The sequence below is a fragment of the Eggerthella hominis genome, from assembly GCF_014287365.1.
GTDB classification, from domain to species: Bacteria; Actinomycetota; Coriobacteriia; order Coriobacteriales; family Eggerthellaceae; genus Eggerthella; species Eggerthella guodeyinii.
The window spans coordinates 113,256-170,926 of sequence record NZ_JACOOA010000003.1; the positions used below are offsets into that span (position 1 = coordinate 113,256).

Genomic DNA, 57,671 nt, shown 5'->3' on the forward strand with positions numbered 1-57,671 from the left:
ATCGAGGACGTCCGCGCGCAGATGGCCGCCGCCGATCCCACCGACTTCGCCGCCCTCGGCGACTTCCAAGCCCAGATCGGCGACCTTCAGCAGCAGATCGACGCCCTCGAGGAAGAATGGATGGAAGCCGCCGAAAAACTGGGAGAGTAGCTGCGTTCGGGTTCGATCGCGTCTGCTGCGCGCGAAATCGGCTATGGTACAATTCCGCCATGGAGCAAGGGGAGGAAAGCGGAAGCGGCGAGCGCGTGCAGATGGTCGACCGGTATCTTCATACCGGTTCTTTCGCGGCGTTCAGATCGACGTTCTTGCCCGGTTTGATCCTCGCTTTTTTCGGCATAGGCTTCTACCGCCTTTGGTACCAGTTCAACTTCTACAACCTGCATTTTTCAGCCGACGTCGGCATGGTGACGGTGGGCGCGAACATCGCCCGCGTCGTGGTGATCGCGCTGCTCGTCCTGCTCGTGTACAAGGCCGGTTTCACGCGGGCAACGCGCGGCGTGTTCGTATGGTCCGGCTTCGTGCTGATGACGGCTTCGAGCTTGCTCTACCTGCTCGACCTCTTTTTCGGCACAACCGACCTTGAGGCGCTGCGCGTCGTCGTCGGGGGAATAGGCTTGGTTGGCGGCGAGATCATCTGGATATTCTTTCTCGAGCGGCTGCGTCCTGGCGAGCTGTTCTTCTATGCTGCGGGCGGGTTGGCCCTGTCGTGCGTGCTCTCGCTTGTGATGGGGTATTTGGATCCCGTTGTTTCGGGCATGATCAACCTGTTCGTCCCTGCGCTGTCGGTGTTCGCTTACTGGCAGGCGATGACGCGGCTTGACGAGCGCGCCGGGACGACGCAGGTCGGCCGGGACGACGGCATGGGGAAGGCGCCGGGAACCGACACGCTCTACGAATCGGGACCGTTTCGCTCGGGCGCCGTGCACGCGCTGATCGCGTTCTTTCTCTACGCGCTGCTGTTGGGCATGGCGCTTGGATACCCCGACGGGCGTCAGCGAGAGTTGTCGCAAACGGTGCGCTCGATTCACCAGGTGCTCGTGGTGCTGCTGATCGTGTTCGTCGTGTGGCTCGTGCTGGTGCGGGGCCGTTCGTTCAAGCTATCCGGATACTGGCTGTTCCAGAATGCGCTCATGATGGGCAGCATATGCTTTCTGATGAGCGGGTCGAGCGGGTCTGAAGAAGCCAGCACGTTCCTTCTGACCAATGCGGTGACGTGCTTCTATATTCCCCTCGTGTTCTTCATCTGCCTCATTGGCCGCCATGTTCATTGCCAGACGACGCTGGTGTACGCGGTGGTGTACGGAGGATCGCTGCTGTGCATGGCCGTTGGGCGCGTTGTCGTGTACGCGGTCGGGCCGACGCTCGATCACAGCTTGTGGCTGCTCATCGCGATGGCGATCGTGGTGCTGGTCGAAGCGACGCTCATCATGAGGCCCCGTTTCATGGGAGACTATCCTATCGGGTTCGAGCTGGGAGAGATGCGAGGCGAGGCGTCGGTCAAGGCTGTCGAGGCTCGGGTCGTCGATCCGGTCGCAGCGTTCGCAGGGCGGTACGGCTTGAACGATACCGAGAGGGCGATCGTGTCGCTGATCGCTCAGGGTCGAAGCCGCACCTTCATTGCCCAAGCGCTCAGCTACTCGGAGAACACCATCCGGAATTACACGAGGACGGTGTACCGCAAAGTCGGCGTGCATTCGAAGCAAGAGCTGCTCGATAGGGTCGCCGAGTCGCGAGACGCGTGACGGCGAAAGATCGCCCCGGTCGCTCGCGGGGGGCGTGCGACCGGGGCGTAAGGGAGCGCAGGGATGCGCTTAGCTTGTCGCGTGCTGCGCTGCCTGCGTGCCTGCTTGGCGCCCGAACGTGATGCAGTCGGCAATGGCGTTGCCGCCCAACCGGTTGCTGCCGTGAATGCCGCCGGTGCATTCGCCGCATGCGTAGAGGCCGGGAATGATCTGGCCGTCCGCGTTCATGGCCTGCGTGTCGACGTTGATGCGGATGCCGCCCATGGTGTGATGAACCGTGGGAACCTTGCGGCACGCGTACCACGGCCCTTCGGTCAGCTGCTGGTCGGCGGTATTGTTTGCTTTGAAACCGAACGGGTCTTCGGTTTCGCCCGCAACGACCTGGTTGTACACGTCGATGGAAGCTTGTAGCTTTGCGGCGTCCATCTGCGTCTGCTCCGCCAGGTCTTCGACGGTTTCGCCTTTCACGATATGACCGAGCGCCAGCATGTTCTCGATGGTTGCACCATTCGCGTCAGGCTCGGTTTCCGAAGGGTAGCGCACCTTGTTGACGACGATCCAGTACGTCGATTCGGGCTGCGCGAAGATGGCCTTGCACAGCGTGTCGCGCTCGGCCCCTTCGTTGACGAACCGCTCCCCGCTCTTGTTGACGAAGATGCGGTTGCGCCCTGAGGTGCGGATGTCTTCCATGAGGCCGGTGCCGGGCGTGCCGCACGGGTGCAGCTGGATGTCCGACAGCCCGACGAGTTCCGCGCCGGCTCCCTCGGCAAGCTTGAGGCCCTCTCCCTGCGCGCACGGCTTGATGTTCGTGCAACCGATGGTGTCGTCGAGCTTCACGTCGGCCCACACGCCGTCGTTGACGAGTTGGCGGTACTCGACGTTGGCACCGAACCCGCCGGTAGCCACGACGATCGATTTCGCGTTCACGGTGACGTCCTGGTTGCCGCGATGCACGGCTTTCAGGCCGGCAACGGCGCCGTTCTCGAGGACGAGCTCTTTCGCCTGGGTCTCGTGCAGCACGATGAGCTGGTCGGCGTGGTCCGCGATGAACGTTTCGAAAGCGCGGATGTAGGTGTTCCCCGACGGTGTGGCGGGGTAGTGGCTGCGCTCGCCGAGCGAGCCGGTGGCCGATCCCGTCTCGCTCTTGAACTCCACGCCGAGCGATTCCAGCCAGTGTACCGAGTCGAGCGCGTTGTCGGTCAGATAATGGATGAGCTCGGGCGTGCCCTGCTCGTGTCCCCCTTCGTAGGTGGTCTCGTAGAACAGTTCGACGGAGTCTTCGATGCCCTGCTTCTGCTGGCGTTCCGGATCGACCGCGTTGAGCGCGCCTTCCGAGACGTTCGTGGATCCGCCCGTGATGCCGCATTTTTCGACCACGACCACCTTGGCTCCGGCTTGCACGGCGGAGATGGCGGCCGTCAGACCCGCACCGCCTCCGCCGATGACGCATACGTCGGCGTCGTAGGACGGTTCGATGCTGTCGTCCGGGCCGGGGGCCTGCGCAAGGGCTTTCGCCGCATCCGCTTGCTCAGCGCAATCCTTCACGCCCTGCTGGAGGCACATGCTGGACAGGGTGGCGCCGGTGACGGAGTCCACATTGAGCGTTTGGTACTCCATGATCTCGTTTGACAGGTTTTCGAGCGCCGACGCGCCGACGCCGAGCGATTCCTGGCTCGTGCTGGTGTCGATGGCGGTGATGGCGTTCTCCGAAAACGTCACATCGATGGTGAAGGGGGCGTTGTGCCCGGTGACGTTGGCGGTGTACGTGCCCGCCTTCCATCCTTGCGCAGCCGCGCCGCCCGTGTTCGCCGGCGTGCACCCTGCAAGGCCGAATCCCATCACGCCGCCGCAAGCGCCGAGGAACGCCGCCCCCTGCAAGAACGTGCGTCGATTGATGCCGCCTCCCTGAAACAGCGCCGCACCGCTTGCGGCCCCTCGTTTCGCGGTCTCTTCGATCAGGTCATGGTACCGTGAATCCTTCATGTACAACCCCTCCTTCGCCCACGACGTGCGGGCATTCGGTGTTCCCTACGGGTCGAAATCGTAGGGCGAGGGAGGGAGGAGGTGCTAGACGCAAAGGGTACCCAGCGGTGTCCAAAAGGTACTTTCCTGCTACTTCCAGGTGCGGTCGGGTCCGGCGGCGGGATTGGTGGGGTGGTGCGGGGCCGTCGGGGCTTGGGGCGGAACGGGGGCTTCGGGGCCGCGGGCCCAGGGGTCTTCCTTGGCGTCCTGCTGCGCGTACTTCATCCAGGCGTCTTCCTGACGCGCTTCGGCGATCCAATCGTCCTTCGACTTCGACAGCACGCTGCCGATCAGGCAGGTGATGCCGCACAGGATGCCGCCCACCACGAACGCGATCCAGCTGATGTAAAAGCCGCCCTGGCCGTCGCGGATGAGGTCGCGCAGCTCGTTCTTGTCGAAGCCGTCCCAGCCGCCGACCTGGTCGAACAGCGGCACGAAGCCCCATACGAGGAACACGATGGTGGCCAGCAGCATGATGACGCCGCAGACGACGCCCATGATGCGGTCGGCGCGGATCTGCTCGGGCGTCTTGACGATGGCGGAGGCGGGCAGGTCGGCGCCGAGGTCCTGGCGGTGCGCGATGTAGGTGAGCTCGGATAGGTCGTACTTCGATTTCTGCATGCCGGCCCAGATGAGGATGCCCACGGCGATGGCGAGGATGAACATGAAGGGGGCGATGGCGAGCTCTTCGAGCGAGACGCCGCCCACGAGGATGGTGCCCTCGTCGGGCGTGAGGCCGATCAGCATGATGACGTCGAGCAGGATGATGCCCACGCCGAGCGCGGTGAGCAGGGGGAAGCGCCGGCCGAAGCGATCGAGCGCGGCGTCCGAGTACCGCGGCTCGATGGAGGGGTTGCGGCGCTTGAACTCGCCGTGGCTGAGGCTGCCCATGACGAGGAGCACCACGCCGATGACCACGCACGACAGCAGCGCGACGGCCTGCAGGTTCCCCGGCCATCCGAGGGCATCGAGCAGCCCGTTCAGGCCCACGCCTACGAGGATGCACGCCACGCCGGCCACGACGGACAGGTTGAAGCGGTTCATGTGCGCGTCGTAGCGCTCGGTGTCGCCTTCCCGCGTCACGACGACGCTGCCGCGCATGAGGTCGTCGAGTTTGACGTTGAACAAATCACACAGCACGAGGATCTTGTCCATCTCGGGGTAGTTCGTGCCGGCTTCCCACTTGCTGACGGTCTGACGCGACACGCCCAGCTGCTCGGCGAGCCCTTCCTGCGTGATGCCGTAATGCTGCCGCAGGTATACGAGGTTGTCGGCGAAGCTCATGATGGTCCCTTCTCAAACGTTGTTTGCATGATACCCGAAGCGTCGGCCCTTGCGGCTGCGCTTCGACGGTTCCCATCATGCGGTTGCACGCCCGCGCGTTCTACCAACCTGGCGGTGCGTTTCGCTATTTTTCGCGCACGCTCAGGTTGCGAAGCCTATTGAGCTGGGATTTTGTAAAACAGGTTTCAAGTTCGTGCAAAGTCCGCGTGCGGGCTCACGCGGCTTGGAGGGGGCGGCGTACAATGGCGGCATACGATGGATTTTCAAGGAGGCCTTTCTGATGATCAAGCTTATCGCCAGCGACATGGACGGCACGCTGCTCGATGGGAACCAGTGCGTGCCCGACGGAACCTACGACCTCATCCTGCGCCTGCGCGACGCGGGCATCCGATTCGTGGCCTCGTCGGGGCGGCGCTTCGACACGCTGAGCGAGCTGTTCGAGCCCGTGGTGGAGTGCATGGACTTCGTCGCATCCAACGGTGCGCAGGTTATCATCGAGGGCACGCTGGTCGATCGCGAGGTGTTCTCGCACGCGGCGCTGCGTCGGCTGGCGCACACCTGCAACCTGTTCGACACGCTGCATCTCGCGCTGTTCGACGAGACGCGCAGCTACCTGTTGGACGACGAGGCGCGGTTCGAGCGCGAGGTGGACAAGAACCTGCCGAACCCCGTGCGCGTGTTCGACGTGCCGTCGCCCGAGGTGAACATCCTGAAGGCCTCGGTGTACTGCGACGAAGGGGTTATGGACATGGCGTATGCGCTCACGCGCGAGCTGGAGGCCGACTTCGTGTTCGCGCCGTCGGGCAACAAGTGGATCGACGTCATGCAGCGCGGCGTGAACAAGGCCACCGGCATCGAGCAGGTGATGGCGGCTCACGGCGTGCGAGCCGAGGAAGTGATGGCGTTCGGCGACTCCATGAACGACTACGAGATCCTGCGCATGGCAGGCACGAGCGTTGCCATGGGCAACGCTCGCTCGGCCATCAAGCAGATCGCCACGAAGGTGATCGGGACGAACGTCGAGCACAGCGTCCAGCGCGAGCTGCGCGCCCTCCTCGACATCATGGGGTAGAAGGCGGCGAGCTCGGTTCGCCTTTGGCGGAGCGCTTGCATGCAGAACGAGGCCTTTCGGCGTGCCCGCAGCAGGGAGCCGGAAAACCTTGGCGCACCGGGCTCCGCTCCCTTTCCGATCCTACCCGTTCACGACAAATTCGCTGGTGGGGATGCGCTCGGTTGCGTGGCGGTCGGGGCTGGTGGGGTCGCAGGCGGCGTGCCCGACGGCCAGGATGTTCACCGGTTCGAGCGACGGGGGAAGCGCGCACGCCTCGCGTACGACGGCAGGGTCGAAGTTGCAGATCCACACGCTGCCCAGGCCGAGATCGGCGGCGGCGAGCATCAGGTGGTCGGTCACGATGGAGGCGTCCACTTCGGCCGACGACCAGCCGTCCACCCGTCGCTTCCATGCCCGCTGGGCGTCGACGCACACAACGAGCGCGAGCGGCGCGCCGTGCAAGTTGGCCGCTTCTCCCAGGTGGGCGAGGCTTGTCGCGCTCGTTGCGCAGACGATGCGCACCGGTTGGCGGTTGGCCGCCGTGGGCGCGACGCGTCCCGCTTCCACGATGGCGTCGATCAGCTCTTGGCTGACGGGGGCGGGCTGGTAGGCGCGGATCGAGCAGCGCTTTCGTGCGAGGTCGAGAAACGACATGGAGTGCTCCAATCTCTCGGGTTGGGGTTCCGGTGTTCGGTCGCCTTTCATCCTACGCTTTGCTATCTTCGGAACAAGTAGACACTTTTTTGGAATATACTACCCAAAAAGATAGTATTGGACGGCAGGTCGAGCGACGCACCGAGCGACGCACCGCACGACGCGCGAGTGCCCTGCCGAATGCTGCATCGAGCGAAAGAGGCTGCGCATGAAAACCTGTCCGAGCGCGTACCATTGCCCCGTGGAGGCCACCATCGATATCGTGGGCGGCAAGCACAAGGTGCTGATCCTGTGGCACCTGAGCAACGCGCGCGTGCTGCGCTTCGGCGAGCTGCAGCGCAGGATGACGCAGGCCACGCCGAAGATGCTCACCCAGCAGCTGCGCGAGCTGGAAGCCGACGGCATGGTGCATCGCGAGCTGTACCATCAGGTGCCGCCCAAAACCGAGTACTCGCTCACCGAGCGCGGGCGGAGCTTCGTCCCCATCCTCAACCAGATGTGCGCCTGGGGAAAGGTCGTGCTGGACGACGCGGACGCCGCGACGTCCGCCGTCCCCGCCGCCCCCGCAGCCGTTCCCGCCGCGCCTCCCGCGGGTTGACCGCGCCTGCCCGGCGCGGTATGCTGGGCGACGCTGTATCCGCCTCAACGAGAAGGCACGCATGAAACTCTGCAGAGTAACGGCTCCGCGCATGATCGCCGATGAAGCATCGCACGGAGCACCGGGACATACTCATCGGCATCGATAGGCGCGCTGCCCGGGTCAGGCACGCCTCCTCTTCGATGCCGGCATGACGGAATCCTTTGAGCGCCGCAGGTGATGATTCATCTGCGGCGCTTTTTTGCGCGCAGCGTCGGACGCGCCGGTCGCGTCCCGCTCGCATTCCGCATTCCGTTTCCCGAATTCTCAGAGGTGAGCAACCGTGTCGAAAGCACCTACCGAACTCGAATCCAACGTTCCTCTTTCCTTTACCGAGGGGCCGCTGTTCCGGCAGCTCCTCGCCTTCGCGCTGCCGCTCATGGCGGTGAACCTGCTGCAATACGTGTACCAGGCGGTCGACATGGTGGTGGTCGGCCAGGTGATGGGCGCGGTGGGGCTCGTGTCCATCAGCAACGCGACCAACGCCACCTTTATCGTGAACGCGTTCGTCATCGGCCTCACGGCGGGCGGCGGCGTGGTGATCGCGCGGTTCGTGGGCGCGCGCGACGTGGCCGGCCAGCGGCGCGCGTACGCGGCCACGATCGTGGTTGCGCTGGCGGGGGCGGCGGCGATCGCCGTGCTGGGCACGATGCTGGCGCGTCCGGCGTTCACGGCCAACGCCGTGCCCGAGGCGGCGCTCGACGGTGCCTGCGCCTATACCGTGGTGCTGTGCTGCGGCTCCGTCGGACCCTTCCTCATGAACGCTGCGGCCGCCTTCCTCAAGGCGCAGGGCGACGCGCGCACGCCGTTGGCGCTGGTGGGGGTTGCCCTGCTCGTGAACGTGGCGCTCGACCTCGTGCTGGTGGGGCCGGCGGGCCTCGGCGTGGTGGGGGCGGCGTTCGCGACGGTCATCGCGCAGAGCGTGGCGGCGGTCGGCGCGCTCATCGCGGTGCGTCGGCGCTTTCCCGGCGGGCGTCTGGCCGGCGCGTTCTCCCGCGGTGCGCGCGGCGGTGCGCCGCTGCGCGCGAGCGTCGGCGAAGTGCTGCGCGTGGGCGTGCCCTCCGCCGTGCAGATGGCGGTGGTGAACCTGTCGCACGCGCTGGTCACCGGGCTGTTGAACCGCTACGGGACCGACGTGGCCGCCGCGGCCGGCGTCGGCCTGCAGATCAGCACCATCGCGGGGCTGCCGTGCTGGGCCATCGGCCAGGCCATCACCACGGCGGCCGCGCAGAACGCGGGCGCGGGCGCATGGGGTCGGGCGCGCGACGTGGCACGCCTCGGCGCCACGTTCAACGTGAGCGTGATCGTGGGCGTGCAGGTGGTCGTGCAGCTGCTGGCCCCGCTGATCGCGAGCGCGTACGGCCTGACGGATCCCGCTACGCTCGACATCGCCGTGCTGTACCTGCGCATCACGTGCAGCGTGAACGGCCTGTTCTATGCGGCCATGTACAGCTTCGATTCGTTCGCGCTGGGGGCCGGCTCGCCTCGCCTCGTGCTGGTGAACTCGCTCATCGACGCGTTCGTCGTGCGCTTCGGCTTGGCGTTCCTGCTGAGCGGCGTGCTGGGCTTCGGCTACGTGGGCATCTTCGTGGCGCAGGCCGCGTCGCCCGTGATCCCGGCCCTCGTCGGCGCCCTCTACCTGCGCCATTGGACGCGCACGCGAGGCGCGTAAGGGGAGGGCCCCAAGCCGTATTCGATCGGGCGACGGCGGGCGGGGGCGTACCGCCCGCCCGCCGTCGCGCCGTTAGCGGCGGTTGAAGGGCTGGAGGGTGGCGGGGAGGCCGCCTTCCATGATGAGCTTCGGCTCGCCCTCGATGAGCGGCTGGAAGTACGCGATGGCTTCCGGCGTGATGCCCTGGTAGTTCGGCAGCATCCACTCGTCGGGGAAGCGCTTGACGAAGTTGGCGAACTCGCTGGCGGGCCCGGCGAACACTTCGGCCTCGTAGCGCCCCTCGGCGGCAGCGGCGGCGTTGCGGCGGATGCCCACCACCTGGCCGGTGAACGCGGGGTCGGCGCTGCGCATGTGGGCGCTCAGCCCCAGGTCGTACGCCTCATTCACGTCCACGAGACTCTGGGCGAAGTTGCTGGAGCGCGCCGCGCGCGAGAGGTCTTGCACCACGCCGCGCGGCACGATGCCGGCGTCGACGATCATCTGCTTGAGCGTCTGCCCGGCTCCGCCCAGCACCGCGTGGCAGAAGCCGTCGTTGGCCGCGTCGCCCGCGGACAGGTAGGTGCCGTCGGCGTAGCGCGCGCCCTCCGATACCACGATGTAGCATGCGCCGGTCTCGTCGAGCTTCGCGCGCACCGCGGCCAAAAACGCGTCGCGCTCGAAGTCCATCTCGGGCAGCACGAGCAAGTCGACGTCGCCGGTGACGCAGCAGCTGGCCGCCAGCCAGCCCGCGTCGCGGCCCATGGCCTCGAGCACGAACACCTCGGGGCGCGTATAGGCGTCGTAGTCGAGCCGCGTGGCGTGCGTGATCTGGCAGGCCACCTTCGCGGCGCTCGGGAAGCCGGGGCAGTGGTCCACCGGCACCAGGTCGTTGTCCACGGTTTTGGGGATGCCGACGAAGCGCTTGCCCGGCGCGTTCTCGGCCGCCCATTCGGCCAGCGCGTCGACGGTGTCCATCGAGTCGTTCCCGCCGATGTAGAACATGGTGTCGATGTCGTGGGCGTCCATCACGTCCGCGAGGCGGCGGAAGTCGGCTTCGTCGTCGCGCTTGAGCTTGTAGCGGCACGTGCCCAGCGCCGACGAGGGGGTTTGCTTGAGCAGATCCAGGTCGCGGCTCGAAAGGTCGGTGAGGTCGTACAGTTGGTCGGCCAGCACGCCCTCGATGCCGTGGATGCCGCCCAGCACGCGGTCGTACAGGGGGTTCAGCTGGTTCGCGCGGATGACGCCGGCCAGGCTGGCGTTGATGACGGCGGTGGGCCCGCCGGATTGTGCAACAAGGCAGGTGCTCATGGGTCGATGCTCCTGTTCTCTCTGATCGCGTTGGCGCATGCGCCTTAGTATGAAGGTGGCCGCAGCGTGCGGCAAACTTTTTCTTGCCTTCTCCACCGGAGTATCGTAGGATACATACCGTTGGTATGTATTCACGTGTGGAGAGGAGGGTCGATGGCTCGCAACAAGCATCCCGAGGAGACGGTGAACCGCATCCTCGACGTGGCCCTCGCTCTGTTCTTCGAGAAAGGATACGACAACACCAGCATCCAGGACATCATCGATGGGCTGGGCGGCCTCACGAAAGGCGCGGTGTACCACCACTTCAAGTCGAAGGAAGACATCCTGTCGGCCGCCCTCGACCGCGACAATGCGGCGCTGTACGGCGAGCTTCGCCGCATCCGTGACGACGGCAGCATGAACGGAGCCGAGAAGCTGCAAGCCCTGTTCGCGGCTTCTATCGCCGGACCGCAGATGGACCTGTGGGCCAACGCCGCGCCCGATGTGGACCCGGTGAAGAACGCGCGTCTGCTGGGCATGCAGTACCAATCGGTGTTCGACGAGACGGTGCCCGACTTCGTGCAGCCCATCGTGGAGCAGGGCGTGCGCGACGGCAGCATCGTCACGGATTACCCGCGCGAGTTCAGCGAAGTCATCGTGCTGTTGGCGAACTTGTGGGCCAGCCCCATGTTCCGTGCGTGCACCGCCGAGGAGCTGCGCACGCGCATCGACTACTACATCGACATCGTGAAAGCACTTGGCGGGTTGTCTCTGGCGGAGGACGGGCTCGCATGCGTCCTGGAAGGGTACCGCAGTCAATTCCATGAAAGGTTCGATGCCGTGAACTCGTAGATAATGCGAACGAATGTTTCACGTGAAACATTCCGGTATACCGAAGAGGCAGGCGAGGGGAGGTCGAGCTAGGCTTGGATCTCGCCCGAAGCTCCTGAGCGCTCTTCGCGCACCGGAACCGCGGTTGCTTGGCAACCTTCTTTTTTATCCAATATACATACCAACCGAACGTATGTAAATGAAAGGAACCATCATGAACACATTGCTCAATCGATCGTTCGTCTCGGTGATATTCGCGCAGATCGCCTCGCTGTTCGGCGATGCGGTGCTGCGCTTCGCCCTGCCGCTGTACGTGCTGAACCAAACGGGGTCGGCGGCGCTCATGGGCGCGGTGTCGGCCTGCGCCTGGATTCCCTACATCGTGCTGACTCCCATCGGCGGGGTGGCGGCCGACCGCGTGAACAAGCGGCGCATCATGGCGGCGCTCGACGCGATCTTGGCGGTGACCTGCGGCGCCTTCCTCGCGCTCGACGGCGTTATCGATCTCGTCGGCCTGTCCATCTGCGCGCTCATCATCCTGTACGCGGCGCAGAGCGTCTACCAGCCCACCGTGCAGGCGGCGGTGCCGTTCATCGTTCCGCGCGAGGGCATCGTGCGGGCAACCGCCATCGTCAGCCAGATCAGCGCGCTGTCGGGCCTCGTGGGCCCCGTGCTGGGCGGCCTGCTGTTCGGCCTGTTCGGCATCGAGCCGGTGGTGTTCGTGTCCGGGGTGGCGTTCGCGCTGTCGACGCTGGTCATCGTTGCTTTCGTGCGCATTCCCCGCGATGCCGTCGAGCGCAGCTCGGTGGGCGTGGTGCGCACCGTGGTAAACGACATCGCAGAAAGCTTCTCGTTCCTGCGCCATGAGCGCACGGTCATCCTCAAGGTCATCTTCCTCGTCGCCGGCATCAACCTCACGTTGACGGCGTTCATCCTCATCGGCGCCCCGGTGACCATCACGCAGATACTCGGGCTGCCGAACCAGTACATGGGCTTCGCCGAGGGCGCCATGGCGCTGGGCGGCTTGGCGGGCGGCATCTCGGTGGGCGTGTTCGCGAAGCGCTTGAAGCTGAGCAGCGCGCCGCTGTTCCTGCTGGTGTCGGCGCTGGGACTGCTGCCGATCGCCGTGGTGCTGGGCGTGCCGATGGGCGCGATGGCGGCGTACGGCATGGTGGTGGCGGGCCTGTTCGTGTCCATGGCGTGCGCGACGATGTTCAGCATCCAGGCCATCTCGTTCGTGCAGCTTGAAACGCCCGGCCATCTGGTGGGGAAGGTCATCGCGCTCACCATGTCGCTGTCGAACTGCGCCCAGCCCATCGGCCAGCTCGTCTACGGCGGGCTATTCGATACACTGCGCGGAAACCTCGTGCCGGTGGCGGTGGGCACGGCGGCTGCCGCGTTCGTCATCGGGCTGATCACGTTCCGCGTGCTGAAGAAGGGCCTGGCGGATCTGCCGGCGACGAACGACGCCGTGGCGGACGATGCGCTCGAGGTTGCGTGACGCGGAAGCGAGCACCCCGGCTCCCCGTTCGGCGCACGATGGCCGAAAGAGCTGGGGTATGTGCTGCCGACACGCGATTCGCGTCCTGGTGCACAAAAACAGGCGACGTGCGAACCTCGAAGGCCCTCATAGTCGATCGCAGGGTCGGGCTTCGGCATGCATACCTCGCCCGATGGACGGACTCACGGCTACGACCTGGGATTCTCGCGAGGCGACGCGGCGTGTCCCCGCTCAACAGCATCGGGAGGTTTCGCACGTCGAGGATTTTTGTGCAAAAAGCGCCCGATCGCGATCCTTTCCCCGCGGACAAGCGTCTCGGGGAAGGGAGGGGCAAGACAAAAGCTTTCTGCGGAACGCCGCTTTGGCTGCGGAGGCGCTACAGGTTCGCGTCCATCTCGAACGACAGGCGGGAATCCTCGGCCCCTGCCATGACGAGGTCCTGCACGAGGGTGCGCGTGTCGGCCAGCAACTCGTCCATGAAGGCGCGGTTCGCTTCGGTGAAAGCCGCGGTCAGCTCCTCGCCGGAGAGGCCTGCGCTGGACGCGTCGGTGGCGACCACGAACGCGTGCGCTTTCTGGCGGCTTGCGGCGAGGAAGTCGTCGACGGGCTTCGCCGCCAGCGCGTAGCGGCTCTCGGCCAGCATCCCCAGCGTGCGCAGCAGCCAATACGCGCTGTCGCCCTCGGGGCGCTCGCCGGCGCGCTCCCAGGCGGGGTGCGCGGCCGAGGCGTTCGCGAAGAACGGCACGAACGGCGAGAACGCCGTGGTGGCAAGCGCCACCCAGTGCACGCCGGCGCGCTCGGGCGGCAGGTTGGGGCGCACCTGCAGGATGTGGCCCTCCTGCGTGCGCGACAGCGAGACGGCGCGGTAGCGCGTGCGGCTGCGCTCGTCGCCATCCGAGCCGAGCGGGTCGAACGCCGTGCCGTTGTAGTGTGAGCTCAGCAGGTACGCCACGTCGTCGACGCCGATCAGGCGGTTCGCGCGGCGGATGAACGGCAGGTCGAGGTCTTCGGGCTGCTGCACCGCCTCGGGCGTGAGGTAGCGCTGGCCGAACCACACGCGCGGCGCGTTGTAGTGCCGGTCCTGCTGCGTGTACGTGCCGAAGATGCGGCGGAAGTCGAAGGTGCCCGGGCGCGGGTTCAGCCGATTTCCGTCGACGAAGGCGCGGATGCCGTCCGAGGTCATGAAGTCGTCGGAGGCGAAATCGACCTCTTGGATGGAGATGCGGTTCGCGCACACGGCATACGCGTCGTCGGGGATGCGCTGCGCCGCCCACTGGTGTCCCGTGGCCAGCTCCAGGTACCACACTTCGTCCGCGTCGGCCACGAGGATGCTGTTGCTCTCGGCCGACCCGTGCGCGGCCACGATGTCGCCGATGCGCTGCACGGCTTCGCGCGCCGACGCGACGAACGGCAGCACGACGCTGAGCAGGGCGTCTTCGGCCAATCCGTCCTCCACCAGGGGGTCGAGCGCCAGCACGCGCTCGTTGGCGTACGTGCTCTCGGTGGCGCTCATGGCCACGCCGGCTGCGTTGATGCCGGCTTCCTCGTACAGCCCCTCGCTCGGATCGCCCTCGGGCGTGGACGTGTAGCGCAGGGCAGCGCCGTCAAGCTCCATCGTGAACCCGTTGCCCGCCGACACGAACTGCTCGCGCGTCCAGCGGCGCTCGGGCACCACGGTGAACCGCTTCGGCGCGCAGGCGCGCACGTTGTCCTCGGTGCGCGCGATCATCGTGGAGCCGTCGAGCGAGGCCGCCTTTCCCACGAGGACGGACGTGCAGGCGCAATGGGTTTGACGAGCCATGGAAACCTCCTGGTCGAGGGGTGGGCGCCGTGCGGGCGTGCCTTCATTCTACGCCTATTCCGCCAGCGCGAGCTTCGTCTTCACGATGCGCCGCACCGATTCGTCGATGCGCGCTTCCGTCAGGCGGCCGTCGTGCACGGCGTCGAGCACGCCCTGGTAGGTGGCGACGAAGTCCTCGGGCATGAGCACGAGGTCGACGCCCGCCTCGAGCGCTGCGACGCCCACCTGCTCGGGGGCGACGTCGCCCACGGCGCCCATGCCCATCGAGTCGGTGATGATGAGGTTCTGGTAGCCCAGCTCGTCGCGCAGCAGGTCGGTGACGATGGCGGGGTTGATGGAGGCGGGCGTGTCGTCGCCCGTGGCGTTCGGCACCGAGAGGTGGCCCACCATGATGAACGGCACGTCGGCCGCGATGGCCGCCTTGAACGGGACCAGCTCGAAGGCGCGCAGCTCGTCGAGGGTTTTCTCGGACACGATGGCTCCTTCGTGGCTGTCGCCCGCCACGCCGCCGATGCCGGGGAAGTGCTTGGCGCTGCACAGCATGTTCGCGCTTGCGAACCCTTTGACCTGCGCTTCCACCATAGTGGCCACGAGCTGCGGGTCGGTGCCGAACGAGCGCAGCGCCATCACGTCGACGGCGGGGTCGCCGCAGATGTCGGCGTCGGGGGCGAAGTCCACGTTGAAGCCCAGGTCGTGCAGGTACGTGCCGATGGTGTGCGCGACGTCCTCGGCCGCCGCGGGGTCGCCGGCGGCGCCGACGTCGGCCATGTCGCCCACGTTCTCGATGGCGAAGCCGGGGTTGCCCGCGATGCGCGTGACGGTGCCGCCTTCCTCGTCCACGCAGGCGAACAGCGGCAAGCCGACGGCTTTCTCGGAATACGCCTGCGCGTTGGCCAGCATGGTGGCGGTCTGGTCGGGGTCCAGCAGGTTCTTCTGGAAGTAGGCGATGCCGCCCACGGGATAGGTCTGCAACGCCTCCTCGGTGGCGGGGCCGGCCTGCGTGGCGGTGTCCACGCCCGTGATGGATTCGGGGCGCACGATGAACAGCTGCGCCACCTTCTGCTCGAGGGTCAGGGAGGCCACTTTGTCGGCGGCGCGCTCGTCCAGCGTGGGCTCGTGCGGGGCCGCGGGGGCGGGCGTCGGGGCTGCGGCGTTCTCGTCGGGATCCGACGGCGTGCCGAACTCGGTCGAAGGCTGCTCGGGAACGGCTTCCGGCTGCGAGGCGACGCACCCCGTCAACGGCGCGAGCAGGCACGCCGCAAGCGCGCAGAGAACCAACCAACGTGAACGCATGCATCCCCCTTTGTCCTCGTCAAACCGGCGCGCCGTGCAGCGCGCCAAGCTCTCAGTATAGGGCGGGGCGCCGGCGAATCGCCGGTCATGATGCCGCTTTGAAAAAGGGTTGAAGCTCGCCGGTAACGTGGCGAAGCGGTCGCCGTCGTGCGGTGCCGCGCCGCGCTAGTCCGCGTCCGCGACGACGCGCTAGTCCACGCCGCGCAGCTGGGCGCCCGGCACCACGGCTTGCAGCTCGGGCAGCAGGGCGCGCAGGTCGTCGGGATCCCAGGCGTGGAAGCGGCCGGTGCCGCCCAGCACGCTTTCCGCGTCGATGAAGCTTTGCAGGTGCCACGCCCGCACGCCCTGCACCCACGCGGCCAGCGCGCGCAGGTCGTCGGCGGTGTGCAGCTCGCGCACCACGGTGGTGCGCACCTCGTAGGGCAGGTCGCCGGCGCGCAGGAAGTCGAGGGACGCCTGCACCGGCGCGAGATCGAACGCGGGCACGCCGACGGTTTCGGCGTACCGCTCCGGCGCGTTCTTCACGTCCATGGCCACGCAGTCCACGAGGCCGGCCTCCACGAGGGCGCGCAGGCGGTCGGGGAAACTGCCGTTCGTGTCGAGCTTCACCGCGAATCCCCGTTCGTGCACGCGGGCGCAGAAGTCCTCGATACCGGGCTGCAGCAGCGGCTCGCCGCCCGTGACGCACACGCCGTCGAGCAGCCCCTGGCGCTTGTCCAAAAACGCGAAGAACTCGTCGAGCGAGACGGCGTCGGCGCTTGCGGCCGTGGTCGCCTCGTGCGCCGCGCCGCCCGTCACCAAGTCGGCGTTGTGGCAGAACGGGCAGCGGAAGTTGCAGCCCGGCGTGAACACCGTGGCCGCGGTCTTGCCCGGGTAGTCGAGCAGCGTGAGCTTCTGCAAGCCGGCGATGCGCATGGTTACGCCCCCTCGTTCGCGCGGCGGGGGCCCGAGCGCGCCTTGCCGCTGAGCTCGTCGATGTCGATGGCCCACACGGCCGTGTGCGGCCCTTCCAGCTCCATCGCACGCCCGATGCCGTGCTTCGCTTCGGGCACGTACTTCATGCACAGGTTCACCAGCGCGTGCTTGAACTCGCCCACGTCGGACACCTCGCGGATGCGGCCGAACGCCATGACCGACTGGAAGCTCGTGGTGAAGTCGCCGTCCTCGAAGAACGCTCCGACGCCCGTCACCGCGGTCGCGCACACGCGATTGTCGCGTCGGAAGTCCGCCGCCTTGTGGCCGCCTTCGTTCGTGGCGTGGAAGTACAGCGCCTCGCCCGTGCGCACGAAGGAGAGCGGCACGCCGTAGGGCATGCCGTCGTCGTCCACGGTGGACACGGTGACGAACTCCGCGGCGTCGAGCACGGCCAGCGCCTCGTCGCGCGACATCGCCCGCTCAGCGCGGCGCAGGGGAAAATGGGTCATGGCAGCTCCTTCGGATGCGAAACCTGCAGTGCGTTCGGCCTCCCATCATAGGATGTTGCATCCGTCCACGCAACGTGCCGTTTGGACGAAGGCCCCGGAATACGACGTCTTCCAGGGCCTTCGCTTCTTCGCATGCTGCCGCGTTCGCTACGCTTTGGCGTGTGCGGCAGCGTTTTTGCCGGCGAGGTAGCCGCCGTGAGTGCACAGGGCGATGGCCATGGCACCGGGATAGTAGTCGCCCCAGTATTCGCGACTGCTCGATATTCCCGCTGCGTACAAGCCGGGGATAGGCTGGCCGTCCGCTCGGATTACCTCGAAGTCGCCGTTGGTTTTCACCCCTCCGGCAATGGCGCGGATGATGCTATAGGCGAGCACCCCGTAGTAAGGGCCTTCCTTCATGGGCGTCAAGAAGCTCGCCTCCTTGCCGAACGCGGTGTCCTCGCCGCTTTCGCACAGTGCGTTGTACGCGTCCAACTGGGAGGCCAGTGTGTTCGCATCGACCTCGATCAGCTTCGCCAGCTCTTCGATCGTGTCGGCTTTGTATGCCCGTATCTTGCTGTCGCCTTTCTCGGTTTTCAACAGGAGCTCGTCCATGACCCATACCTTGCGGGCCACGGCTTCGTCCATGATGGCCCAGCCGGCGCAGGGACGGTCGGGGTCCATGAAGTACTGATGCTGCACATGGTTGTTGGGGGCGTCTTCGCGTACCTTGCGCTCGCCGTGGTAATCGACCAGCATGCACTCGAAGGGGAACTGGTCGAACGGTTGGCCGCACACGGGTTTGTTCTCGGGTTCGAACGCAAGGCTGCCGCTCATGGGCTGCTGCGATTCGTACACGGCGGCTCCGGCTTCGATGGCCAGTTCCATGCACGTTCCCGTGTTTCCCGCACCCGTCGAGGTGATGTCGTGGATGGATTCGGGGGAGTACGTTTTCACCATCTCGGGGTTGCGCCCGTAGTCCCCGCTGCACAGCACCACCGAGGAGGCGCGGTAGGTCTTCACGCCGCGCGGCGTTTCGCACACCACGCCCGCCATCGCATCCCCCTCGAGGATGAACTTGGTCACCCCGGTGTTCATGAACACGTCGACGCCGTTCGCGGCGCAGGCTGCTTCGAGACCGCGCATCAGCGCCTCTCCGCCCTTGGCCAACGGCTCCTTCGAGCCGAGGCGGATGGGGATGTTGTTGCGCAGCATGCCGGTGGAGGCGGTGGGCATGAGGTTGCCGTTCAGCCCCACGGAGTATTCGAAGCCGACATCCACGAGGAACTCCATGACCTCGGGGCTTGCCTCGCACAGGTCGCGCACGCGTTCGACCGTGGGATACTCGCACGTGGTGACGGCGTTTTCTATCCATTTGGCGTACATTGCCTCGACGTCGTCGGGAGTTGGGGCGATGTACGTGATGCCGCTCGAGAAGACGGCCGTGCCAAGCACCCCCTGCTTTTCCACGAGGGCGACGTGCGCGCCTTCCCGCGCGGCCTCGATGGCGGTGCACAGTCCCGCCAGCCCTGCGCCCACCACCACGACGTCGTACGAGAATTCCTCGTCCTGCACTTCGACGGGGATCTTCACCTTGCGCATGGCGTCGGCGTCGCCACCTGCCTGAGAAACGCAATCAGCGATGGCGTCGATGACCGCGTAGCTGGTCAAAGTGGCTCCGGACACCACGTCGACGCCGAGCGATTGAGTGTCGATCACGTTCGCCGGGATGGTCGCGTACACTTCCTCGCAGATGCCCACGCTTTGGTTCTCGTCGAGAATCTCGATGTCGATGATGGACGACTCGTCGAAGGTGGTCGACAGGTAGACGTAGCCCGCCATGCCCTGTGCGGCCGCCCGATACGTTCCCGGCTTGAAGCCCGATTGCTCCGCAACGGCCTCCTGGGTGCATCCTGTTGCGACTCCCATGAAGCCGGCTGCGGCGGCGATGCCGGCGATTCCGGACATCCCTACGAAATTCCTCCGAGTAATGGTGCTCATAGGTACCCCTCTCTCCTTTGATCGTGTTATCGAGGCGGGGTCCACGTTAGCGTGGATGATGGTCATCACCGCAATGGATGAATTCAAGAAAACGACTGGATGATCGGCCTTTTTCAGACGGTCCAATCGGCGAACGTCTGATGCAGCTGCTCCTTGGAATGTACGTCGACCTTGCGGTAGACGGCGTTCACGTGGGTGCGCACGGTACCTTCGGACAATCCGAGGAGCCGTTCGATCTGCCCTCGCGTGCAGCCGTCGAGCAGAAGCGCGAGGACCTCCTCCTCGCGTGCGGAGACGCCGTGGGCGGAAGCGAAGCTGTGGAGCGTCCTCGATGGGATTGCGGCGCTGTCGTCCGAATCGTCGGATTCGCAATGGGCTCGACGTTCGGCTGCACCGAAAGAACCGACGGAGCCGATGGAGGGCAGGGCGATGGCGATCACCGTCACGCATAGCAGCACGTACACGATGCCGAGCACGAGGTCTTCTTCCCCGATGCCGAACGAGGCCGTTCCGGAAAACAGTAGAGAGCCCGCGACGTTGAACAGGCAGGCGATGCCGTTGATCCTGAAAGGCGGGATGCGCAGCTGACGCACGCATTCCATGAACGTGATCCATATGATCGCCCGGCAGAACAGCTGGCAGCCCATGGTGATGGCCGCCACCGTGGGGCCGCCGTCCGGCGCGGTTCCCAGATGCGAGGCGGTCATCTGCAGTCCGGCAAGCACCACCACGAGCGCGAGGGCGCATTTCACCTGGCTGGGAAGGCGGCGCGGTGCAACGAAGATGAGCAGGGTGAGCGTCGCAACGATCAGGCAGACGAGCGGAAGCGAGCCGTCGATTTGCGCGAGGTACCCTTCGTGCAAAAGCCCCCAAGGGCCGATGCTGCTCAGCGACCTGAGCGATGACGCGAGCACCATGGCGAACGAAAGCTGCAAGAGCATGAGCGCGGTTCCGAAAAAATTGCGTGCGTCGTAGGCTCTCGGCATTCCGCCGTCTTGCGGACGTGACGCGATCGCGCTCTCGGCCTCGTTGTCGTCTTCGGTTTTCGCCTTCGCGCCGTCGCGAGCTGCCAAGCGCTCGGAGGCGAACAGGCACAGGCCGCTGGCTGCGGGAGCGATGGTGCACGCGATCAGCTGGACATCGAGCGAGCCGTAGAAGCTCAATGCGCTTGACACGGCGCACTCGCCAACGATGCCGACCATGGTGGCCAAGGCCGCCCATCGAGAGGGGAGCTCGTGAATCAGCCTGATGAACAGGGGCACCGAAAGGAGGAGAAACCCAATGCCTGCTGCAAAAGCGCCGAGCGGCAGCAGGGTTGTGGAGCTCAGCAGTGCCGTATCCGCCGTTCCTTGGCGCGCCGAAAGGGCTATGATCAGAACGAGCGGGGACAAGCCGATGCCGACCAGAAGCCCTATGGCTCCTTGACGACGTTCGAGGGGGCGGGCGAGAACCACGAACAGCAGGGCGCTGGCGAGTCGTCCCCCTATGTACCAGTCGCTGAGTGTCGTGCCGTATTCGCCGCTTGGGTCGGGTATGAGAAGCGCACTGTATCCGAAGAGGTTGCTCCATATTCCGACAAGCATGATGCCGCAGACGAGGAGAGCTACCCGAACGCACGTATGATGACGGCGGAGCGAAGCGTCCGCCATGTTGTCCGAATGGTCTGTCTGATTCATGGTGCCGGTCCCCTGACGAGATGCGATCTCTCCGCTCGCCATTCTAGCATAGTCCGTTGCGTGCAGAGCAGCCCTTGCCGCTCGCCGAATGGTTCGACGCGGAGCGTCTGCAAAACGGCCCTCGCGGTGCTTTGTTCTAAACGCGCAGGTCGCTTTTCGTAGAGCGCCGTCGAGCGCCCGCGCAAAACCCCAGATGGCAAAACCTACCATATATAGTTGTGCTTTGTGGTTGTATCTTCAACATGTGGGTGACAGTCATTGACTGACCCCCACGACGCTGGTAGGGTGTGGTCTACCGCAAACGAGGCGCGGCCCAACTGCCCGAGGCCGCATAAACGAAGCGAATCCACAGCAAAAGGAGCGAGCATGTACGAGGTTCAGAAGCGCGACGGCAAGATCGCGGAATTCGATATCGCAAAGATTTCGAGCGCCATCGCCAAGGCGTTCGACGCGTTGGAGAAGCAGTACCATCCTTCTACGATCGACCTGTTGGCCCTCAACGTGACCGCGCATTTCGAACCCCGCATCAAGGACGGCATCGTCAGCGTCGAGGACGTGCAGGACAGCGTGGAGGAGGTGCTTTCCACGGCCGGGTACGCCGACGTGGCGAAGTCCTACATCCTGTACCGCAAGCAGCGCGAGAAGGTGCGTAACGCCAACGCGACGCTGCTCGACTACAAGGATCTCGTGGACCAGTATGTCAAGGTGGAGGACTGGCGCGTGAAGGAGAACTCCACGGTCACGTACTCCGTCGGCGGCCTGATCCTCTCGAACTCGGGCGCCATCACGGCGAACTACTGGCTCAGCGAGATCTACGACGACGAGGTGGCGAAGGCTCACCGCAACGCCGACATCCACCTGCACGACCTGTCCATGCTGACGGGCTACTGCGCAGGGTGGTCGCTCAAGCAGCTCATCCAGGAAGGCCTCGGCGGCGTGCCGGGCAAGATCACGTCGAAGCCGGCCAGCCACCTGTCCAGCCTGTGCAACCAGATGGTGAACTTCCTCGGCATCATGCAGAACGAGTGGGCCGGCGCCCAGGCGTTCTCGAGCTTCGACACCTATCTCGCGCCCTTCGTGAAGGTTGACGACCTGTCCTACGAGGAGACGAAGCAGTGCGTCGAGTCGTTCGTGTTCGGCGTCAACACGCCGTCGCGCTGGGGCACGCAGGCGCCGTTCAGCAACATCACACTCGACTGGGTGTGCCCGGCCGACCTGCGCGATCAGCCGGCCATCGTGGGCGGCAAGGAGATGGACTTCACCTACGGCGACTGCAAGGCCGAGATGGACATGGTGAACAAGGCGTTCATCGAGATCATGATCGAAGGCGACGCGAACGGCCGCGGCTTCCAGTACCCCATCCCCACCTACTCCATCACGAAGGACTTCGATTGGAGCGAGACGGAGAATAACAAGCTGCTGTTCGAGATGACCAGCAAGTACGGCACCCCGTACTTCTCGAACTACATCAACTCCGATATGGAGCCGTCCGACGTGCGCTCCATGTGCTGCCGCCTGCGCCTCGACCTGCGCGAGCTGCGCAAGAAGTCGGGCGGGTTCTTCGGCTCGGGCGAGTCCACGGGCTCCATCGGCGTGGTCACCATCAACATGCCGCGCCTGGCCTACCTCGCCACCGACGAGGCCGACTTCTACCGTCGCCTCGACCATCTCATGGACGTCTCCGCGCGCTCGCTGCACACGAAGCGCGAAGTGGTCACGCGCCTGCTCGACGCGGGCCTGTACCCGTACACGAAGCGCTATCTGGGCACGTTCGAGAACCACTTCTCCACGATCGGCCTGGTGGGCATGAACGAAGCGTGCCTGAACGCCCAGTGGCTGCGCGCCGACATGACGCAGGAGCCGGCGCAGGCGTTCACGAAGGACGTGCTCAACCACATGCGCGCCCGCCTGGCCGACTACCAGGAGCAGTACGGCGATCTGTACAACCTCGAGGCCACGCCCGCCGAGAGCACCACGTACCGCTTCGCCAAGCACGACAAGGAGCAGTTCCCCCAGATCATCACGGCCAACGAGCAGGGCAAGCCGTACTACACGAACTCGTCGCACCTGCCGGTGGGCTTCACCGACGACGTCTTCAGCGCGCTCGACGTGCAGGACGGGCTGCAGACGCTGTACACGTCCGGCACCGTGTTCCACGCGTTCCTGGGCGAGAAGCTGCCCGACTGGAAGGCGGCCGCCACGCTCGTGCGCAAGATCGCCGAGAACTACAAGCTGCCGTATTACACCATGTCGCCCACGTACTCCGTGTGCAAGAACCACGGCTACATCGCCGGCGAGGTGTACGAGTGCCCGTGCTGCCACGAGGAGACCGAGGTGTACTCGCGCATCACCGGCTACTACCGTCCGGTGAAGAACTGGAACGACGGCAAGTCGCAGGAGTTCGCCGACCGCGTTGAGTACGACCTGGGGCATTCGCATTTGACGCGCGAAGGCTCCGTGGCCGTGACGGCCGCGGCCGAGACCGCCGGACAGGCGGGCTCGCACGTAACGGTTCCCGTCGCGGAACCCGCCCCCGACCACAGCACGCTTCCCGCGGGCCTCTACCTCGTCGCCACGCGCACGTGCCCGAACTGCAAGTTCGCCGCGGCCGAGATGGATGCCGCCGGCATTCCCTACGAGGAGCTGCTGGCCGAGGAGAACGTGGAGCTCGCTCAGCGCTACCGCATCATGCAGGCGCCGACGCTGCTGTCCGTGTCCGCCGACGGCTCCGTGGACGTCATCCCGGGTGCCTCGGCCGTGTTCCAGCGCATCAACGCGATGAAAGCGCAGGTGACCGCCTAACCACTGGCTTCGGCCGGTTTGAAACCGGGGCGCACCCGTCACCACACTCGCGAACGAGCCACCAGCACACCAGCAGCAAGCGCCCAGCAATCTCCGGGGCCGGATCGAAAGATCCGGCCCTTTTTTCGTTGTGCGGGAGTTACGTTTTTGGAGAGGGCCCAGCCTGCCCCTCAACGATTTCGGGTGGCTGCGACACGAGCGAGAGAGACTTGGACGGCCGCGGGACCGTTCCCGAGCGAAGTTCCCGAGTTATGCACCCTTGTGTCATCGAAAGCTCCCGAAAAGCGCCCGGTTCCCGAGTTATGCACCCTCGCGATGCCCCATGTGCGACGCCTTGCTCGCACGGACGACTTTCGACCTGGGGTTATTCCAAACTTTCGCGCGCAAGGCACTCGATGGAGGACGATTAGGTCTGCCATGAGGGTGCATAACTCAAGAACCGGACAGCTGTGGCGACGATGCGATGGTCGGGGCGTATTGGGAGATCGGCCGCCAGATCGTGGAAGCGCAGGGAGATCGCGCCGAGTACGGCAAGCACCTGATGGAGTACCTGTCCGAGCGGCTGACGACGGAATTCGGGAAGGGGTTCACCGAGCGTGCTCTTCGGCACATGTGAGCTGGTCCCACTATCGTCTGCTCATACGTGTGGAGGACGAGAGAAAGCGCTTGTTCTATATGCGCGAAGCCGTCGATCAGCGGTGGACCGTGCGCAGCCGTGCGTCAAGAGGTGAAGCAGCTTGAGCCGACTACCGAAGCCGATGGGCTGCTCAAGGACCTCCTTTGTGCAACGAAGGACGCCACCGTGGCCAAGTACCGCGTTGGCCGACAAGAAGGGGCTGTTCACGTCGCGCTACACGCTTTGCCTGCCAACCGAGGAGGAGCTGGCGCGAGCCCTCGAGCCTACGAACGCCCTGTTCCTCGAGTGAAGTAGATGGGGAGGGCGCGTCTCGCGCGGCGCACCCTCCCCGCAGCTTATCCCTCGACGATCTCGGTGATGGTGTAGAGCTTGGGTTCCTCGAAGCCTTCCGTCGTTCCATGCTCTTTATAATACGCGTCTTCGGTATCGAGGTACGCGCGATACGTCTCTTCGAAGCCGTCGACCGGCGCGATGACGTACGATTTCGATTGCGTGCTTCCATCGGCAAAGGTGGCGGTCAGCTTGAGCTGCGATTGCGAAAGCGCCTGCGACGCGTCGGCGGCTTCGGCGGCAAAGGCCGCGTTCATCGAAGCCAGGTACTCGTCTCCTTCGCTGCGCACAAGCTGCTCCATGAGCGTTTGCGTTTCCGTGCGCATAGTGAAGGGCACGAGGAGGTGGCAGCTGATGAGGTTTTCGCGCAGGTCCTGGCTCTCGTAGTCAACGGTGAACGTGCTTTCGTCGTTGATGGTGTACCCGTTCTCGACTGCGGGGTCGTCGTCACCGTATACGCCGTGAGCGCGAAGGAACTCCTCTTCGTCGTACGACTCGAAATAGGCATCGTTGCCTACGATCTCGTACGTGATCGACTGGATGTTCTCGCCGGTGCACGTGACATCGAATATGAAGGCGTATACGTGTCGGCCGTCTGCGTACTCCTCGCCGGTGAGCAGGTTTATCTGCCCCATTGAGCTGCCCGGGCTGAACCTCCCAAGGCTCACCTCGACCGTTTTCCCCGGCTCGGCTTCGGGGTTCTCCGCCGCATAAGCGGCGAGCGCGAAGAAGTTGCCGTTGGGATTGTCCGGCAAGACGAGGGGAGCGTCGGATTGCTCGGGAGCGGGTTTCATGGCGATGCTGCCGATGATGCCGATGCCTGCAGCGAGCGCGAGCGCGCATGCGCCTGCCGCAACGAAGCGATGCATGGTGCGCGGCCGCTGCGGGGCGTGTCGGGAGACGGTCCTCTGCGAAGTCGAGCCGCTTTCTGCTCGTCGCGTTTCTTGCATAACGGTGTCTCGGACGCGATCGGGCAGGTCAACGTTGCTCATCAGGGAACGGTACTCGTGCATATTCGCATGTTTCACGTGCGGCCTCCTGTTCCAGATCGAGTTTGAGCCGTTTCCGCGCACGGTGCAGCCGCGTGCGCACGGTGGCAGAATTGCAGCTGAGCAATCGTGCGATTTCCTCAAGGGGATAGCCCTCGAAGTAATGCAGATGCACAATCAAACGCATGTCGGCGGGCAGGCGTGTAACCGCATCCCACACATCGCTCGTGACGAGGGCTTGGGCGGGCGCTTCAAGGTTGGCGAACGCGGGCGATGCGGCATCGGTCGCATCGACGTGCCGCTTCCATGCCGACCGATGCAGCGCGCGGCAACGATTGATCGTGACGCAGATGAGCCACGCTTTGAGATGCTCGTCATCGGTGAACGCGGTCGCGTCTTGAAGCAGGCTGATGAACACGTCTTGCGCCACATCGTCGGCGTCGAAAGGCGAGCGCGTCTGGTTGAGCGCGATGCGATACACAAGCGCGCCCCATCTTGTCAGGGCGTGTTCCATGAAGCGCTCGGATCGGGGATTGTTGTCGATGTTGGCCACCTCCTCATCTGTAATATGCGACAGATGAGGGAAACGTTCCCTCGCGATCGAACTTTTTCGGAAAAGACGCGATTCTGTCCAGCGTACGCTACTCCTCGACGATCTCGGTGATGGTGTAGAGCTTGGGCATGGGGGGCATCTGGCTCAGGAAGTCGGCGACCTCCTCGTCGGACGCGCCGCGTGCAGGGGGCTCGACGTCGCGGAAGGCTTCGCGAGCGTCGTAGTATGCCAAATAGCGCTCTGTGAAATCGGGAACAGGGGCGATGACGTACGATTTCATTTGCGTCGATCCATCGGCGAACGTTGCGGTCAGGTTCAATTTCGAGGATGCCATTTCCTTCGCAGCGCTTTCCTCGATGGAGACGCTCAGTTGGCGATCCACTTCTTTCGAGTCTCGCTCGCTCATGAGCAGACGGTGCGCTTCGAGCCCGGAATCCGACAAGGGGAATCCGATGTAGATCTCCACGATGCGATCGCCGTCGGCCGATTCCTGATGGTCGTAGTCGAACGTCACCGTTTTCGTATAGCGATACGTATGCGCGCCGTTCTTGCGCTGCTCGTCGGTGAGCGTCTGGTCGATCGTCTCGAAGTAGCTGCGCTCGCCCGCGATTTCGTAGGTGACGGTCTCGATGTTGTTGCCAACACAGTTCACGAGGAAATGGTATTTGTAGCCAGCCCATTCGTCGCTCCAGAACGTGTCGTCGGCTGGGTTGTACCACGGCCCGCTGTAACCCCCGCCGCCCGTGAAGTCCCTCGAATCGAGCGTCACCGTCGTGCCCGACGCGCCTTCGGGATTCTCCGTCGCATAGGCGGCGAGGGCGAAGGAATTGGGCGACGCGCCGTCGACGGCCCCGAACAGCGTGGCATGCAGCGACGAGGGGAGGCCGAAGGCCATCCCGACCGCCCCTAGGCCGACGGCGAGGATCAGGCAGGCTGCGACGGCAACGGGTTTTGCCGGCCGGCGCCGGGGCATTGCGCCTGGTGCGCCTCTGCGCCGCCGCGCGCGTGCCTCGTCAAGGACGGCGTCCTTCAACTGGTCGGAGGTGTGCGTGTCGCGCATCATGGCACGGTAATCGTCCATGGTCGGCCGATGGCTGGGATTGCGGTGCTCGGTCATGGGTCAACTCCTCTCGTGCTGCGTCCTTCTCGTTTTGCAGCGTGGTTCTCAGTTGCTGGCGGGCTCGGTGGAGGCGGGTCCGCACGGTGCTGGGTTGGCACTCCACGATGGCCGCGATCTCTTCGGTGGCGTAGCCTTCGACGTAGAACAGGTGCACCACGGCGCGCAGGTCGGGCGGCAGCGCGCCGACCACCTCCCAGATGTCGGCGCGGAACGCGTCGGGCGCGGCGACGTCGACGTGCTGCCGCTCGAAGCCCTCGGTGCGACGGTTCCAAACCGAACGTGTCAGGTCGCGGCAGCGGTTGATGGTCACGCGCAGCAGCCAGGCTTTCAGATGCTCGTCGTTTTCGAATGCGGTGTCGTTCTCCAGCAGGCGCATGAACACGTCTTGGAACACGTCGTCGGCGTCGCTCGGCGAGCCGGTCTGCGCAAGCGCGACGCGCAGCACGGTATCGCCCCAGGCGTCCATGGCGCGGCGGAGAAACGCGTCCGAGCGCAGCGGTTTCGAGCTGCCGCGCGCGGCGGCGCGGTTCGTATGTCGTTGGAACGGTAAGCGCATGCATTCACCTCTCTGGTACCAATACGGGTGAAAAGGGAGGATTGTTCCGGAGAGGAGGAAAAAATCCCCGCGGCGCTGGGAGGGGGTGGGCGCCGCGGGGTTTCCGTTAAGGCAGCTCGAGGCTGCCGATACGGTAGGTGGCGGTGGTGCGACCGCCGTAAGAGGTGTTGCGGTAGTGGTACGAGAACGTGGGGTCGGCCAGCTCGTCGACGGCGACGACGTGCAGCACCGTGAACGTCTTCGTCTCGCCGGGCTGGATCGGCATGAAGAACGAGCTCCCGTTCCAGCTGTTCGTCGGATGCTCGATGCCGCTTGCCCACAGCGGCCAAGAAGACTTGCTTTGAGCGAAGAACTGCTCGCCGTCCAGCTCCTTGATGGTGCCGAACCAGCCCTGTGCCGTATCCGCGTACAGCAGCTTGTCCGAGGTGTTCTTTACCGTAACGTCGATGGTCGCGTACGCGAATCCCTCGCTGATGGAACCGTCCTCCTCGATATGCAACTCGCCGAAGGGCGCCTGGTGGAGCGACGCGAGATCGGCCGCCGTTACCCCCTCGGGCAGCTGCGTGCTGGCGGTGCCGTTCGTGCAGGTCAGCAAGCCTTCGGTCGACCCGCTCGATGCCTGCTGATCGTCGGTCACGTTGGTGGGAAACCGCACGTCGATCGTCTCGCCCAGGCGCAGCGGGTTCTTGCACACCACCCAGCTGTCCTCGGGCGTGACCTCCTCCTCGGGCTCCGCGGACGCCTCTTCCACCGAGGGTTCGGCGGCCGGCTCGGTGAGCGGGCGATCGAGGCTGGGCAGCTGCTCGTCCGCGAACGGGAAGGGCTCGCAGGTTTCCTCGACCACGGTGCCGTACAGGGTGTGGATCCAGGTGAATCCCTCGTTGCGCTTGTTGAGCATCTCCTGCACGCCGCCCTCGAACGGGTCGACGATCTGCGGGATCAGCTCAAGCTCGGGCGTGGCATTCGTTTCAGACGGCACGAGCTTCGCCTTCACGTCGGCGGCGGTCAGCTCGATGGTCTTCGTGGCGTGGGTGCCGTCCGCCTTCTCGATGGTGATGGTGAGCGTGGCGCCGTCGAGCGTGTCGATGTAATCCTGGTAGCCGGTGACCACGCCGGCGTTCTCGTTCGTCCACAGCCCGAAGCAGTAATCGGACAGCCGCGAGCCCGCTTCGTCGGTGACGGGCAGATCGATGGTGCTGCCCAGCCGCTGATAGCACTTCACGCCGACGCTTTCGCTGTCGGGCTGCTCGCCCTCGGTGGGGGAGCTGATCGGCTGCACCAGGTCGTACGCGCTGAAGAACGCCCCTTCGCCGATGAGCGTTGTGTTCCATTCGAGCGCCTCGGCCCAGCGATCGGGGCTGGTGCCCGACGTGAACTCGTCGTAGGTGTAGCGGTACAGCTCGCCCTTGTCGATGTGTGCCTGCACGCGCACGATGTCGGTGCCTTCGATGCGGAACATGCAGCCGGTGTACACGCCCTCGTCGGCGTAGCGGTCGTCCGGCGGCACGCGGAACAGGATGTCGGCCTCGAACAGGATGCGCCCATCCTCGCCCATGGCCAGCAGCGAGTTGCCCGACGCCCCGTAGGCGTTGATGGCGAATCCGAACGGCTGGCCGTGCTTGGCGAAGTGGGGCAACGCCAGCGACAGCCCCACGATGGATGCGAGCAGCAGCAGGCACGCCGCTATCGCGAAGCCCCTGAATCGGTGTCGCTTGACGGAGAACGTCGCAGGTGCAGGGCCTGTTTCGGCGGCTTGATGGCGCGGTCCGGTCGGTCTGGTTTGTTCGCTCTGCTGGCGCTCGATGCGATCGAGGACGGCGCGCGAGAGGTCGCGCGGCGCGTGGGCCCTGTTCATCAAAGCGGCGTATCGGGTCAAAGGGTCGTCAGTCATGGGGCACCTCCTTTCGGGGGTCGCAGGGGTCGGCCGCGATGAGCGGAAGGGTCGCAGCAAGCGTGCTCTCCCGCTCCTTCCGACCCGTCAACAGGTCTTTCACCCGCGCACGGGCGCGGGACAGCCAGGTGCGCACGGTGGCGGGCTGGCTGTTCAGCATGCGGGCTATCTCGTCGGTGGTGTAGCCTTCGACGTAGTGCAGGTGCACGGACGAGCGCAGGTTGTCGGGCAGCTGGCCCACCGCGTCCCACACGTCGGCGTCGGCGGGGTCGCGCACGAGCTCGGCAACGTCGTCGCGCACGGGGTCGAACGCGACGGTGCGGCGGTTCCAATTCGATTTCGCCAGGTCGCGGCAGCGGTTGATGGTCACGCGCAGCAGCCACGCCTTCAGATGCTCGGTGCTCGTGAACTCGGTGGCGTCGCTGTACAGCCGCATGAACACGTCTTGGTACACGTCCTCGGCGTCGGCCTTCGAACGCGTTTGGCCCAGCGCCAGGCGATACACGGCATCGCCCCAATCGGCCATGGCGCGCGCCATGAACGCCTCGCTGCGGCGCGGCTGCGCGCGGTTTTCTGCTGACATCGACTCACCCCCTTGCTCAAGCATACGAGCCAGGGGGCGCAATTGTTTCAGAGAGTTTCGAGTTTGCGGGTTTTACGCCAGAATTTCGCCGGGATGCACCCACTGTCCGTGCTTTTTCGTGTTCGGCCCGTGCTGGATGGCGAACGTGGGGCAGCGATGCAGGCACGCGAGGCACTGCGCGCACGTGTCCGCCGTCCATACGGGCGCGCCGTCCTCCATGCGGATGGCGCCCACGGGGCAGTTCCGGGCGCACGCGCCGCAGCCGACGCAAGCGGGTTCCACGAAGAACGGCGCGGTGGATCGACGGGCGCGCCAATGCGCGTGCATGAGCGAGCCGACGAGGGGCGGCCCCGTGCGGATGCGGTGCGCGCCCGTCTCCCGAGCGCGTACGCGCGCGGCGATGTCGTCGATGCGCGCGTCGGCCTCGCGCGTGATGCGCAGGTTGCGCTCTCGGTCGGACACGTCGAAAACGGGCGTCCACGTGTCCACCATGCGCACGCCGAACGCGGCGGCCAACGGGATGCCCCGGTCGCGCAGCGCATCGGCGGTCATGGCGCGCGTCGTGCCGCTGAAGTTGCCGAACGTGGCCACGAGGTAGGCGTACGGGCTTGCGCCGCCGCTTGTGCGGAGGTCGAGGGCGTCGAAGAAATCGGTCATGAGGGTGGGCAGCCCCATGAAGTACGTGGGCGTGACAAAGCCGACGGCCTCGCCCTCCGCAAGCTCGAACGACGCGCCCCCGGCTTCCCGGCACGCGAGGATCGAAACGGCGCGGTCGTCGAGCGCGTCGGCGAGGCGGCGCGCCACGTGCTGGCTGTTTCCGGTGGCTGAATAGTAGAAGATCATCGGTTCCTCCCGCATCGCGCAACATGCGTGCGCCTGTGCATCTGTCAAATTCTGGACACTTGTCAATTGCTGGAATCAACCATAGAATGAGCGGCGGGACAGCGCAAGAGACGGCTTCGCCCGCTCTGTCAAACGTTGGACGAATCGCGCGATTCTGCCCAGGATGGAGGCGGCTGCACCCAGAAGCGCAAACGTTGAAAGGAAGGCCGGCGATGAAGTACGACGTGTCGAAAAAACCCACGCGCGGGGCGCAACGCACGCTCGACGCCTTCTCGGGGTCGCTGCTGGCCCTGCTGGCCGAGCAGCCGTTCGAGCAGGTGACGGTCAACGAGCTGTGCCAGCGCGCCGGGTATCCGCGCGCGACGTTCTACAACTACTTCGACGACAAGTACGACCTGCTGGATTACGGCTGGATGCGCATCGGCGCGCATCTGCGGTTGGACGAAGCCTCGTCGATGGACGCGGAGGAGGGGCTGCGCACGTGCTTCGACCGCGCGTACGACCTGTGCGTCGCCCATCTCGACGCCGTCAAGCGCACGCTCGCCCACAATGCCGGCTCGGGCTACCTGCTGAACCACCTGCGCGGCATCATGCAAACCGAGATCCGCGCGCTGCTGCGCGCGTGCCCCGAACGCGTGGCGAGCCGCATCCCCTACGAGCTGATCGCCGATCATTACGGCAACACGCTGTTCCTCGTGCTGGAATGGAGCCTGCTGGGCGAGCGCCGCTGCACGAAGGCGCAGGCGTACGAGTACCTGCGCTACCTCCTCGCCGGGGTGCTGCACGACGTTCCGCAGGGGGGAACGCAGGGCGGGACGGAGGACGGCGACGCTACAGCCGACCTGCCACCGCGTGCGCGACGATGAGCGCGAGAGCCGCGACGAACAACCCGTTGTGCCAGGTGGAAGCATGGGCGAGCTTCGAGCGAAGCGGCGGCATCATGCAGGCGCCCGACGCGACCAGCAGGGCCAGCGCCGCCCAGCCGAACGCGTAGGCAAGCGGGTTGGCGCCCGACGCGTAGACCGTCGCGCACGCGCCGTGGATGATCACGGCCGCCACGAGGATCATCGACAGCGTCCGGTGGCGCGCGCGGCTTTTGTCCGATGGGGGCGCGGATCGCGCCGCCCGCTTCTCGCGGGCGGATCGCACCCATGACACGACCATGGCGACGACGAGGGCCAGCGCGACGAGGGCGCTCACGATTTCAGCGATAAGAACGAGGATCACAACATGCTCGCTTTCTTTGTTAGCCTTGGATAACAAAGAAGCATGGTAGCGGAACGCGCCGCGTAACGCAAAAGGCCGCGTCCAGGACGCGGCCTTGCGAGGTGCAAAAAACCGGGGAGGGGAGAGCGGGAGGTTACTCGACGCCCACGATGACGTCGGTGGACTTCACGATAGCCAGGGCGGCGGCACCCTCGGCCAGGCCCAGGTCCTCGATGGCCTCGTTCGTGATGGAGCCCATGATGCGCGCGCCCTCGGCGGTCTCGATGGCCACGTGGCCGTTCACGGCGCCCTTCTTCACGGACACGATGGTTCCGGCGATCTGGTTGCGAGCCGAGACGCCCTGGATGCGCTCGGAGCCGGCGGCGAACATCACGTTGCTGGCCTTGATGATGGCGACGGCGTCGATGCCCTCTTTGAGGCCCAGGTCGTTGATGGCTTCCATGGTGATGTCGGCCTTCACCGTGGTGGAGCCCAGGTCGATGGAGACGACGCCGTTGACGGCGCCCTCGGCGACGGCGGACACGGTACCCTTGAGCTGGTTGCGAGCGGAAATCTTCATAGCAGGTTCCTTTCGTTGGGGGCTTCCGTCCTGTCCGGAGCCCGTTCGGTATGGTTGCAGTATCGCGGGTTCGGACGCGGTGCGGAAGAGGTCCGCGGAAAATGACTCCGGTTCGTGCATTCTCGTTCACGCTCGTGCATTCTCGTGCACGAAACCGTGCGAACCCGTGGAGGAGCCATGAAGCTTGTGCGTTGCACCGCGCTCGATAGGGTTTATACTGAGTCGAAGATTATGTGTGCATGAGGATGATTTAGAGAATGGACGACCGTGCGGTATCTCGTGGACGGCTACAACGTGACGAAGCGCGATCCCGCGACGAGCGGGCTCTCGATCGCCGAGCAGCGCGACGCGCTCGAGCGGCGTCTGCGCGCCACGGCTGCGCGCGTGCTGGGTTCGTCATCGTACACGATCGTGTGGGACGCCGCCGGCGGCGAGGGCGTGGTGCGTCCGGCCGGCGACAAGGTGGCGTACACGCGCCTGCCCACGGCCGACGACGCCATCGTCGAGCGCGTGCGTCGCGCGCCCGAGCGCATCGGCGTGGTGACGTCCGACCGCGAGCTGGCCGAGCGATGCCGGGCCGTCGCGCTGCATGGGATCGACGTGCTTCCCTCGGAGCGCCTGTTCGCCGGCGCCTCCGCGCCCGCGAAGTCGAAGGGCGGCCGTGGAAAGCGGAAGCCGATGCCGCGTGACGTGGGCATTCCGGCGAACGCGAACGAGATCAACCGCGAGTTGAAGAAGCTGTGGGGCATCGAAGACTGACGGAGGAGACGGCATGCGCAACGACGACGCGTTGACAGCGGACGAGGTGGCCGGCTTGCTGCAGGTGAGCCGCAGCTCGGTCTACAAGCTGGTGAAGGCCGACGAGCTGGCGTCGTACCACGTCGGCCGCAAGATGCGCTTCACGATGGGCGACGTGGAGAACTACATCGCGCGCTCGAAGCGCGCGAAGGCCGCCGCGGTGACGGCCGCCGCCCTGCCGCGCGCAGCCGTGTCGGCCCCGGCCCCGCAGCCGGCTCCCGCCTCGTTCGTGCTGGCCGGCAACGACATCGTGGGCGACATCCTGGCGAACTACCTGGGAGCCACGAACACCGCGGTGGACCGCATCTACGAGGGCAGCTACAACGCGCTGGTCGACCTGTACCGCGGGGCGGCCCACGCGGCGCTCACGCACCTGTACGACGGCGAGACCGACTCGTACAACGTCGCCGCGGTGAAGCGGCTGCTGCCGGGCGTGCCGCTGAAGGTGGTGCGCCTCGTGCGCCGCCGCCAGGGGCTCATCGTGGCGAAGGGCAATCCGAAGAACCTGCGCACCTGGGACGACCTGCTGCGACCGGGCGTGCGCCTCGTGAACCGCGAGTGCGGGTGCGGGTCGCGCATCCTGCTGGACGAGCAGCTGGCGCGCCGCGGCGTTTCGGGGGCGGCCATCGAGGGCTACGGGCGCGAGGCGAGCTCGGCGCTGTCGATGGCCTCGTTCGTCGCCCGGGGCGCGGCCGATGCGGGCATCGGCGCCGAGCGCGTGTTCCGCCAGGTGGAGGGCGTGGATTTCCTCCCGCTGCAAGACGAGTGGCTCGACATCGTGCTGGTGAAGCGTCCTGGCTGCGAGCGCGCCGCCGACGCCATCGCGAAGCTGGCCCGCACGCGCCCCTTCCGCGAGGAGATCGGCTCCATCGTGGGCTACGACGCTTCGAGCATGGGAGACGTGGTGTTCGAGCGATAGCAAGTCGCAGGGTGGGCGCAAAACGAGGCGCCTCCTACACTCCCAGCGTCATATGCAGCGCGTAGAATGTGAAGCGCACGGCGAAGCATGCGGCCAGCGCCAGTATCGCGCTCGTCGCCGTCAGCGCCAGGCGCGCCATGCGCGCGCGTTGCGCGGCGGCGAAGGGGTCGTCGCCCGCGCCGATGGCGCGCCGCAGCGCTCCCGCGCCGCCCAGCGCGATGGCAATCGCCTCGCACGCGACGTACGCGCCGATGACCAGCGGCATCGCCGGCACCAGGTCGACGGCGCGCGTGGTGGTGGTCACGATGCCGGGCAGCTCCTGCCACTGCATCCCCAGCACCACGGCGTTTCCTGCAGCGGCAAGCGCGGCCAGCGCCAGCAGCGCCGCGGTCATGCGCCCGCTCGGCTCCTGGCGCGCCAGCAGCAACCCGAACAGCCCTACCAAAGGCCCGCTCGACAGCGCGTTCAGCCACAGCGTCAGCGGGGCGGTGGGCAGGTTCCACGTGGGAACGGAGGGCACCGAGTACGCCACGGCGATGTACCCCACGAACACGAAGCCCGCCACCGCGGTGGCGGCCAGCCACGCGACGCGGAAAGAGCGTCGCAGGTCGTCGCGGAACGACAGGATCCAGTACACGCCGCCCAGCGCCAGGAACGCCACGGCGGCCACCACCTCGTTCGACAGGGGCGAGCGGCCGATGCCGGTGATCACGTACAGCGCGTTCGCGGGCGTTCCCAGATGGGTGGCCGACGCGATGAGCCCCGAGATGGCCAGCACGAGCGGTACCACGAGGTAGCGGCTGATGGCGCCGGCGCGCTCTTCGTCGCGGGCCAATACGATGGCGAGCGCCATGGTGAGGTATCCCATGACGCCCGCCGGAGCGATGGTGGTGAACAGCACGAGGGTGATCTCGTTGAGCGCCGTCTCCATGCTGCCGCTGCCCCTTTCCGTTGCCGCGCCCGTTTACAGCGCGATGCCCATGTACAAGCCGTAGAACCCGATGCGCGCCACGAAGATGCCCACGGCGACGACGACGCACGCCACCACCAGGAGCGTCGGCGCGAGCCTCCGCTTCGCCGCGCTGTACGTCAGCGCGGAGGCGAAGATGCCGCATGCCGCGAACGCGCCCAGCAGCACCCAGATGGCCGGCACCAGCTCGGCGGCCGACGACCAGATGTTGCGGATGGTGTCGAGCCCCGCGATCTGCACGCCGAAGCCCACCGTGCCCACCGCCACGCCGGCCAGCGTCAGCGCGAGCGCCACGGCTCCCGCACCCTTCGGTAAGCTCACCTGGGCAAAGCCCACGGTGCAGAAGCCCAGCACCGTGCCGCCCGCCAGCATGTAGCCTTCCATCTGCACGATGGACAAGGGCGTGTTCCACGTGGGGATAGTGTACATCATGTAGGCCAGCCCGCAGAAGGCGGCGAACACCACGGCCAGCACCACGAGCGCGGCCAGCAGCCCCTTGCGCACAGACGGCGACAGCTTTCCGGCCAGCGCCAGCACCCAGTACACCACGGCCAGCGCGGCGAACGCCACGCCGACGAGGATCTCGTTCGACAGCGGGGACGAGCCGACGCCCGTGAACACGCCGAAGGCGTTGAGGGGGCTCGCGAGGTGCATGAACGCGCCGAGGAAGCCCGCGGCCAGCACGACGAGCGGAAGGGCCGTCCAGCGGTCGAGGCGCTTCGCAGCCGCGTCGTCGGGCGCGCCGACGAAGAACGCGTATGCCAGCGCGATGAACGCTCCGGCGCCCATCGGCGCCAGGGTGGTGAACACCGCCAGCGCGGTGTGCTCGAATCCGGTTCCCATGTTACTTCACCTCCGCGGCGTTGGCGACGACGCACGACGTGGAGCCGCACGGCTGCGACGAGGCGCAGGCTTTGATGAGGAAGTTCGGCGTGGTCACGCTGGGGTCGGGCAGCGGCGCCACGGCGGCCAGCTCGCCGTCGCTCGGCAGGCTGTCCATCGGGCCGAACGACAGGGCGCGCATGGAGCACGCCTCCACGCACACGGGCTGCTTTCCCGCGGCCACGCGCTCGGCACAGCCGTCGCACTTCACGCTGTGGCCCTTGTCGCGGTCGACATGCGGGTTGCCGTAGGGGCAGGCCAGCTCGCAGTAGCCGCAGCCGATGCAGCGGCGCGTGTCAACCGACACGATGCCGTTGTCGTCCTTGTGCATGGCGCCGGTGGGGCACACGTGCGTGCAGGCCGGGTTCGCGCAGTGGCTGCATGCGAACGAGGTGTAATACGTGTAGGAATCCGTGGTCCAGGTGCCGTCGGCCGCCTGGTTCCACGAGCCGCCTTCCAGCTCGTACACGTGCCGGTACGACAGCTCGAGCGGCAGGTCATGGTAATCGCGGCACGCGGCCTCGCACGTTTTGCAGCCCGTGCAGCGCGTTGCGTCGAAGTAAAATCCGTACTGCGTCATGGCTTACCCCTCCACCTTCTCAATCGTGCCGATCACGCTGTGCTGGCCCGTGCCCTTCGACACCGGGGCGCAATGGCGGCTGGTCAACGTGTTGCTGCATCCGCCGTGGTCCACGCGGTCGCCCTGCATGTCGGCATCGTGCCACGCGCCCTGCGGGTACATGATGACGCCGGGGATCACGCGGTTCGTCACCTTCGCCGTGGTGCGGATCTCGCCCTGCGCGCTCACGAGGCGCACGGGATCGAGGTCGGCGATGCCCTGGCGCTCGGCGTCGATCGGGTTGATCCACGCCTGGAACGGCGACAGCTTGTGCAGCACCTCGTTGGCGGCGTACGTCGAGTGCGTCGTGCCCTTGTGGTGGAAGTCCACGATCTGGAACGGGAACTCGTCGGTGGTGGCGTCGGGTCCGTCGAAGCCCGGATAGTACACGGGGATGGGCGAGATCACGTCGCCGTCCTGCACCGTCCACGTTTCGGCCATCTCGGCAAGCTCGGGGGAGTAGATCTGGATCTTGCCCGTGGCGGTTTTCAGCGGGTTCGCCTCGGGGTCGAGGATGAACTTGTCCACGTCGGTGGAGGGCTCGATGTCGTAGGTGAACGCGCCCATCTTCACGCCTTCGTCGTACGTGGGCAGCTCGGGCTTGTCCTCGCGCAGCTCGTCGTAGAGCTTGCGGCACCAGTCCTCGCGCGTCATGCCGCCCTCGGAGTACTCGTCGTACACGCCCAGGCGCTTCGCCAGCTCGCCGCACACTTCGTACACTTCGCGGCGTTCGAACTTCGGCTCGTAGAGGGGCTGGCCGAAGCGGATGCCCTCCACGTCGTTGCTCTCGCCGGCGGCCGTCAAGCTGTACGTTTCCTGCGGGGTGAGGTCGGGCAGCACGATGTCGGCCCAGTTGCACGAGGCGGTCCACGCCACGTCGTATTGCAGGATGAACTCGCACAGGCTCTCGTCGCGCAGGATGTCGGTGGTGAAGTTGATGTCGGCGTTCTGGTTGGCCATCATGTTGTTGCCGTAGTTCACGAGGAACTTGATGCCCACCTTGAGGCCGTCGGCGTTCTGGATGCCGGCGTTCGTGGCGGTGAGCTTCGCCCCGTCGCGGATGGCTTCGGGCCACAGGAAGTTCGGGAACTTCGTCTTGACGGGGTTGTCTCCCGTGGGCAGCGAGCTCAGGCCGATGTCGTCGTTGCCGATGGTGCCGCCCGACGTGGTTCCGGGCTTGCCCACCTGGCCGACCAGCTGCGGCAGCACCATGATGGCGCGCGCGGCGTTGTCGCCGTTCGTGTGGCGTTGCGGCCCGAGGCCCTGGCAGATGTAGCACGGGTCGGACTCGGCGATCTCGTGCGCCAGCTTCACGATGCGCTCGGCCGGGACCTTCGTGATGGAAGCGGCCCACGCGGGCGTCTTCTCCACCTGATCGTAGCCGGTGCCCATGATGTAGTCGCGATACGACAGGTGCTTGCCGCGTGCGTCCTCGGGCATGCTCTCCTCGTCGAAGCCTACGCAGTACGTGTGCAGGAAGTCGAGGTCCACGAGGTTCTGCGAGATCAGCTCGTGCGCGATACCCGCCACGAGCGCGGCGTCGGTGCCCGGCACGATGGGGATCCACTCGGCGCCCTGGTTCGTGCACGTCTCGTTGCGGCGCGGGTCGATGACGATGATGCGGGCGTTCTTCTTCTCGCGCACCACGTTCAAGTCGTACCCCGGGCCGTCGCCGGCCATGCGCATGTCGTTCGGGGCGAAGCCGAACAGCACCACCAGCTCGCCCTCCTGGATGGTCTTGAGCGAGCGGTTGCCCCACGACTTGCCGTAAGTGTACGGCACGGCGCCGAAGCTGATGGCGGCGCTCGAGTAGCTGCCGTAGCGGGTGACTTCGCCGCCCAGCAGGTTGAACAGGCGGAAGAACGGGTTGTTCATCATGATGTTCTGCTCCACGCCCGAGCATTCCTGGATGAACACGCTCTCGTTGCCGTACTTCTCGGTGATGCGCTTGAACTCGCTGGCGATGGTGTCGAGCGCCTCGTCCCAGCTGATGCGCTCGTACTGGCCGTCGCCGCGCTTCGTTCCCTCGACGCGCTTCATGGGGTAGTTCAGGCGGTCGGCGCTTCCCAGCCACGGGCGGATCGAGCGTCCGCGCAGGCAGGCGCGCGCCTCCACGGCGCCGAACGACGCGTCGCCGGTGTTGTCCGATTCCACGTACTTCAACTCGCCGTCCTGCACGTGGCACTGCAGCACGCAGGCCCCTCCGCAGTTGACGTGGCAGTGCGTCCATACGATGCTCTCGCCGTTGCCGCTCTCGTCGCCGTACGCCTGCGGCGTCGGCGCGTACAGCGTGCTCGCCGCGGTGCCGCAGGCGGCGAGCGCTCCCAGCGCTCCGGCCGATGCGACGAACGTGCGGCGGGTCAGCGTGGTGCGATCTGTAGACATGCAACCCCCTCCATTCTCGTTTCATGCGAGGCCTCCCAACGGTGGCGCGGCCTCGTCGTCTGCGGCAGACTATAGGTGCTCGCCGCTCGCGATGTTGTCACCAGAATGTTGTGATATTTGTATATTCCCAGGTCAAAAGCATCACCCTGTCACCATGTTGGCTGGCGGCGTCCGACGCGTCTGCTAGAATGACCCTACGGTGATAAGGAGGGGGACTCTCGCACATGCGCGCTCCATCAGCATTGAAACCGGACGTGCCAAGCTTCGGCTACGCGACGTTTCTGTCCATCAACGCAACGTCCATCTGGGGCGGCATCTACCCCTACTTGCCCGCGTTCTGCCAGACGTCGCTCACCACCATCGTATTCTACACGGTTCAGATCGCCGCGTTCTGGCTGGCGTTCTGCGCGGCCATGGCCTTCACGTGGGCCCGGCCCGGCCTCTCGCGCGGGGCGCACGTGCTGGCGTTCTCGGTGCCGCTCGCGTTCGGGCCGCTCATGTTGGTGGGGGCCATGTATCTGGAATCGCTCGCGTTGGCCTTGGTGGTGGGCGCGGCGGCGCTCATCGGCGTGGGGTCGGCAGGCTATCTCATGAGCTGGCAGCGCGTGTTCGCCTCGCTCGACAGCGCGCGGGGCAACCTCGCGCTCATCAAGGGCACCGGCTTCTCGGCGCTGCTGTACTTCTTCCTGTGCTTCATCCCCACGGCGCTCACCGCCTACCTTATACCTTTGGTGCTGGTGCCGCTGGCCGGGCTGTGCCTGTGGATCGCCGCGCACGCGACGGACGCGCAGCAGCCCATGTTCGACGACGTCCCGCGCGAGCACGCGGTGGTGTACCGAAACGCGCTGCGCGAGAGCTTCCTGCCGGCGCTGTCGGTGGGCGCGCTCGGGTTCTGCTCGGGCGCCATCCGCTTCATCGCGGTCACGCACCAGGAGCTGCTCAGCACCATCAACATCTTCTCGATGTTCGCGCTGCTGGCCGTGGTGGCCGTGTTCTACGGGGCATGGCGGCGGCGCACCATCCACGTGGACCTCATGAGCGTGTTCCGCGTGCTGTTCCCCATCGCGGCCACGTGCCTCATCGTGCTGCCGTTCGCGGGCCCCGAGTTCACCACGGTGGGAAGCGGCGTGACGTACGCGTGCTTCATGCTGGCATGCGTGCTCATGATGATGCACTGCGGCCAGATCTCGCGCGACAGCGGCATCAACCCGGTGCTCATCTACGCGTTCTACGGCACCATCACCTACTTCATGCAGATGTGCGGCTACCTGGTGGGTTACGCCTCGGGCAGCGCGGCGGGGCTCGGCGTGGAGCAGCTGTCGTTCGTGGCGCTCGTGGCCCTGTACGTGATGCTGCTCATCGCGCTGGTGGGGCGCAAGGTGGGCAAGCTGCACACGAACCGCCTCGAGTTCCTCATGCTCACGCCGAAGGCGCCGCAGAAGGAGACGTCGGCGGAGATCGCCGTGACGCAGGCGGTGCGCGCCCGCGACGTGGCAACGCCGGCCGGTGCGGACGCGGGGCCGCAGCTGGCCGACCGCGTGTCGAAGCGCTGCAAGCGCCTGAGCGAGCTGTACGGCCTGTCCAGCCGCGAGGCCGAGGTCATGGAGCTGCTCGTGCGCGGCTACTCGGGGCCGGCCATCGCCGAGATGCTGTTCATATCCGAGAACACCATGCGCACCCATTCGAAGCGCATCTACGCGAAGCTCGACATCCACAAGAAGCAAGAGCTGCTCGTGCTGGTGGAGCAGATGTAGGGAGGACGCGCCCCGTGGCGCGCCCCGCCGCGCCACGGGGCGCGGGGGCGGCGGGCGCGGTATACTGCGTGCAGGAAATCGAGGTGGGGGAAAGGGCGTGCGGGCGTGCAGGTGGATGCGGCGAGAAGGACGCGGCTGCTCGTGGCGGTGGCCGTCGTGGGGTTCGGGCTGCTGCAGGGCGCGCGGCTGCTCGACCTGGGCACGGGACCGTATTCGCCCGAGCCCTACGCCATCGCGGGCATCGCGGCGGGCGGCGTCACGTACCTCAGCGTGGCGATCCTCTCGTACCTCGGGCGGCTCGACCGCGCGCTGCCCCTGTTCGTGGGCGGTTGCTGCGCGCTCGCGGCGCGCGTGGCGCTGGCCGCCAGCCCCGAGACGCTCGGCATCGTGCCCTTCGTGGCGGCGCTCGCCGGCGGCGTGGGCTGGGCGCTCATCATCCTGTGCTGGATGCAGGTGTTCGCCAGCTATCGTCCCAGCTGGGCGGTGCCCATGATCGCGGCCGGCTACGTGGTGGACACGCTGCTCGTGCCGGTGAGCACGGCTCTGTTCCCGCTCGGGCGCGACCTCATGTTCCTGGCGGCCCTCGTGATTTCGCTCGTGGCCCTCGGCGCGTGCATGCGCGCCGACGAATCGGTGGCGAAGGTGATGATGCCGCAGGACGCGCCCGCCACGTCGATGGCCGAGCTGGCTGCGCGCACGAAGCGCGCCGTGGCAGGCGCCGTCGTGTTCTCGACCTCGTGCGGGTTCGTCGTGCAGATGGACATCGCGGGCGGGATGCACTACGCCCAAACCGCGGTCACGTCCATCCTCGGCGTGGTCGTGTCGTTCACGCTGTGCCTGGGGCTCGTGCTCGTGCGGCCGAAGAAGGCGAGCATCGACGTGGCCTATCCCGTGTCGGCCCTGGCGCTCATGTCGGTGCTCATGTTCCGCAGCGCGAACCCCTCCGACACCACGTGGTCGGGCCCGCTCATGGTGGTGCTGCTCATCACGTTCTTCTGCCTCATCTGGATGGCGTTCACCAGCGAGGCCTATGAGCGCAAGCTGCCGTCGTTCTTCCTGCTGGGCCTCGCGGTGGGCGCGTCGCAGCTGTCCATCGCCGCCGGTCGCGCGCTTGCCACCACCGACGTGGGCGCGCTCGCGTCCCAGCACTTCGACACGGCGCTCACCGCCATCATCTGGCTTTTGGGCGCGTCGGTGGCGCTGCTGTTCCTCAGCTACCTGTGGCTGTTCGCGAAGAGCAAGGAGAGCGGCTACGTGGACGCGCCCGACGAGATGAGCGAGCCCACCGCGTCCATCGAGTCGCTCAACGCCGCGGCGCTCGAGCTGCTGCGCGACACCTACGACCTGTCCGCGCGCGAGTTCGAGGTGGTCGGCGAGTTCTCGTCGGGCCGCAGCGCGCGCTACATCGCCGACTACCTCATGCTGTCGGAGCACACGGTGAAGACCCACCTGCGCCGCGCCTACGCGAAGCTCGACATCCACTCGCGCCAGGAGCTGCTCAACCTCATCGACCGCATGGAAACGACGATTCACCAGCGTCGATAGAGCCCCGCATGGCGAAAGCCGCCGGAGGGGAGTCCGGCGGCTTTCGCATGGAGGGGAGGGTGGGAACTATGGGGGTTACGCGGTTTCGGCGGCGACGTTCTTGCCGGCGATGCGGCCGAACACGATGGAGCTCATCTGCCAGTTTCCCGAGATGGTGATGCTGCCCAGCGGGCCGCCCGTGCACATGCCCGCGGCGTACAGGCCGGGGATCACGGCTCCGTCGAAGTCCACCACGCGCGCTTCGGCGTCGGTTTCCAGGCCGCCGTGCGTGTAGATCTCGCGGCACGTCTCGGCGGGGCCGGCGTAGAACGGGGCCTGGTCGATGGGCGTCATGTGGTGCGGGTCCTTGCCGAACTCCTCGTCCACGCCCGTCTCGCAGAACCCGTTGTAGCGCTCGATGGTGGCCAGCGAGGCGGCCTGCGGGATGCCGAACACCTTCTCCATCTCGGCCGCGAGGCCCTCGAGCGTGTCGGACTTCGCCATGAAGCCGCCCGCCACGAACTCGTCCAGCTTGTCGGCCGTGAACTTCATCGAGCCGGTGGCGTCGGGCACGTGCCGGCCGTCGATGACGGGGTAGTAGACGTTGCCCGGCAGGTCGACCACGTCGAGCGCGATGTCGCCGCGCGACTGGCCCTCGTCGGTGAAGCGCGTGCCTTCGGGGGTGAGCAGCACCTGGTTCACCGCGCGCGTGACGCCGGCGGGCGCCACCTTCTGCTCCATGACCTCGGGCACCGAGTAGTAGGGGTCGAACATGATGTACTCCATGTGGCGCACCGAGGCTCCCGCCTTCTGCGCGGCGCGGATGGCCTCGCCGGTGTAGGGGCCGTAGGGCATGCCGAAGGCGGCCAGCGTCTCGGCGCACTTCTGCACGGTCTCGGGTACGGCTTTGAGGTGGCGGGGGATCAGCACGTCGTCGTCCGACCAGGGGCCGGTGCAGATGACGACGCCCTTGCGCGCCTTGATGCGCTTGTCGTCGGCGACGACGCCGACGATGCGGCCGCTCTCCTCGTCGCGCACGAGCTCGGTGAGGGGCGTGTCGGCCATGATCTCGCCGCCGGCCGCCTGGATGGCCGCCGAGAGCTTCACGGTGAGGTCGCCGGGCGTGGCCAGGATGTACTTGCCCTGGCCGTGGCGACCGTCGGACACGCGCAGGGTGTCCTTGAACTCGCAGCCGTGGTCGATCATCCAGTCGAGGCTGTCGGCCGAGTTGTCGCAGTACACCTTCGCGAGCGCCTCGTCGGCGGTGCCGTACGACACGCGCATCGCGTCTTCCAGCATGATCTCGGCGCTATCCTCCACGTCGTCGAAGTTCTGCGGAAGGTGCAGCTTGGAGTCGTAGGCGCAGTACTGCTCGCACACGCTGGTGATGCCGCCGGTCATCTTGCTCTTCTCGATCATGATGACCTGCGCGCCCGCCTCGAGCGCCTCCATGGCCGCGGACACGCCCGCAGCGCCCGAGCCCACCACCACGACGTCGGTCTCCTCGTCCCACGAGCCGTCGCCCGTCTTCGCCGAAGCGTTGCCGGCGCACGCGCTCAGCGCCGTGACGCCCAGCAGGCCCGCCGCGCCGATGCCGGCGCCCTTCAGGAAGTTCCTCCTCGAGAGGCCGTTGTGCTGTGCGGTTGCGTTCGTCATATCGTTCTCCCTTTCCCGTTCCCTTAACCTTGTTCGTTCGGTTGCGGCGCGATCTCCCCGATCGCCGCCGATGGGATGCACTATGCGCCCGCCCGGCCGAAGCGCTATCGCACGAAAGGGCCCCTCGCTGTAGCACGAAAGGTATGAATTACGCGTTATGCCTGGTGGTAGAGGTTTATTCGATTGAGGCCTACGGTTTCAAGCATCCGATGGGAACGACGTGCACTCCATCGTCGCGCGTGTAGGCATAACCTTCTGCGGTGACGACCGCAAGGAATGCGGGGCTCCCCATAGCTTGCTGGTCGATTTTGTCGGCAAGCAGACGAAGGTTCTTCGACCCTTCGTCGACGTAGGCGTCCCCGAGCTTGACTTCGACGAGCCCCCATCGCCCATCGTCCAACACGATGACGGCATCCGCTTCGAGCCCGCTTTTGTCGCGATAGTGAAATACGTGCCCTCCGAGCGCATCGGCGTATACGCGTACATCCCTGATGCAAAGCGTCTCGAAGAGCAACCCGAAGGTGCGCAAATCCTGCAGCAGGTGATCGGGGCTTGCTCCAAGCGCGGCGACGCCGATCGATGGATCGACGAAGCATCGAGTAGGGGAGGTGCGCACGGCGGTTTTCGAGCGAAGCTGCGGATTCCATGCGCTCAGCTCTTCGATGACGAAAATATCAGTCAGTGCGTCGAGATACCTGCTCAACGAGGGTTGAGAGAGCGTTTCCCCTGCCGGGCTCATGTCTTCGCGCAAGGTCGCGTCACTTGCCTGCGTCGCGATGTTACGTGCGTAGGATCGTAGGAGCGCGCGTGCCTTGTCAGGATTGCGGGAAACACCGTCTACGCGTGAAATATCCTCCTCGCAGATGGCTTCTACGTAGTCCTGCGCCGTAGCGAGCGCCGTGTGCCTGTTGGGGATGAGCACCGATGCCGGCCAACCACCTCTGGATGCAATAAAGGCGATGTCTTCGATGGTTTGGCTCGAAACGCCTTCGATCGGCGTCGATGAGTCGAATAGGCGGGCGAGCGACACCTCGCCGCTCGACTCTTGCGATTCGAAAAGGCTCATGGGCCGCATGGTGAGAAAGGCGAATCGGCCGGTGCCGGAGTGCAGCGGACGCTCGCCCGTAACCGCGGAGCCGGTGAGTATGAATCGTCCTGGCTCGGGATCTTGGTCGACGGCGAATCGCACGGCATCCCATATCTGGGGAGCGATTTGCCATTCGTCGATCAGGCGTGGCTCATCGCCTCGAAGAAGGAGCGAGGGTTTCACGCGCGCCGCTCTCATGTTCTGCTCGTAGACGTCGGGGTCTTGCAGATACAGCACGCTTTTCGCCTGTTGTTTGGCCGTTTCGGTCTTCCCGCACCATTTTGCACCCTTGATCTGCACAGCTCCCTTGCGCTTGAGACGGTCAGCGAGCATGCCGTCGGCGATTCTGGGCAGGTAGGTTTTCACGGCTTTCGATCCTTTCGTCATTTCACACTAAAAAGAGTATAGTAATTTTCTCATTTGGCTTCAATTTGTTTTCTCATTTGGCACGTTTTTGTTTTCCCATTTGGTGTTTTTTCGGCGAATAAGCTTTCGGTGCATCCCTCGTGCATATCGCGTGTGCCGCCCGCGTCTTTGCCGGTGACACCGCACCTTGATTGTGGGACAATGGGAGACGAACTATTCGAATTCACGCATGTTAGGTATGAGCGCCCATGTCTGCCCAGTTCAACATTAGAGCGGCCGACCCCGCGTCCGTGGTGCGCCTCGAACGCGAACTCGGTCTGCCCCGCTTCATCGCCGCGACGCTCGTCGCGCGCGGCATCGACCAGCCCGCAGCCGTCCATCGCTTCCTCGAGCCGTCGCTCGAGCGCGACTGGTTGGATCCGTACATCATCCCGGGCCTGTCCGACGTCGCCGACGCGCTGGAGGCCGCCATCAAGCGCGGCGACCACATCCTCGTGTTCGGCGACTTCGATCTCGACGGCATCTCGGCCACCACCGTGCTCACCCGCGGTTTGCGTGCCTTCGGCGCGCAGGCTACGCCGTTCATCCCGCTGCGTTTCGAGGAGGGCTACGCGCTGTCCGAGGCCGCCATCACGCGCGCGTGCTCGTACGGCCCGGACTTCATCGTCACGGTGGACTGCGGCATCGCCTGCAAGGTGGAGGCCGCGGCCGTGGTGGAGGCGGGCCTCGGCCTGGCCATCACCGACCACCACGAGCCCGTCGACCTCGTGCCCGAGGGCGTGCCCGTGGCCGACCCGAAATGCGACCCGGATTGCCCGAGCTCCATCCTGGCGGGCGTGGGCGTGGCCCTCAAGCTGGTGCAGGTGCTGGGCGGCCGCCTGGGCCAGCCGCACCTGTGGCGCGACTTCACCGACTTCGCCACGCTGGGCACGGTGGCCGACCTCATGCCCATGCGCGACGAGAACCGCGCCCTCGTGGCCGACGGCATCGCGCGCATGAACGGCGCGCCGCGTCCCTGCATCGCCGCGCTGCTGGCCACCAGCGGCGCCGCCGACAAGCCCATCAGCGCCACGAACCTCAGCTTCTCGGTCATCCCGCGCCTCAACGCCGCCGGTCGCATGGGCGACGCGCAGCTGGCGCTCGACCTGCTCATGACCGACGACTTCGAGGAGGCGAACCGCCTGGCCTCCAAGCTGGAATCGGTGAACGACCAGCGCCGCGCCATCGAGGCCGAGCTGTCCGAGATCGCGAAGGCCCAGGCGGCCGAGATCTACCACGGCCAGCGCGCGCTCGTGGTGTCGGGCGAGAGCTGGCACGAGGGCGTGAAGGGCATCGTGGCAAGCCGCCTGGTCAACACGTACGGCGTGCCCAGCCTGCTGTTCACCATCGACGGCGATGAAGCGCGCGGCAGCGGCCGCAGCGTGGGCCAGGTGAACCTGTTCAAGGCCGTGGAAGGCGCGTCGGACCTGCTCACGCGCTTCGGCGGTCACGAGGCGGCCGTGGGCGTCACGCTCCCGGCCGACAAGCTGCCGGAGTTCGAGCGTCGCCTGTGCGCCTACATGGACGCGCTGCCCGAGGGCGCGTTCCACCCGCTCGTCAAGATCGACGCCTGCGTCAGCCTCGACGAGCTCACGCTGGACAACGTGGCGCAGCTGGACAAGCTGGCGCCGTTCGGCCAGGAGCATCCCGTGCCCGTGTACCTCGCGCGCGACGTGATGCTGGCGAACTGCCGCGCGGTGGGCGCCGAGAAGAACCACTTCTCGTGCACGCTGTCGGACGGACGCGCCACCGTGTCGGGCATCATGTTCCATTGCACCGACATCGAGTCGCTCATGCGCACCGACAGCGTGGTGAACGCCGCGTTCGAGGTGCAGATTGACGAATGGCGCGGCCGCAAGTCGGTGAAGGCCATGCTGCAATCGCTCGCGCCTGCGCGCACGTGCGGCGCGCTGGAAGCGTGCCTCAACCCCGAGAACCTCAGCTTCGTGGCCGATCTGTACGCCACGAGCGATGCCGAGCTGTGCGCGAACGCGCCGCACCGTCCCGAGGACGTGGAGGCCTACGAGGCCGCCCGTGCCGCGAATCGCGCCTGCTGGGAGCGCAAGGCCCAGGAGGATCCCGCGGCGCTCGAGCAGGAGATCGTCCACGCCATCATCGGCGACAAGCCGCTGCACGACGCGCAGCGCGCCATCCTCGACCACCTGCGCGCCGGCCGCTCCACGTTGGGCATCATGGCCACGGGCCGCGGCAAGTCCCTCACGTTCCAGGTGCACGCCGCCACGCGCGCGCTGGCGAACCACGAGGCCAGCCTGTTCGTGTACCCGCTGCGCGCGCTCATCGCCGACCAGGCGTTCCACCTGCGCGAAGCGCTCGACGCCTTCGGCATCGGCGTGATCACGCTCACGGGCGAGAGCACGCCCGACGAGCGCCGCCAGGGCTTCGCTGGCCTGGCCGACGGCACGTACGACATCGCGCTGACCACGCCCGAGTTCCTCGCGTGGCATGCCGACGAGTTCGCCGCCACCGGCCGCGTGCGGTTCGTCGTGGTGGACGAGGCGCACCACGTGGGCCTCGCGAAGGCGGGGCAGCGCGTGGCCTACGCCACCATCGGCGCCGCCATCGCGAAGCTGGGCGCCCCCGCGCCGGGCGCGGCGCCGGAAGCGGCCGGCGAGCGCCAAGCGCCCACCGTGCTGGCCCTCACGGCCACCGCCGACGACGACGTGGCCGCCGCCATCAAGCGCGAGCTGCCGGTGGACGCATGCGTGTACGACCCGGCGTCGCGCCCCAACCTCGAGGTGGACGACCAGCGCAACCTCAAGAACCGCGACGACTACCTGGCGAACCTCATCGCGTCGGGCGACAAGACGGTCATCTACGTGAACTCGCGCGAGCAGTCCGTGGCCGTCGCGCGCGCCCTGCGCAAGCGGGTGCCGCAGCTGGCGCCCCTCATCGGCTTCTACAACGCCGGCCTCGCGCGCGCCGAGCGCAAGCGCATCGAAGAGCTGTTCCGCACCGACGCGTTGTCGGTGCTCGTGGCCACGTCCGCCTTCGGCGAGGGCGTGGACATCCCCAACATCCGCCACGTGGTGCTGTACCATCTGCCGTTCAACGAGATCGAGTTCAACCAGATGAGCGGTCGAGCGGGTCGCGACGGCAAGCCGGCGGGCATCCACCTGCTGTTCAACCGCGGCGACTGCTCGCTCAACGAGCGCATCCTGCGCGACATGACGCCCGACCACGATTGCCTGGCGCAGGTGTACCGCCGCCTGCGCAGCCTGCAGCGCGACAGCGCCGAGGCGTTCTTCACCATGAGCAACGCCGACCTCGCGAAGGCGGCCGCCACCGACGCGTTCCCCGTGAGTCCCGCCTCGGCGGCCTGCGGCGTGGCGGTGTTCCGCGAGCTGGGCCTCATCGAGACGCACACGGCGTTCGGCGAAGGCGGCATGGCGCGCTCCATCCACGTGGTGGAAACGCAGGACAAGGTGGAGTTGACGGACAGCGTACGGTACCGTGAAGGTTTGGGGGAGCGCGAGGTGTTCCACGCATTCCGGGACTGGGCGATGAAGAGCGATTCTGCTACCCTCCATATACGCGTGTCGCGTCCCATTTTGCCGGGTGACGCGGCGGGCGTCGCGCGCTAGCGCGCACGCTTGAAGGGAGGATGACCAATGGGCAAGAGCAACCATGAGGAGCTGCTGGGCAGCGCGCCCGAGGCGACGTCGAACAAGCAGACCGTGGAGGACAACCTGCTCGGCCGGCCCCACGTGGCCGAGAAATCGTTCGCGCCCGAGGCCAAGAAGGACGCCCTCGCGTCGAAGACGCCCGAAGAGCGCTTCGCCGAGCTGCAACGCCTGACCTCGGTCTACCTCTCCGAAGAGGACGAGGCCATGCTGGCGAAGGCGTTCCGCTTCGCGAGCGAGGCGCACGAGGGGCAGTGCCGCAAGAGCGGCGAGCCGTTCGTGGCGCACCCCGTGGAAGTCGCCATCATCCTGGCCGATTTGCGCATGGACGTGGAAACGCTGTGCGCCGCGCTGCTGCACGACACCGTGGAGGACACGAGCGTGACGCGCGACCAGGTGGAAGAGGAGTTCAACGCGCAGGTGGCGCAGCTGGTGGAGGGCGTGACGAAGATCACGCGCATCGAGGTGGAGAGCCTCACCGACGAGCAGGCCGCCACCATCCGCAAGATGTTCGTGGCCATGAGCAAGGACATCCGCGTCATCGTCATCAAGCTGGCCGACCGCCTGCACAACATGCGCACGCTCGGCGCGCTGCGCGAGGACCGTCGCATCTTCAAAGCGCGCGAGACGCTGGAGATCTACGCGCCCATCGCGCACCGCCTCGGCATCAACAACATCAAGTGGGAGCTTGAGGACCTGTCGTTCTACTACCTCGAGCCCAACAAGTTCAAGCAGGTCAGCCGCATGGTGACGGAGAGCCGCTCCGAGCGCGAGGGCTATCTCGACCAGATCATCTCCATCCTGCACGACGAGATGGACAAGGTGAACATCCAGGCGCAGATCATGGGCCGCCCGAAGCACCTCTACTCCATCTACCAGAAGATGACGAAGAAGGGCAAGGGCTTCTCCGAGATCTACGACCTCATCGCCGTGCGCGTCATCGTGAAGTCGGTGAAGGACTGCTACTCGGCCCTCGGCGCGGTGCACACGCTGTGGCACCCGATGCCCGGGCGCTTCAAAGACTACATCGCCATGCCGAAGTTCAACATGTACCAGAGCCTGCACACCACGGTCATCGGGCCGGCGGGCCGCCCGCTCGAGGTGCAGATCCGCACCGAGGACATGCACCGCCAAAGCGAGTACGGCGTGGCGGCGCACTGGCGCTACAAGGAGAAGGGCGGCAAGAGCGGCGACGAGCTGGACCAGCAGCTGGCGTGGTTGCGCCAGATGGTGGACTGGCAGGACGAGTCGCAGGACTCGCGCGAGTTCCTCAAGGACCTCAAGGTGGACCTCGCGCCCACCGAGGTGTTCGTGTTCACGCCGAAAGGCGAGGTCATGAGCTTGCGCGCCGGGTCCACGCCCGTGGACTTCGCCTATGCCATCCACACCGAGGTGGGCAACCACTGCGTGGGCGCGAAGGTGAACGGCGCCATCGTGCCGCTGACCTACGAGCTGCAGCTGGGCGATCGCGTGGACATCCTCACGCAGAAGAGCGCCAGCCCCTCGCGCGACTGGCTGGGCCTCGTGAAAACGCCGAGCGCGCGCAGCAAGATACGCTCGTACTTCAGCAAGGTCAGCCGCAGCGACGATCTGCAGAACGGCCGCGACAAGCTGACGCGCGAGATGCGCAAGCACGGCCTGGGCATCTCCAGCGCCCAGTCGATGCGCGCGCTCAAGTCGGTGGCCGACCACATGGGGTACAACGACGCCGACGACATGCTCGTGCACATCGGCACCGGCAAGGAAAGCGCCCAGCACGTGGCGAACCGCCTGCTGAAGATCCTCGTGGACAAGGGCAAGGAAGCCGAAACCGCCATGGACTACGTGGCCGGCGACATGTCCACCGGCAAGCTGCCCCCGATGCTGACCAGCGTGAAGGCGCCGAAGAAGCACGAGGCGCACACGTCGAACGGCGTGGTGGTGAAGGGCGTCGACGACGTGCTCGTGCGCCTGTCGCGCTGCTGCAACCCCGTGCCAGGCGACGATATCCTCGGCTTCGTGACGCGCGGCCGCGGCGTGTCGGTGCACCGCGCCGACTGCCCGAACGCGCAGGACCTCAAGCAAACCCCCGAGCGCATCATCGACGTGGCCTGGGAGAACGATCTGCCGAAGAACACGTCGTTCAAGGTGGAGGTGTTCCTCGACGCGCTCGATCGCATGAACCTGCTGCGCGACGTGGCCGTCATCCTGTCGGAGCAAGGCGCGAACGTGCTGTCCAGCTCCACCACGTCGCATCGCGACGGCATGGTGGAGATGCGGTTCCTGTTCCAGGTAAGCAGCATCAACCATATCGATATCGTGCTGAGCAAACTGCGCGGCATTGAAGGAGTGTTCGACGCGCGCCGCATGGTGCCCAAGGCCGGCGGCGGCAAGAAAAAGACTAGGAGCGACTCATGACCACCAAGGTGAAGGGCACCTGCGTGCCCGTCGAGTACCTCGTGCTCGGCCCTATCGAGAACAACGTGTATATCATCTCCGACGGCAAGGCCACCATCGTGGTGGACCCGTCCTGCAAAGCCGACGAGATCCTCAAGGCCGTGGGGAACCGCACGGTCGACGCCATCATCCTCACGCACCGCCACTCGGACCACGTGGGCGCCGCCAAGGAGCTGCGCGACAAGACCGGCGCCACGGTCATCGCCTCGGCCATCGACGCGCCCATCATCACGGGCGAGAAGAAGCTGCCGCGCGACGACATGCGCTTCGCGCCGTGCCCGGTGGACCACGTGGTGAACGACGGCGACATCCTCAAGATCGGCGACATGCCGTGGAAGGTCATCCTCACGCCGGGTCACACGGAGGGCGGCATCTGCCTGTTCATCGACCCGCGCTTCGGCACGAATCCCGAGGGCGCGCCGGTGCTCATCTCGGGCGACACGCTGTTCTGCGGCTCCATCGGCCGCGTGGACTTCCAGGGCGGCGACATGAACGCCATGCGCCGCTCGCTCAAGCGCCTCGCCGTGCTGCCGGACGAGACGGTGGTCCTGCCGGGCCACAACAGCATCACCAAGATCGGCAACGAACGCAAAAGAGTGTTCGCGTACTACGCGTAAGCCGGCTCTGCGTACGTTCGCGGAGTTTGAGCGAAACGAAGGAGCCCCCTGTGCCAGGGGGCTCCTTCGTCGTTACGCCTACGGTTTTCTTGAATCACGCAAAAGCAGCTGCGCTCGCCCCGGCGATACGGCCGAACGCCACGATGTCGACCACGGCGGTAGTGCCCAAGCGGTTCGTTCCCATGATATTGCCGGTGGTTTCGCCTGCGGCGAACAGGCCGGGAATGGGCGCGCCCGCAGCGTCGAGCACCGCGGCATCCGCGTTGATGAGCACGCCTCCCATGGTGTAGTGCACCGTGGGCGTGCAGGCGAATATGCAGTAGGGGCCGTTCGCGATAGGGAACATCTCGGCGCGGTAGGCGAACTGGCTATCGACGCCGGTCTCGCAGTCGGCGTTCCAGGTTTCGATCGACTGAGCCAAGGCGGCTGCGTCGATGCCGAGAGGCTCGCATGCCGCTTCCAGCGTATCGCCTTCCACCCAGATGCCGCTCGCCGTCATGGAATCGATCTCGTCGGCGGCCCAGTCGTAGAGTCCCTGATCCTCCGCATCGGCGCGGGCGAGCACGAAGTAGCCCATGCCTCCCGTTTGGGCCAGGGTCGCCTTGCTCACCACATCGCGGCGCTCCAGCTCCTCCACGAACCGCTCTCCTTCGAGGTTCACCATGATGGAGCAGCCCGCCACGCGGATGCCTCCCACGTCGAGCATGGCTCCGCCGACGGGGTTGCCTGTCGGATGCGTTTGGATGAACTCCATGTCGGCCAGCTGCGCGCCAATCGCCTCCGCCATGCGGATGCCGTCGCCGGTGGCGCCCACCGCATCGGTGCACAGGTAGGAATCGTCGAACTCGGGGTTGTATTTCGTGCGCATGTCCACGTTGCGCCCGAACCCTCCGGTTGCGAGCACCACGGCCTCGGCAGCCACCGTGAAGGGCGTGCCCGTGGCGAGGTCGGTTGCCTTGACGCCCGTCACCGCTCCCGACGCGGTTGTCAGCTCGTCCACCTGCACGCTGCCGCATAGGGTCACGCCGAGCGCCTCCGCATAGGCCGTGAGCTTCTCCACGAGCCCCGCGCCGTAGTCCACGGGGTTGAGCGAGCGCGCGACGCTGTGCCCGCCGTCTTGCACCACGCCGGGAATCCATGGCACGCTCACTTCGTAGGAAAGCCAGTTGAAGCAGTCGAGCGCACTGTTGCACAGCGTGGTTACCAGCTCGGGGTCGCCTTCGTTGTCGCCCCCGATCAGCATATCCTGCGCCATGAGCTCAGGGCTGTCTTCGATGCCCGCTTGCACTTGCGGCCAGCAGCCGGGAGCCGCATATCCTGCGCCCGACAGCGACGTGCTGCCTCCTATGACGGCGAGCTTCTCGAGCACGAGAACGCTCTTGCCCTCGCTTGCCGCCGTCACGGCGGCGCACAGCCCGGCGCCGCCCGACCCAACCACTATCACGTCTGCCGAAGTGGGAACGGGCTCGTCGCGGGCAAGGGAAGCGTGCTCCCGGCCTTCCCATTCCTTGCGGTTCTGCCCGGCAGCCTCGAATGCGTCTTTGACGGCGGCGAGATACGCCATGCTTGTGAGCGTAGCGCCGCTCACGGCGTCCACGTTGAGCGTTTGGTTCGAGATGATGAGGTCCTTGAGGAGGTCCTGCGCGCATGCTCCGACGCACTTCGTCTCGTGCGAACGGACGATCTGGATATCGGCGATCCGGTCGTTTTCAAAGATGGCGCGCACGCTCAGCTCGCCGTTGCGCCCGGCACCGGTGCCGCATCCCGCTACAGACTCTGCTGCCGGGGCGGCGGAGGCTGCGCTGTTTTGGGACGTGCATCCTGTTCCCAGCAGAGCGGCACCGGTAGCCGCAGCAGCTCCGATGAGCAGGTTGCGGCGCGAAATGCCCCTTCGTGCGGTGCTCGTGTTCGTTTCGTTCATCGTCGTGCTCCTTGCTTGTCAGCGACCGGTCGGTCGCGGTTTCCGTGGTTGTTCCAGTGCGTCCAGCATGTCGTCGACGGCCTCGGCATCGCCGGCGATGAACGTCGCCGCCAGCGATGCGAACGCTGCGTAGGGCATCGCCGGATCGGGTTCTCCGGTTTTCGTCGGGCTTTGGGACATTTGTGTGGCGAACGACTCGACCCATCTCATCGGGTGCGCATGCAAAAACTCCCGTTGATCACGTAGCAGCGCGCGCAGGGAGTCGAAGTCGCCCGCGCGGAGGGCTACGAGGCTTTCCCGCGACAGCGCGGCCAAGAAGTCAAGCTCGAGGGCCAGATGGTCGTCTGCTACGTGCGGGTATTCGCGAGGACGGAACCCCTTGCTTGCATAGAAGCGGCGAACCTCCAACGTGGCGGCGTTGAAGAGCGTCCGATCGCTTGAGACGTGAGCCGACTCCCAGGGAGGCGAGGGCAGCGTTCCAGGTCCCAGAAACAGGCGCGTGTATTCCGCCCGAGCATCGTCGGCGAAGGCTTCGCTGCGTGCGTCGAAGCTCGCGCATGCTGTACCCAGCACGCGAACGGCGGCAGCGGCTTCGCCGGCTTCGAGATCGACGAACAGCCCGAGGGCCTCCAGCGCCAGGGGAGAGAGCGCCTCGCGCAGGAGGGCCTCGTCAGGCTCGTCGCCGAACAAGCGCTGCCCAAGCCGGTACAGATAGCTCCGTCCAGCCAGAAGAGTCTCCAGCGCTTCTTCGAAAGGGGCATCCAACGCCGAGGGTTCTCCCGGGGCGCGGTGTTCGCTTGCCAGCGTTGCCTCCATGGCTACACCAGCTCCTCTTCCGGGTTGATGATGGTGCCCGGCTTGCCGGCATGGCGCGACCGTCCTATCACAAGCGAAGGCTCGGTCTCGCTCGACGAGGGCAGCGGATCGATATCCGCCACGTCTCCGTACTTCGCGCGCAGCTCGTCGATGTCGCCGAAGTCGAGGCATCGCATAAGGCACGCGTCCACGCACGCCGGCCTGCCGCCTTCGGCCAGATAGTCTTTGCAGAGGTCGCATTTCCCGGACGTGCCGGTGGCGGGGTTCAATCGCGGCGCGCCGTAGGGGCATGCCTTCACGCATGTTCCGCAGGCGATGCATTGGTCCTTGTCGACGAACACGATGCCGTCTTCTTCGCGCTTGGTCATGGCGCCGGCGGGGCAGTTGGACACGCAGGCGGGGTTCGCGCAGTGGTTGCACGCGATGGAAACCGAGTACACGAACACCTCGCTCGGCTGCAGCACGCCGTCTTCTTCGATCCAAGCCCCTCCGCCGTAATCGACGACCGTGCGGTACTTCAGCCCGACTAGGGTGTCGTTCTTGTCCTTGCACGCCATGACGCAGGCTTTGCACGATCCGCAGCGATCCGCGTCGAAGTAGAATCCGTATTGCATGAGGGCCTCCTTAGAGCTCTATGTCGATGTTCGGACGCAGATAGTCTGATTCGAGCGCCTCGCCGTCCCATGGCGAAATGCCCACCAGCACGTTGTTGAACTGGCATTGGCCTTGACCCGACAGATAGCCGCCCGTCAGCGTGTTCACGTTGCATCCCTCGTCGACGCCCGTCTCCTCGTTCAGCTTGGTCCAGTTGCCCTGCCCGACGATCACCACGCCGGGCATCACGCGCGACGTGGCCTGCACGCGGCGGAGCGTCCTGCCGTGAGGATTCGTCAGCAAAGCGGTGTCGTTCGTCGCCAATCCCAACGCTTGCGCGTCCAGGTCGTTGATCAGCACGTCGTTGGCGAAAATCTCGTTGAGCGACTTCACTTCGGCCGATGCCGAGTGCGCCTGACGCGCATGGTGCACGCCGATCATCTGGAACCTGCACGCATCCGGCTCTCCTCCATCGCGCGCCGCCGCAGCCTGCTCGTATCCCTCTATCGACGGCACGTACTTGGGAATGGGGTTGACGGACGTGGTGTTGAACACGGCGAACCTGTTCACCAGCGCGCTCGAGAATATTTCCAGCTTGCCCGTCTCGGTGGGAAGCGGGTTGGTTTTCGGATCGTCGACGAAGTCCTGCATGGCGATATAGACGAACTCGTCGTTCTCGTTGCGTTCAACCTGGTAGCCCCCGTTCTTGATGACGTCCTTGAACGCGACGACCCCTTCCTGCGGCTCCATGGCCAGCTGGTACTCGTCCACATCCTGCTGCGTGACGGTGACCAGCGGGTTGTAGTCTCCCGTCTTCGGATCCAAAAGGACCGACGTCGCCATGATGGTGTAGCCGTCCGCGTCGGGGTTGCCGTACACGAACGACGAGGTATCGACATCCAGGCGGTTCGCCAAATCGATGATGATGTCCCAGTCGCTGCGCGCTTCGAAGAGCGGTTCTATCAGCTTTTCCGAGAACACGAGCGCCTCGCGGTTGAGCGATCGCGTATAGCCGCCTGCGTACTCCCAGGGCGAGGTGGCGGGCAGCACGATGTCCGAGAACTGCGCATCGGGCGACATCACTATTTCCGAGCACACGCGGAACTCGATGAGGCCGGGCGTGCGCATGACTTCGATGGCCGTGGTCTGGTCGGGGTTCTGGTTGAATTGCGCACCCGCGCCGATCTTGTACAGGCACTTGATATTCACGGGATGCGTTCCCCGCTCGAAATCGACGTGCTGGCCCTCTTTGATGGACTGCCACCAGACGGCGCCGGGAATGCCGTAATACTGATCCGGGTCGTATTTTCCCTTCTCAAGCGTATAGTCGCCGCGAGGACCCGTGCAATTCACATTCTCGTTGCCGAAAAGGTCGCACGTTCCCATGCCTTCGTACACGATGTCGGCACCGCCTTGCACGCCCTGCGACCCGTCTGCGCACGACACCTCGGCGCCTATCTTTCCCACGTTGCCGGTCATCCAGCCTACGGTGTAGAACAGGTGGGCGAACTCGTCGCCGTTGCCGTTGCGCGCCGGCGCCTGCCCGCCCTTGAGCGTCATGGGCTTGGTCGTTGCCATAGCCTCGGCCAGCTCTCGGATAACCTTCGGCGCCGTGCCGCAGATCATCGAGGCCCATTCCGGCGTTTTGGGCGTGTCGTCGTAGGCGCCCAGGATGTAATCCTTGAAGTTCTCCTCGCCTTCGTGGCCTTCGGGCATGTGCTCG

The 57,671-nt window shown here is 65.9% G+C and carries 46 protein-coding genes (2 of these 46 cut by a window edge); 17 read left to right on the forward strand and 29 right to left on the reverse strand.

The features are described 5' to 3' along the window. Both H8S61_RS08055 and H8S61_RS08060 read left to right on the forward strand, forming a co-directional pair. A protein-coding gene (locus H8S61_RS08055; protein ID WP_186938614.1) for an ABC-F family ATP-binding cassette domain-containing protein crosses the window boundary here: on the forward strand, nt 1-150 show its final stretch. The gene continues 1,686 nt to the left of window position 1, outside the view; only the last 150 of its 1,836 coding nucleotides appear in the window; the start codon falls outside the window, past its left edge; it ends in the stop codon at nt 148-150. Between the two features lie 59 nt (nt 151-209). Continuing rightward, entirely contained in the window at nt 210-1,742 is a 1,533-nt protein-coding gene (locus tag H8S61_RS08060; protein WP_255466531.1) for a helix-turn-helix transcriptional regulator, read from the forward strand. Between the two features lie 69 nt (nt 1,743-1,811). Here the strand turns inward: H8S61_RS08060 and H8S61_RS08065 are convergent, their stop codons facing one another. Beyond that, the gene (locus tag H8S61_RS08065; protein WP_186938616.1) at nt 1,812-3,725 is read right to left on the reverse strand and encodes a flavocytochrome c; all 1,914 of its coding nucleotides are present in this window, start codon (nt 3,723-3,725) and stop codon (nt 1,812-1,814) included. Nucleotides 3,726-3,854: 129 nt separating this feature from the next. Then, complete coding sequence (locus H8S61_RS08070) at nt 3,855-5,048, reverse strand: helix-turn-helix transcriptional regulator (RefSeq protein WP_160941374.1); 1,194 nt, start codon at nt 5,046-5,048, stop codon at nt 3,855-3,857. A gap of 280 nt (nt 5,049-5,328) precedes the next feature. On the opposite strand from H8S61_RS08070, the gene H8S61_RS08075 reads away from it, so the two are divergent. Next, nucleotides 5,329-6,120: an HAD family hydrolase gene (locus H8S61_RS08075; RefSeq protein WP_154332867.1), complete on the forward strand. Its 792-nt coding sequence runs from the start codon at nt 5,329-5,331 to the stop codon at nt 6,118-6,120. Between the two features lie 120 nt (nt 6,121-6,240). Here H8S61_RS08075 and H8S61_RS08080 read toward each other — a convergent pair whose 3' ends face one another. Further along, nucleotides 6,241-6,753, reverse strand: coding sequence for a nitroreductase family protein (locus tag H8S61_RS08080; protein WP_186938617.1), 513 nt, complete (start codon nt 6,751-6,753; stop codon nt 6,241-6,243). A 208-nt stretch (nt 6,754-6,961) separates the two neighbouring features. On the opposite strand from H8S61_RS08080, the gene H8S61_RS08085 reads away from it, so the two are divergent. Next, a complete protein-coding gene (locus tag H8S61_RS08085; protein ID WP_160941371.1) occupies nt 6,962-7,351 on the forward strand; it encodes a winged helix-turn-helix transcriptional regulator in 390 nt (129 codons plus the stop codon). Nucleotides 7,352-7,673: 322 nt separating this feature from the next. Next, a complete protein-coding gene (locus H8S61_RS08090; protein WP_366458091.1) occupies nt 7,674-9,062 on the forward strand; it encodes an MATE family efflux transporter in 1,389 nt (462 codons plus the stop codon). A 72-nt stretch (nt 9,063-9,134) separates the two neighbouring features. Here the strand turns inward: H8S61_RS08090 and H8S61_RS08095 are convergent, their stop codons facing one another. Next, a complete protein-coding gene (locus H8S61_RS08095; protein ID WP_186938618.1) occupies nt 9,135-10,349 on the reverse strand; it encodes a diphosphate--fructose-6-phosphate 1-phosphotransferase in 1,215 nt (404 codons plus the stop codon). A 153-nt stretch (nt 10,350-10,502) separates the two neighbouring features. On the opposite strand from H8S61_RS08095, the gene H8S61_RS08100 reads away from it, so the two are divergent. Beyond that, a complete protein-coding gene (locus tag H8S61_RS08100; RefSeq protein WP_186938619.1) occupies nt 10,503-11,180 on the forward strand; it encodes a TetR/AcrR family transcriptional regulator in 678 nt (225 codons plus the stop codon). Between the two features lie 193 nt (nt 11,181-11,373). Then, nucleotides 11,374-12,660 (forward strand): MFS transporter, encoded by a 1,287-nt coding sequence (locus H8S61_RS08105; RefSeq protein WP_186938620.1) that lies wholly within the window; start codon nt 11,374-11,376, stop codon nt 12,658-12,660. 376 nt (nt 12,661-13,036) lie between these two features. On the opposite strand, the gene H8S61_RS08110 is transcribed toward H8S61_RS08105, so the two are convergent. The 6 genes from H8S61_RS08110 to H8S61_RS08135 all read right to left on the reverse strand — a co-directional run bounded on the left by H8S61_RS08110 (nt 13,037) and on the right by H8S61_RS08135 (nt 20,834). Beyond that, nucleotides 13,037-14,461: a C69 family dipeptidase gene (locus tag H8S61_RS08110; RefSeq protein WP_186938621.1), complete on the reverse strand. Its 1,425-nt coding sequence runs from the start codon at nt 14,459-14,461 to the stop codon at nt 13,037-13,039. A 54-nt stretch (nt 14,462-14,515) separates the two neighbouring features. Beyond that, nucleotides 14,516-15,754, reverse strand: a complete 1,239-nt coding sequence (locus tag H8S61_RS08115; RefSeq protein WP_186938622.1) for a glycoside hydrolase family 3 protein — start codon at nt 15,752-15,754, stop codon at nt 14,516-14,518. 189 nt (nt 15,755-15,943) lie between these two features. Then, complete coding sequence (locus H8S61_RS08120) at nt 15,944-16,669, reverse strand: anaerobic ribonucleoside-triphosphate reductase activating protein (protein ID WP_160941365.1); 726 nt, start codon at nt 16,667-16,669, stop codon at nt 15,944-15,946. Between the two features lie 2 nt (nt 16,670-16,671). Continuing rightward, entirely contained in the window at nt 16,672-17,178 is a 507-nt protein-coding gene (locus tag H8S61_RS08125; RefSeq protein ID WP_186938623.1) for a pyridoxamine 5'-phosphate oxidase family protein, read from the reverse strand. 147 nt (nt 17,179-17,325) lie between these two features. Continuing rightward, nucleotides 17,326-19,125: an FAD-dependent oxidoreductase gene (locus tag H8S61_RS08130; protein WP_186938624.1), complete on the reverse strand. Its 1,800-nt coding sequence runs from the start codon at nt 19,123-19,125 to the stop codon at nt 17,326-17,328. A gap of 146 nt (nt 19,126-19,271) precedes the next feature. Further along, nucleotides 19,272-20,834, reverse strand: coding sequence for a helix-turn-helix domain-containing protein (locus H8S61_RS08135; RefSeq protein WP_186938625.1), 1,563 nt, complete (start codon nt 20,832-20,834; stop codon nt 19,272-19,274). A 366-nt stretch (nt 20,835-21,200) separates the two neighbouring features. Between H8S61_RS08135 and H8S61_RS08140 the strand changes: the two genes are divergently transcribed. Both H8S61_RS08140 and H8S61_RS17835 read left to right on the forward strand, forming a co-directional pair. After that, the gene (locus H8S61_RS08140; protein ID WP_186938626.1) at nt 21,201-23,636 is read left to right on the forward strand and encodes a ribonucleoside triphosphate reductase; all 2,436 of its coding nucleotides are present in this window, start codon (nt 21,201-21,203) and stop codon (nt 23,634-23,636) included. A 463-nt stretch (nt 23,637-24,099) separates the two neighbouring features. Then, nucleotides 24,100-24,252 (forward strand): DUF1016 N-terminal domain-containing protein, encoded by a 153-nt coding sequence (locus H8S61_RS17835; protein ID WP_244977578.1) that lies wholly within the window; start codon nt 24,100-24,102, stop codon nt 24,250-24,252. Nucleotides 24,253-24,608: 356 nt separating this feature from the next. Here the strand turns inward: H8S61_RS17835 and H8S61_RS08150 are convergent, their stop codons facing one another. The 7 genes from H8S61_RS08150 to H8S61_RS08180 form a co-directional block, all read right to left on the reverse strand. Then, the gene (locus H8S61_RS08150) at nt 24,609-25,676 is read right to left on the reverse strand and encodes a hypothetical protein (protein ID WP_186938627.1); all 1,068 of its coding nucleotides are present in this window, start codon (nt 25,674-25,676) and stop codon (nt 24,609-24,611) included. Next, on the reverse strand, nt 25,582-26,145 hold the full coding sequence (locus H8S61_RS08155; RefSeq protein ID WP_366458098.1) for an RNA polymerase sigma factor: 564 nt from the start codon (nt 26,143-26,145) through the stop codon (nt 25,582-25,584). The genes H8S61_RS08150 and H8S61_RS08155 overlap by 95 nt, the downstream gene beginning before the upstream one ends. An 88-nt stretch (nt 26,146-26,233) precedes the next feature. After that, a complete protein-coding gene (locus H8S61_RS08160) occupies nt 26,234-27,262 on the reverse strand; it encodes a hypothetical protein (protein WP_186938628.1) in 1,029 nt (342 codons plus the stop codon). Next, on the reverse strand, nt 27,159-27,821 hold the full coding sequence (locus H8S61_RS08165; RefSeq protein ID WP_186938629.1) for an RNA polymerase sigma factor: 663 nt from the start codon (nt 27,819-27,821) through the stop codon (nt 27,159-27,161). Before H8S61_RS08165 ends, H8S61_RS08160 begins: the two co-directional genes overlap by 104 nt. Before the next feature lie 106 nt (nt 27,822-27,927). After that, nucleotides 27,928-29,712 (reverse strand): hypothetical protein, encoded by a 1,785-nt coding sequence (locus H8S61_RS08170; RefSeq protein ID WP_186938630.1) that lies wholly within the window; start codon nt 29,710-29,712, stop codon nt 27,928-27,930. Next, nucleotides 29,705-30,295 carry an RNA polymerase sigma factor gene (locus tag H8S61_RS08175; protein WP_160941356.1) on the reverse strand — a complete coding sequence of 197 codons (591 nt, stop codon included), beginning with the start codon at nt 30,293-30,295 and terminating at the stop codon, nt 29,705-29,707. The genes H8S61_RS08170 and H8S61_RS08175 overlap by 8 nt, the downstream gene beginning before the upstream one ends. A gap of 72 nt (nt 30,296-30,367) precedes the next feature. Beyond that, a complete protein-coding gene (locus H8S61_RS08180; protein WP_186938631.1) occupies nt 30,368-31,138 on the reverse strand; it encodes an EFR1 family ferrodoxin in 771 nt (256 codons plus the stop codon). A 212-nt stretch (nt 31,139-31,350) separates the two neighbouring features. Between H8S61_RS08180 and H8S61_RS08185 the strand changes: the two genes are divergently transcribed. Beyond that, a complete protein-coding gene (locus H8S61_RS08185) occupies nt 31,351-32,004 on the forward strand; it encodes a TetR/AcrR family transcriptional regulator (RefSeq protein ID WP_160941354.1) in 654 nt (217 codons plus the stop codon). On the opposite strand, the gene H8S61_RS08190 is transcribed toward H8S61_RS08185, so the two are convergent. Together H8S61_RS08190 and H8S61_RS08195 are read right to left on the reverse strand one after the other, a co-directional pair. Next, nucleotides 31,970-32,365 (reverse strand): hypothetical protein, encoded by a 396-nt coding sequence (locus H8S61_RS08190; RefSeq protein ID WP_186938632.1) that lies wholly within the window; start codon nt 32,363-32,365, stop codon nt 31,970-31,972. The genes H8S61_RS08185 and H8S61_RS08190 overlap by 35 nt on opposite strands. Before the next feature lie 133 nt (nt 32,366-32,498). Then, nucleotides 32,499-32,924 (reverse strand): TOBE domain-containing protein, encoded by a 426-nt coding sequence (locus H8S61_RS08195; protein WP_186938633.1) that lies wholly within the window; start codon nt 32,922-32,924, stop codon nt 32,499-32,501. Between the two features lie 267 nt (nt 32,925-33,191). Here H8S61_RS08195 and H8S61_RS08200 point away from each other — a divergent pair, with 267 nt between their 5' ends. Beyond that, nucleotides 33,192-33,683 (forward strand): NYN domain-containing protein, encoded by a 492-nt coding sequence (locus H8S61_RS08200; RefSeq protein ID WP_186938634.1) that lies wholly within the window; start codon nt 33,192-33,194, stop codon nt 33,681-33,683. Nucleotides 33,684-33,696: 13 nt separating this feature from the next. Continuing rightward, nucleotides 33,697-34,641 carry a helix-turn-helix transcriptional regulator gene (locus tag H8S61_RS08205; RefSeq protein WP_186938635.1) on the forward strand — a complete coding sequence of 315 codons (945 nt, stop codon included), beginning with the start codon at nt 33,697-33,699 and terminating at the stop codon, nt 34,639-34,641. A 34-nt stretch (nt 34,642-34,675) separates the two neighbouring features. Here the strand turns inward: H8S61_RS08205 and H8S61_RS08210 are convergent, their stop codons facing one another. Genes H8S61_RS08210 through H8S61_RS08225 form a run of 4 tightly spaced genes read right to left on the reverse strand, consistent with a single transcriptional unit; the run spans nt 34,676 to nt 39,497 of the window. Beyond that, on the reverse strand, nt 34,676-35,572 hold the full coding sequence (locus H8S61_RS08210) for a dimethyl sulfoxide reductase anchor subunit family protein (RefSeq protein WP_186938636.1): 897 nt from the start codon (nt 35,570-35,572) through the stop codon (nt 34,676-34,678). A 33-nt stretch (nt 35,573-35,605) separates the two neighbouring features. Beyond that, on the reverse strand, nt 35,606-36,454 hold the full coding sequence (locus H8S61_RS08215) for a dimethyl sulfoxide reductase anchor subunit family protein (RefSeq protein ID WP_186938637.1): 849 nt from the start codon (nt 36,452-36,454) through the stop codon (nt 35,606-35,608). A gap of 1 nt (nt 36,455) precedes the next feature. Further along, nucleotides 36,456-37,073: a DMSO/selenate family reductase complex B subunit gene (locus H8S61_RS08220; RefSeq protein WP_186938638.1), complete on the reverse strand. Its 618-nt coding sequence runs from the start codon at nt 37,071-37,073 to the stop codon at nt 36,456-36,458. 3 nt (nt 37,074-37,076) lie between these two features. Continuing rightward, entirely contained in the window at nt 37,077-39,497 is a 2,421-nt protein-coding gene (locus tag H8S61_RS08225; RefSeq protein WP_186938639.1) for a DMSO/selenate family reductase complex A subunit, read from the reverse strand. 224 nt (nt 39,498-39,721) lie between these two features. Here H8S61_RS08225 and H8S61_RS08230 point away from each other — a divergent pair, with 224 nt between their 5' ends. Both H8S61_RS08230 and H8S61_RS08235 read left to right on the forward strand, forming a co-directional pair. Next, the gene (locus H8S61_RS08230) at nt 39,722-41,251 is read left to right on the forward strand and encodes a helix-turn-helix transcriptional regulator (RefSeq protein WP_160941345.1); all 1,530 of its coding nucleotides are present in this window, start codon (nt 39,722-39,724) and stop codon (nt 41,249-41,251) included. Between the two features lie 105 nt (nt 41,252-41,356). Beyond that, nucleotides 41,357-42,796 carry a response regulator transcription factor gene (locus H8S61_RS08235; protein ID WP_160941344.1) on the forward strand — a complete coding sequence of 480 codons (1,440 nt, stop codon included), beginning with the start codon at nt 41,357-41,359 and terminating at the stop codon, nt 42,794-42,796. Nucleotides 42,797-42,871: 75 nt separating this feature from the next. Here the strand turns inward: H8S61_RS08235 and H8S61_RS08240 are convergent, their stop codons facing one another. Beyond that, nucleotides 42,872-44,431: an FAD-dependent oxidoreductase gene (locus H8S61_RS08240; RefSeq protein WP_160941343.1), complete on the reverse strand. Its 1,560-nt coding sequence runs from the start codon at nt 44,429-44,431 to the stop codon at nt 42,872-42,874. Nucleotides 44,432-44,621: 190 nt separating this feature from the next. Further along, complete coding sequence (locus tag H8S61_RS08245; protein WP_366458107.1) at nt 44,622-45,884, reverse strand: ATP-binding protein; 1,263 nt, start codon at nt 45,882-45,884, stop codon at nt 44,622-44,624. Nucleotides 45,885-46,132: 248 nt separating this feature from the next. Between H8S61_RS08245 and recJ the strand changes: the two genes are divergently transcribed. From recJ to H8S61_RS08260, 3 genes are read left to right on the forward strand one after another with little or no spacing between them, the layout of a single operon-like run. After that, nucleotides 46,133-49,525, forward strand: coding sequence for a single-stranded-DNA-specific exonuclease RecJ (gene recJ, locus H8S61_RS08250; RefSeq protein WP_186938641.1), 3,393 nt, complete (start codon nt 46,133-46,135; stop codon nt 49,523-49,525). 27 nt (nt 49,526-49,552) lie between these two features. Next, entirely contained in the window at nt 49,553-51,961 is a 2,409-nt protein-coding gene (locus H8S61_RS08255) for a RelA/SpoT family protein (RefSeq protein ID WP_160941340.1), read from the forward strand. After that, nucleotides 51,958-52,617, forward strand: coding sequence for an MBL fold metallo-hydrolase (locus H8S61_RS08260; protein ID WP_160941339.1), 660 nt, complete (start codon nt 51,958-51,960; stop codon nt 52,615-52,617). The genes H8S61_RS08255 and H8S61_RS08260 overlap by 4 nt, the downstream gene beginning before the upstream one ends. Before the next feature lie 94 nt (nt 52,618-52,711). Here the strand turns inward: H8S61_RS08260 and H8S61_RS08265 are convergent, their stop codons facing one another. The 4 genes in view from H8S61_RS08265 to H8S61_RS08280 are tightly spaced (at most 18 nt apart) and all read right to left on the reverse strand, a layout consistent with a single transcriptional unit that may run on beyond the window. Continuing rightward, nucleotides 52,712-54,538: a flavocytochrome c gene (locus H8S61_RS08265; protein ID WP_186938642.1), complete on the reverse strand. Its 1,827-nt coding sequence runs from the start codon at nt 54,536-54,538 to the stop codon at nt 52,712-52,714. Nucleotides 54,539-54,556: 18 nt separating this feature from the next. Beyond that, nucleotides 54,557-55,354, reverse strand: a complete 798-nt coding sequence (locus tag H8S61_RS08270; RefSeq protein WP_186938643.1) for a TorD/DmsD family molecular chaperone — start codon at nt 55,352-55,354, stop codon at nt 54,557-54,559. 2 nt (nt 55,355-55,356) lie between these two features. Beyond that, nucleotides 55,357-55,968, reverse strand: coding sequence for a DMSO/selenate family reductase complex B subunit (locus H8S61_RS08275; protein ID WP_186938644.1), 612 nt, complete (start codon nt 55,966-55,968; stop codon nt 55,357-55,359). Between the two features lie 10 nt (nt 55,969-55,978). Then, nucleotides 55,979-57,671 carry the 3' portion of a molybdopterin-dependent oxidoreductase gene (locus H8S61_RS08280; protein WP_186938645.1) on the reverse strand. The gene runs 899 nt beyond the window's last position, so only the last 1,693 of its 2,592 coding nucleotides appear in the window; its start codon lies beyond the right edge, outside the window — the gene reads right to left on this strand; the stop codon is at nt 55,979-55,981.

Bases quoted from the DNA above. Each gene is read 5' to 3' on its own strand.
- H8S61_RS08060 (WP_255466531.1), top strand. From the start codon at position 210: ATGGAGCAAGGGGAGGAAAGCGGAAGCGGCGAGCGCGTGCAGATGGTC.
- H8S61_RS08065 (WP_186938616.1), bottom strand. From the start codon at position 3,725: ATGAAGGATTCACGGTACCATGACCTGATCGAAGAGACCGCGAAACGA.
- H8S61_RS08070 (WP_160941374.1), bottom strand. From the start codon at position 5,048: ATGAGCTTCGCCGACAACCTCGTATACCTGCGGCAGCATTACGGCATC.
- H8S61_RS08075 (WP_154332867.1), top strand. From the start codon at position 5,329: ATGATCAAGCTTATCGCCAGCGACATGGACGGCACGCTGCTCGATGGG.
- H8S61_RS08080 (WP_186938617.1), bottom strand. From the start codon at position 6,753: ATGTCGTTTCTCGACCTCGCACGAAAGCGCTGCTCGATCCGCGCCTAC.
- H8S61_RS08085 (WP_160941371.1), top strand. From the start codon at position 6,962: ATGAAAACCTGTCCGAGCGCGTACCATTGCCCCGTGGAGGCCACCATC.
- H8S61_RS08095 (WP_186938618.1), bottom strand. From the start codon at position 10,349: ATGAGCACCTGCCTTGTTGCACAATCCGGCGGGCCCACCGCCGTCATC.
- H8S61_RS08100 (WP_186938619.1), top strand. From the start codon at position 10,503: ATGGCTCGCAACAAGCATCCCGAGGAGACGGTGAACCGCATCCTCGAC.
- H8S61_RS08105 (WP_186938620.1), top strand. From the start codon at position 11,374: ATGAACACATTGCTCAATCGATCGTTCGTCTCGGTGATATTCGCGCAG.
- H8S61_RS08110 (WP_186938621.1), bottom strand. From the start codon at position 14,461: ATGGCTCGTCAAACCCATTGCGCCTGCACGTCCGTCCTCGTGGGAAAG.
- H8S61_RS08115 (WP_186938622.1), bottom strand. From the start codon at position 15,754: ATGCGTTCACGTTGGTTGGTTCTCTGCGCGCTTGCGGCGTGCCTGCTC.
- H8S61_RS08120 (WP_160941365.1), bottom strand. From the start codon at position 16,669: ATGCGCATCGCCGGCTTGCAGAAGCTCACGCTGCTCGACTACCCGGGC.
- H8S61_RS08125 (WP_186938623.1), bottom strand. From the start codon at position 17,178: ATGACCCATTTTCCCCTGCGCCGCGCTGAGCGGGCGATGTCGCGCGAC.
- H8S61_RS08130 (WP_186938624.1), bottom strand. From the start codon at position 19,125: ATGTCCGGAATCGCCGGCATCGCCGCCGCAGCCGGCTTCATGGGAGTC.
- H8S61_RS08135 (WP_186938625.1), bottom strand. From the start codon at position 20,834: ATGAATCAGACAGACCATTCGGACAACATGGCGGACGCTTCGCTCCGC.
- H8S61_RS08140 (WP_186938626.1), top strand. From the start codon at position 21,201: ATGTACGAGGTTCAGAAGCGCGACGGCAAGATCGCGGAATTCGATATC.
- H8S61_RS17835 (WP_244977578.1), top strand. From the start codon at position 24,100: ATGGTCGGGGCGTATTGGGAGATCGGCCGCCAGATCGTGGAAGCGCAG.
- H8S61_RS08160 (WP_186938628.1), bottom strand. From the start codon at position 27,262: ATGACCGAGCACCGCAATCCCAGCCATCGGCCGACCATGGACGATTAC.
- H8S61_RS08165 (WP_186938629.1), bottom strand. From the start codon at position 27,821: ATGCGCTTACCGTTCCAACGACATACGAACCGCGCCGCCGCGCGCGGC.
- H8S61_RS08170 (WP_186938630.1), bottom strand. From the start codon at position 29,712: ATGACTGACGACCCTTTGACCCGATACGCCGCTTTGATGAACAGGGCC.
- H8S61_RS08175 (WP_160941356.1), bottom strand. From the start codon at position 30,295: ATGTCAGCAGAAAACCGCGCGCAGCCGCGCCGCAGCGAGGCGTTCATG.
- H8S61_RS08180 (WP_186938631.1), bottom strand. From the start codon at position 31,138: ATGATCTTCTACTATTCAGCCACCGGAAACAGCCAGCACGTGGCGCGC.
- H8S61_RS08185 (WP_160941354.1), top strand. From the start codon at position 31,351: ATGAAGTACGACGTGTCGAAAAAACCCACGCGCGGGGCGCAACGCACG.
- H8S61_RS08195 (WP_186938633.1), bottom strand. From the start codon at position 32,924: ATGAAGATTTCCGCTCGCAACCAGCTCAAGGGTACCGTGTCCGCCGTC.
- H8S61_RS08205 (WP_186938635.1), top strand. From the start codon at position 33,697: ATGCGCAACGACGACGCGTTGACAGCGGACGAGGTGGCCGGCTTGCTG.
- H8S61_RS08210 (WP_186938636.1), bottom strand. From the start codon at position 35,572: ATGGAGACGGCGCTCAACGAGATCACCCTCGTGCTGTTCACCACCATC.
- H8S61_RS08215 (WP_186938637.1), bottom strand. From the start codon at position 36,454: ATGGGAACCGGATTCGAGCACACCGCGCTGGCGGTGTTCACCACCCTG.
- H8S61_RS08220 (WP_186938638.1), bottom strand. From the start codon at position 37,073: ATGACGCAGTACGGATTTTACTTCGACGCAACGCGCTGCACGGGCTGC.
- H8S61_RS08225 (WP_186938639.1), bottom strand. From the start codon at position 39,497: ATGTCTACAGATCGCACCACGCTGACCCGCCGCACGTTCGTCGCATCG.
- H8S61_RS08230 (WP_160941345.1), top strand. From the start codon at position 39,722: ATGCGCGCTCCATCAGCATTGAAACCGGACGTGCCAAGCTTCGGCTAC.
- H8S61_RS08240 (WP_160941343.1), bottom strand. From the start codon at position 44,431: ATGACGAACGCAACCGCACAGCACAACGGCCTCTCGAGGAGGAACTTC.
- recJ (WP_186938641.1), top strand. From the start codon at position 46,133: ATGTCTGCCCAGTTCAACATTAGAGCGGCCGACCCCGCGTCCGTGGTG.
- H8S61_RS08255 (WP_160941340.1), top strand. From the start codon at position 49,553: ATGGGCAAGAGCAACCATGAGGAGCTGCTGGGCAGCGCGCCCGAGGCG.
- H8S61_RS08260 (WP_160941339.1), top strand. From the start codon at position 51,958: ATGACCACCAAGGTGAAGGGCACCTGCGTGCCCGTCGAGTACCTCGTG.
- H8S61_RS08265 (WP_186938642.1), bottom strand. From the start codon at position 54,538: ATGAACGAAACGAACACGAGCACCGCACGAAGGGGCATTTCGCGCCGC.
- H8S61_RS08270 (WP_186938643.1), bottom strand. From the start codon at position 55,354: ATGGAGGCAACGCTGGCAAGCGAACACCGCGCCCCGGGAGAACCCTCG.
- H8S61_RS08275 (WP_186938644.1), bottom strand. From the start codon at position 55,968: ATGCAATACGGATTCTACTTCGACGCGGATCGCTGCGGATCGTGCAAA.